This is a genomic window from Microbacterium sp. NPDC007973, from assembly GCF_042958465.1.
GTDB classification, from domain to species: domain Bacteria; phylum Actinomycetota; class Actinomycetes; order Actinomycetales; family Microbacteriaceae; genus Microbacterium; species Microbacterium galbum.
Map to the genome: position 1 here is coordinate 393,937 of NZ_JBIBJJ010000004.1, position 55,046 is coordinate 448,982.

Consider the following 55,046-nt stretch of genomic DNA (forward strand, 5'->3'; position numbering starts at 1 on the left):
GGATGCCGCAGCCCTGGTCGCCGCGGCGTGGGCGGCCGAGGAGCGACTGCTGGACCCGCGGGTGCGCCAGGACCCCGCTCAGGTCGAGCCGCTGCTGGACGACGACTTCGTGGAGATCGGGCAATCGGGGCGCCGCTTCACGCGGGAGGCCGTCGTCGCCGCCCTGCGGTCCGAGTCCAGCACGTCGACGGCCGGGATCGCCGAGCGGTCGAGCCGCGTCATCGCCCCCGACACGGTGCTCCTGGACTACCTGCTCACGGTCGAGGAGCGCGTCAGTCGCCGTTCGTCGGTGTGGCAGGGCTCGCCCCCGCGCCTGACGTTCCACCAGGGGACACCCGCACCGTCGGAGGGCGCGACCTGAGCCGACTCAGCCGCCGACGGCCGTTGCGTCCCACGAGGGGTTGCGTCCGCCGAGCGCGAACCCGCTCGCCGCGCGGTCCGGCGGCTGATTGGCTGGCCGTATGCGACGCATCCTCATCCTCGGCGGAACCGCCTGGCTCGGCCGCGCCCTCGCCACGGCGGCGCTGTCCACCGGCGCCGATGTGACCTGTCTCGCCCGGGGAGAGTCGGGAGCCGTCCCCGCCGGAGCACGGCTGGTGCGCGCCGACCGGAACGACTCCGACGCCTACGCCGACCTCGACGGCGAGTGGGACGACGTCGTCGAGCTCTCGTGGGACCCGGGCTTCGTGGCATCCGGTCTCGACGCCCTCGCCCACCGGGCGGCGCACTGGACGCTCGTGTCGAGCGTGTCGGTGTACGCCGACTCTGGCGCGCCGTTCGCCGACGAGTCCGCGGATCTCGTCGAGCCCGTCGACCTCGAGCAGTCCGCGGATGCCAAGGTGCACGCCGAGCGACTGACCACCGCGCGCGTGGGCGAGCGGGCGCTGCGGGCTCGCGCCGGGCTCATCGTGGGGCCGGGCGACCCGACCGATCGCTTCGGCTACTGGCCCGCCCGTTTCGCGCGGGGAGGCCGGGTGGTCCTGCCCGAGCCGAGCGGCCGGCACGCGCAGGGCATCGACGTCGACGATCTCGCCGAATGGATCGTGCGCGCGGGGTCGGCCGAGGTGACCGGTCCGGTCAACGCCGTCGGTGAGGAGTTCCCGCTCGCCGCGGTCTTCGCCGCCGCCCGTGAGGCCGCCGGTGCGAGCGTCGAGACCGTCCCGCTCGACGACGAGACCCTCCTGTCCCGCGGTGTGCAGTACTGGACGGGCCCGCGGTCGCTCCCGCTCTGGTTGCCCGCCGAGGCGCGGGGCTTCTCCCGTCGCAGCGATGCCGCGTTCCTGTCATCCGGTGGTCGGCGCCGCCCTCTGGCCGAGACGATGCGACGCGTCCTCGACGACGAACGGGCGCGCGGGATCGATCGGCCCCGACGCGCCGGACTCACCCCGGCGGAGGAGGCCGAGGTGCGGGCCGGCTGACCGGGCGGTCTCAGCGGCCGTTGCGGTCCGCCGCGGAACGGGGCGGCGCCTTCTGCACCTCGAGGCGATCGAGACCGCGCAGCGAGGTCCAGATGAGTTCCTCGCCCTTCGCCGCATGCTGCGAGGCGCGCACCGCGCGTTCGTCGGCCCACGAGTTCAGCACGTGGCCCGAGTGTCCTCGCACGTGCTCGAGCACGACGTCGGGGAGCCCCGCCTCGCGTCGCGCATCACGGGCGGCGATGAGCGCCTCGAGGATCCCGCGGTTGGCCACCGGCTTCTTGGCGCTCGTCACCCACCCGCGACGGCGGTGGCCGTCCATCCACGACGAGTACGTGTCGATCGCGTACTTCGAGTCGGCCTGCACGACGAGCTCGCGCACGTCGGCGTGGTCGGTGATCGCGTGCAGGAGCCCGAGCAGCTCTCCGATGTTATTCGTCCCCGAGGGGATCGAGCCCGCGGCCCAGTGGCCGTCTTCGCCGACCCAGGCCCAGCCCGCGGGGCCGGGGTTGCCCTTGCAGGCACCGTCGGTGGCGACGACGTAACGGTCGGAGGGGGTGGATGCCGAACTGCTCATCCCCCTAGTCTCCCCCGCCCGCCCGGGGCGATCCGACGCGGGGCCCCGGGCGGGCGAGCACGCGGGTGAACCTTCGACGCTTCCCCGCGGGAGGGACGGTGAGCGCGCGCGGAGACCGACCCCGCGGATGCGAGTCTGGCGCGATCCGTCATCGCGTCGCCCGCGTCCCGCCCCTCGAGAAAGCTCGCCATGTCGTCCACGTCTCGCGCCCGCCTCCACCCCGCCGCTCTCACCGCCCTCATCGTCGGCGGGGTCGTCATCCTCGGGGCTCTCGGATTCCTCGCCTGGGTGCTCACCTCGACGCAGCCCACCCCGAATCAGCAGGCCACCCAGAAGCTCGTGCAGTGGCAGGAGATCTTCGAGAAGTACCGCAGCGCTCACGGCACGCTCCCCGACATGCCCGCGGGCGGCTACTGCCTGGGCACGGGTTTCCCGCTCGGATCGGGGGGAACGGCCAATTGCCGCGACTATGACGCGGCGACGTACTACACCGAGGAGGCCGGTGCTCCGCTGCGCGAGGCGCTCGCCTCGGTGGGCGAGCTCCCGCAGGGCGTCTCGGCCGCCGTCCGCGGCACCGTGGGCCCGTACGCGCTCTACGACGACGCCGGAGTCAGACTGCTCACCGCCGAGGACGGCGCATGCGAAGCCCCCGCCGTCGAGGTGTGGAACGACGGCGGGGGCCTCTTCATCTGTCAGATCCTGCTGACGCGCTGAACGCGCGCGCGGGTGGTCAGCTCCGGCCGCTCTCGGCCTTCTTCTGACCGGCCTCCAGCACGTCGCCGGCGGGCAGCTCCTGGTGACCGCCGAACTGCAGACGCATCGCCGACAGCACCTGGTTGGCGAAGTGGTCCTCGCCCCGCGAGGCGAAGCGCTCGAACAGCGAGGCGGCCAGCACCGGCACGGGCACCCCGGTGTCCACGGCGGCCTTGACGGTCCAGCGCCCCTCGCCCGAGTCCGAGACGCGACCGGCGAGTCCGTCGAGCGTGGGGTTCTGCGCGAGAGCCGCCGCGGTCAGGTCGAGCAGCCACGACGAGATGACCGATCCCCGGCGCCACAGCTCCGTCACCCGCGCCGTGTCGATGTCGAACTGGTAGAACTCGGGCTCCTCGAGCGGGGCGACCTCGGCCGAGTGCTCGCCCTGGTGCAGGCCCGCGTCGGCGTTGTTCAAGACGTTGAGCCCCTCGGCGAGCGCGGCCATGATGCCGTACTCGATGCCGTTGTGCACCATCTTCACGAAGTGCCCGGCCCCCGAGGGACCGCAGTGCAGGTACCCGCGCTCCTCGGTCGTGTAGTCGCCCGTGCGTCCGGGCGTGCGCTCGACCTCTCCCGGTCCCGGCGCGATCGTGCGCAGCACGGGCTCGAGGTGCGCGACGGCTTCGTCGTGACCGCCGACCATGAGGCAGTAACCGCGCTCGAGGCCGAAGACCCCGCCACTGGTTCCCACGTCGACGTAGTGGATGCCGCTGTCATCGAGCTTCTTCGCGCGACGCACGTCGTCACGGTAGTTCGAATTGCCGCCGTCGATGATGATGTCGCCCGGCTCAAGCACCTCGGCGACCTGGTCGACCACCGACCCGGTGAGTCCGGCGGGGATCATGAGCCACACGGCGCGGGGCTTCTGCAGCTTCGAGGCGAGGTCGGCGACGCTCGTCGCCCCGGTCGCCCCCTCCGCGACGAGGGAGGCCACGGCATCCTGATTCACGTCGAAGACGACGCAGTCGTGACCGTCCCTCATGAGTCGGCGCACGATGTTGGCGCCCATCCGTCCGAGTCCGACCATGGCGAGTTGCATTCGTACCCCGTTCGTCGTGGATGAGGCCGCGGCGCGCAGCCCCTCCGCGAGTCTAGGAGCGTCGCGGGGCCGGTGGACCGTCAGCCCTGGAAGTCCTCGGGGTCGACGTCGTCGAGGAACCGGCGGAACTCCTCCACCCGCTCCTCCTCGGGCGACGGGTCGAGCTCGACCCCGTCGTCGGGCACTCCCGCCTCGGCGAAGACGCTGTCGGCGACCCAGATCGGCGCATCGACACGCGCTCCCAGGGCGATCGCGTCGGAGGGGCGGGCGTCGAAGGAGCGCTGTCCCCGCGGGGTGTCGACCACGAGACGGGCGTAGAACGTGCCGTCCTCGAGATGGGTGATCTCGACCCGGTCGACGGTCGCCGACAGCTCCCCCAGCATCGCCGTCATGAGGTCGTGCGCGAGCGGGCGGGGCGAGGCGGTGCCCTCGATCGCGACGAGGATCGACATCGCCTCCTGCGGACCGATCCACACCGGGAGCACGCGCTCCCCGTCGACCTCGGCGTCGAGCGGCGAGAGCAGGAGGACGTGCTGCTGGGCCGGGTCGAGGGCCACGCCGACCACTCGCACCCGGATCATGACGCCCATCGTACGTCGTCGCCTGCGCCGTCCGCCTCGGCGTCCGAACCGTCAGCGCAGGATGCCGAGGGCCCGGGCCGCGGAGACGGCGCCGGTGCGCGAGGTGACGCCGAGCTTCGAGAAGACGTGTGCGAGGTGCGACTTCACCGTTGCGTCGGTGATGTGCAGGAGCGCCGCAACGTCGGCGTTCGACGCGCCGCGGGCGACGAGACGCAGCACCTCGATCTCGCGCGCCGACAGGGTGACGCGGGGCTCGCGCAACCGCGCGAGCAGCCGACCCGCGATCGCCGGTGCGAGCGCGCTCTGCCCCGCCGCGGCCGCGCGGACACCGGCCAGCAACTCGTGGGGAGGCGCATCCTTCAGCAGGTACCCGCTGGCCCCCGCCTCGACGGCACCGAGGATGTCGCCGTCGGTGTCGTAGTTCGTGAGCACGAGCACGTAGGGCGGGGCGGCGAGCGCGCGGACGCGCCTGGTCGCCTCGGCACCGGCGGCACGGTCGCCGAACTGCAGGTCCATCAGCACGAGCTCCGGCGCGAGACGCTCGGACAGGGCGACCGCCTCGTCGGGGGTCGCGGCCTCGCCCGCCACCTCGATGTCGGCCTCCGCATCGAGCAAAGCGCGCACCCCCGCGCGGACGACGGGGTGATCGTCGGCGATGACGACGCGGATCACGACGCACCCGCCGGGAGCGTCACCATGATGGCGGTGCCCCGCCCCGGTGCGCTGTCGACCTCGAGGGCGCCGTCGAGCTGGCCGACCCGCTCCCGCATGGCCCGCAACCCGAACGAATCGGTCTCGGCCGCGGCCGCCTCCGCCCGCTCGGGATCGAACCCGACGCCGTCGTCGGCGATCCGCAGCCGTACCGCGTCGTCGAGCCGGGTGAGACGGATGCCGACGCGCGCCGCGCCGGCGTGCTGGGCGACGTTGGCGAGGGCTCCCTGGGCGATGCGCAGCAGCGCCGTCTGCGCGTCCATCGGCAGCGACGCGTCGTCGTCCACCTCGACGTCGATCGCGACCCTCTGGCGTGCTCCCCAGTCGCGCGCGAGGCGCTCGAGTGCGGGGCCGAGACCGCTGTCGAGGCGGGGCGGGGACAGTTCTCGGATGAAGCGCCGGGTCTCGGCGAGTCCGTCGGCGGCGGTCTCCCGGGCCAGACGCACGTGCGCGAGGCCCGGGCTCGTGGCATCCGCCCGCTCCGCCGCGTGCAACAGCATCTGGATGCTCGAGAGCCCCTGCGCGACGGTGTCGTGGATCTCGCGCGCGAGCCGCGCCCGCTCGGCGAGGATGCCCTGCTCGCGCTCGGCGGCCGCGAGACGGTCGCGCGTGGCCAGCAACTCGGCCATGAGCGCCTCGCGCTCGGCGGCCCGCTGGTCGAGCGCGGCGTAGCCGAGGCCGATGAGCAGTGCGACGCCCGCGCCGACGAGGGGGCCCACGACGCCGCCCACCGTCAGGCCCCCGTGCACCGCGAAGGCGGCGATCGTGAGCGCTGTCGTCGCGAGCACGGCGAGGGGCCCTGCGGCCCCGGGCAGCACGTGCAGGTAGAGGAAGAACAGCGGGAAGACGAGGTAGGCGGCCTCCGGCACCAGCCAGACCAGCGCCGCCCAGACGAGGGTCAGCACCGCGACCCACACCACGGCCGCCGCCCGGCGGCGCGCGCGGGCGACCGCCAGCCCGCCGAGGTAGACCCCGCCGAGCAGCCCCGCCAGCACGAGAGCCGTGACGGAGCCGTCGGTCACCAGCACGCGCACCACGACGAGCGCGAGGAGGGCCCCGAACAGGACGTGGAGCCCGACGCGCAGGCCCGCGAAGACGGGAGCGAGGGTGCGGTGCGGCATGACGATCTCCAGGCTACGGATGCCGGGCCCGCGGCGGATCATCCGAAAGGTGGAGAGCAGGAACGCCCCTTGCGCCGATGACCGCGGCGGGCCGGGTGAGGACGCTGGAGGGGTGCCGGTGAGATCCGCCGGCGGAAGGAGGCGACGTGTACGTCGCATGGCGCGATCTGCGGTTCGCCCGCGGGCGATTCGCCCTCATCGGGGCGGTCGTCGCCCTCATCACCCTGCTCGTGGGTTTCCTCGCGGGCCTGACCGGCGGCCTCGCCGCCCAGAACGTCTCGGCCGTGCTGGCCCTCCCCGGCGACCGGCTCGTGCTGCAGCCGGCCGGAGACGCGGCGGCGACCTTCGGAGAGTCGGCGATCGTCGACGCCACCGTCGCCGCGTGGCGCGACGCTGCGGGCGTCACCGGCGTCGTGCCGATCGGCATCCTGCAGTCCCGCGCCGAGGGCCCCTCCGCGTCGGGGGCCGTGGCCCTCTTCGGTCTCGACTCCCCCGCCTTCGCGCTCAACGCCCCGTCCGACACCGACGCTGCGCTGTCCGCGGGCGCGGCGAAGACCCTGGGCGCGTCCGTGGGGAGCGAGGTGACGATCGCCGGTGAGGGCTTCCGCGTCGCCTCCGTCGGCGATGACCTCTCCTACAGCCACACCCCCGTCGTCGCCCTCACCCCGGTGGCGTGGAAGACGCTCGCCCAGCGCCTGGGCGGGACGGGCGCGGCGACCGTGCTCGCCGTTTCCGGCGACCCCGCGTGGGACGCGGTGGCCACCGACACCGGGACCACGGCATCCACTCCCCTGGCGAGCCTGTCGGCGCTGCCGACGTTCCGCTCCGAGATCGGATCGCTCGGGCTCATGATCGCGATGCTGTTCGGCGTCTCGGCGCTGGTCGTCGGCGCGTTCTTCACCGTGTGGACCATGCAACGAGCCGGGGACGTCGCCGTGCTCAAGGCCCTCGGCGCCAGCACCCCCGCCCTCGTGCGCGACGCCCTGGGCCAGGCCCTCGTCGTGCTCATCGTCGGAGTAGGGGTCGGCATCGCCCTGACGGCCGCCCTCGGCGCGCTCGCCGGCGGCGCCCTGCCGTTCGTCCTGAGCCCCCTCACCACCCTCGCCCCGGCGCTCGTCATGATCGCCCTGGGCCTGCTGGGAGCCGCGGTGTCACTGCGCACCGTCACGAAGTCCGACCCTCTCACCGCCCTGGGGAGCACCCGATGATCCTTCTCGACGACGTCACCCTCACCTACCCCGACGGCGACGCCCGCGTCACCGCCGTCGACCGCGTCACGCTCGAGGGTCGCCCCGGCCTCGTCACGGGCATCACCGGACCGTCGGGGTCGGGCAAATCGAGCCTGCTGGCTCTGGCGGCCACCCTCGTCCGTCCCGACTCCGGTCGCGTCGTCGTCGACGGAGTGGATGCCACTCCGCTCGGCGCCGCGAGTCGCACCGCGCTCCGGCGGGAGCGGATCGGCATCGTGTTCCAGCAGCCGCAGCTTCTGCCCGCCCTCACCGCGCGCGAGCAGCTACGCGTGATGGCCGAGCTGGGGGGTCGGGACCGTCGAGAGCGGCGCGCCGCCGTGCGCGGTCGCGTCGACGAGCTGCTGGATGCCGTGGGCCTCGGCGACCACGCCGATCGCCGCCCCGCTCAGCTGTCGGGTGGGCAGCGTCAGCGCGTGGCGATCGCCCGCGCCCTCGTGCACAAGCCCCGCGTGCTGCTGGTGGACGAGCCGACGAGCGCGCTCGACAGCGCCCGCGGCGCGGAGATCATGGCGCTGATCTCACGGCTCACGCACGACCGCGGTACCGCCACCCTCCTCGTGACGCACGACCTCGTACACGCGGGTGCCCTGGATGAGACGGTCGAGGTCGTCGACGGCCGAGCGGGTCTGGCCGCGGCACGAGGGTGAGCGCGGGGGTCACCAGCCGAACGCGTTGAACCATTCGCGCCGCCGATCCGCCTCTGCGCGCGACTCGTCACCGCGCCACGAGTCGTGCGGTCCGAGTGTCCCGTCGTCGGTCAGAGCCACGAAGCCCCAGCAGACCGGGCACACCGCGCGGCCGTCGGGGAACCCGTCGTCGAGCGTCGCCGCCGGTTCGGCCGGTGAGCCCGCACCGGGGCACTCGGGCGGATCGGCCTGCAGATCGCTCCAGAGCAGTCGGCCGCCGGTGCGGTGGTGAAGGCCCCGGTGCCCGTCCTCACGGGTGCAGATCTCGCCGTTTCGTCGGCTGAGGCACAGCCTCCGGGCGGCGCCCGGAAGCGCTGCCAGTGTTCGCGTCATCCTTCGATTCTCGCCGCTGCGAGCGCAGCGGGGGCAGGTGCGGGATGCGCACGGGGCGGTGGGGTCCGGTGGGGAAGGGTTCGGTGGTCATCGCCGACCACCACCGGTCTGACGGGAAAGCATGTCGACCTCCTGATGCTTCGACTGTCCGCCACGAGGAGCCGTGCACCGAGGGGGTTGACACCGCACGAGACGGTGCTAGGCATACCCCACGGGGGTATCATCGAGGCATGCACGGATACGAGGGCCACAAGGACGACCTCCTCAAGCGCCTGCGTCGGGCGGAGGGGCAGGTGCGCGGCATCGCACGCATGGTCGACGACGACCAGTACTGCATCGACATCCTCACGCAGGTGTCGGCCGTCACGAAGGCCCTCGAGAACGTCGCCCTCTCGCTCCTCGACGACCACCTCTCGCACTGCGTCGCCGAGGCGGCCGCGCAGGGCGGGCCGGTCGCCGACGAGAAGCTGAAAGAAGCCAACCAGGCCATCGCGCGCCTGGTCCGTTCCTGAGGAGACCACCATGTCGGAACAGCGAATCGACCTCGGCCTCACGGCCGCCACTCCCGCCGGTGGAGGCTGCGGCGACGGGTGCGGCTGCGGGCACGACGCCGGGGCATCCATCGCCCCCGCCGCCGCCACCGGCGACGACGTCCTCTCCGTCGAGGGCATGACGTGCGCGCACTGCGTGCGCGCGGTGACCGAGGAACTCTCGGCTCTCGACGGCGTCGAGGTGCTCTCGGTGGACCTCCGCGTCGGCGACGCGTCGCTCGTGCGCATCGCGCGTGCGGACGGGATCAGCGACGACGACATCGCCGGCGCGATCGACGAAGCGGGCTACACGCTCGCGCGCTGACCGCGCGGGCCGGGGCTCGTCCCGCCGAGGACGGCGTCAGAAGACGCGACGCACGAGCGCGTCGACGGCCGCGTGGAACGTCAGGTGCTGCGAGACCTCGACCGCACGGTCGTACCGTGCGCCGCCGAGAGCGACGAAGACAGCCCCCACGACTTCCACGTAACCGACGATGTAGCCGTCGCGGGCGACCTCGTACAGGTCCAGGTCGATCCGGGTCCATGGGATCTCGGTGAATGCCGGCGGGATGACGACGGCGTCGGCATTCGCGGCGGAGCGCGCGGCGACCTTCGTCGCACCCGGGCGGCTGAGCGGTGCTTCCATGACCATGTGAGAACTCCTTGGGTCGTCCGGGGTGTCCTCAGCGTGCACGCATTCCCGATGAGCGGTGCCTCCCTTGACGAAACGCCCCGTCGGGGGTACGCGTGACTTACACCGTAGAGCGCGCGGGCCGCCCGCGCCGCGGCCGCTCGTCCGACAGGGCGAAGGGCTCGGCGAGGGCGGTGAGCCGCTCGACTTCGTCGAGCCATCGCAGGTCGGCCTCGAGTTTCGCGCGCCGGGCAGCACGCACGATCGCCGCGGGCACGGCATCCGCATCGTCGACCTCGTCATCGAGCACCCCCAGGGCGCTGCGCACCGCTGAACGTTGCGCCGACAGCACGGCGTCGACGTCGGCACCCGGGAGCGTCACGGCGAGGGCGATCTTCAGTGCGACGTCGTCGCGGCCCTCCGCGAGCGACGCGGTCGTCAGCCAGGTGCGGGCTTCGATCCGGCCGGCGGCGGTGGGTCGCCACAGCACCCGCGCCTCGTCATCGACACCCGCCCCCTCGACGAGCCCGTCGCGCTCGAGTCGCTCGAGGGTCGTGTACACCTGGCCGACGTTCACGCTCGCCCCGGTGCGTCTCTCGTACTCGGCGCGCAACTGGGAGCCGTAGCAGACGCCGCGATCGAGGATCGCGAGCAGGCTCTGACGCACCGACATGCGGCCTCCGGACCGGTTCGCAGGAAAAAGACTTTCCCGGTAAGTCTCAGCGTAGACCGACGAGGTGGTTCGACGCCGAATCATCGCCGGGCGGCGCGGGAGGGCCCGGCGTAGCATGTGGTCTGACCACATAATCCGGTTTGATCGGAGGCTCCCGATGGAGTGGCTCGACCCCCTGGCTCTCGCCCGCTGGCAGTTCGGGTTGACGACCCTGTACCACTTCCTCTTCGTGCCTCTGACGCTGGGGATGTCGCTGATCGTGGCGGTCTTCCAGACCGTCTGGTACCGCACCGGTGACGTGCGATGGCTGCACCTCACCCGCTTCTTCGGGAAGATCTTCCTCATCAACTTCGCCATGGGCGTGGTGACCGGCATCGTGCAGGAATTCCAGTTCGGCATGAACTGGTCGGCCTACTCCCGCTTCGTCGGCGACGTCTTCGGCGCCCCGCTCGCATTCGAGGGCCTCCTCGCCTTCTTCCTCGAGGCGACGTTCATCGGCCTGTGGATCTTCGGGTGGGACAAGCTCCCCCGTCTCGCCCACCTCGCGAGCATCTGGATGGCATCCATCGGCGCGACGCTGTCGGCGTACTTCATCATCGCGGCGAACGCGTTCATGCAGAATCCCGTCGGGTACCAGATGTCGGCCGAGGGTCACCGCGCCGAGCTCGTCGACTTCTGGGCGCTGCTGACCAACCCCGTCGCCCTCGCCGCCTTCCCGCACACGATCTTCGCCGGCTGGATGTTCGCCGCCATGGTCGTGGTCGCGGTGTCGGCCTGGCACATGGCCCGCGGCCGCAACACCGACATGATGCGCAAGACCCTGCGGTTCGGCCTGTGGGCGACCGTGGTGTCGTTCGTGCTCGTCGCGATCGTCGGCGACCAGCTGAGCCTGGTCATGGTCGCGACCCAGCCGATGAAGATGGCCGCCGCCGAGGCGACGTTCAACACGGTCTGCGGACAGGACGCGTCGTTCTCGATCTTCACCCTCGGCACCCCCGACGGGACGAGCGAACTGTTCTCGATCCGCGTTCCGTTCCTGCTCAGCATCCTGTCGACGCACTCGCTCGACGGCTGCGTCGAGGGGATCAACGACCTGAACACGCTGTACAGCCAGGAGATGTTCCCGCAGTTCGCCGACCAGGTCGACGGCAACTTCGCCCCCGTGCTGTGGGTCACGTACTGGGCCTTCCGCTGGATGATCGCGCTCGGCGGCATCGCGGCCCTCGTCAGCGTCGTCGGCCTGTGGGTCACGCGCAAGAACGCGAAGCGCCCCGTCGCCGGGTGGATGTGGCGGATCGCGATCTGGACGGCTCCGCTGCCGATGCTCGCGAGCCTGGTGGGCTGGGTGTTCACCGAGATGGGCCGCCAGCCGTGGATCGTCTTCGGTCTCATGCTCACGCAGGACGGCGTCTCGCCGAGCGTCCCGGGATGGAGCGTGCTCGTCTCGCTCGTCGCCTTCACGCTGGTCTACCTGAGCCTTGCGATCGTCGAGTTCGGTCTCATCGTGAAGTTCGCGCAGAAGGGTCCCGAGCCCCTGCCCGATCCGGATGCCGTGCACGACGACTCCATCGAGAACACCCCCACCACGGTCTACTAGGAGAAGGAAATGGATCTCGCACACTTCTGGTTCTGGATCGTCGCCTTCCTCTTCGTCGGCTACTTCGTGCTCGACGGGTTCGATTTCGGCGTCGGCATGTCGATCCCCTTCCTCGGCAAGGACGACATCGCCCGCCGCCAGATCATCAACACCATCGGGCCCGTGTGGGACCTCAACGAGACGTGGGTGATCGTCGCCGGCGCGGCGCTGTTCGCCTCGTTCCCGGAGTGGTACGCCACGCTCTTCAGCGGGTTCTACCTCCCGCTGCTGGTGATCCTGCTCGCGCTCATCGCGCGCGGGGTGTCGTTCGAGTACCGCCATCAGCGCGACTCGCTGCGGTGGAAGCGCTCGTTCGACCGCATGATCGTGGCAGGCTCCGCCCTCCCCGCGTTCCTGTGGGGCGTCGCGTTCGCGAACATCGTGCAGGGCGTGCCGCTGGATGCCGACCACGAATACGCCGGCACCGTGCTGACGCTGCTGAACCCCTACGGCATCCTGGGCGGGCTCACGACCCTGCTGCTGTTCTTCACGCACGGCGTGTACTTCGTCGCGCTCAAGACCGACGGGCAGGTGCGCGCCGACGCCCGGCGTCTGGCGGGTCGGGCCGGTCTGGTCACAATCGCCCTCGCGGCCGTCTTCCTGGGGTGGACCATCGCCCGTTCCACGCAGGCGCCCCTGTTCCTCGGCGTCGTGGCGCTGTCGGGTGTCGCCGCGCTCGCCCTCATCGGCTCGTGGGTCGCCAACTCCCGCGACCGCGAGGGAACCGCGTTCGCCCTCGGCGCCGTGACGATCGTGTCGGCCGTGGCCGCGCTGTTCTTCGCGCTGTTCCCCAACGTGATGCCCTCGACCCTCGACGGGGGCGCGAGCCTCACGATCGACAACGCCTCGAGCACCGACTACACGCTCACCATCATGAGCTGGGCGGCGCTCATCTTCCTGCCGCTGATCCTGGCCTACCAGGGCTGGACGTACTGGGTGTTCCGCAAGCGCGTCACCCGCGCCCGGATCGAGAAGGCCGCGCTCGTCGCGCACTGACCCCATGAAACCCGTCGACCCCCGCCTCCTGCGGTACGCGAGCGCCTCGCGCGGCTACTTCGCCGTCACCGCGGCGATCGTGCTCGCGCAGGCGGGCGTGATCATCGGCTTCGCGTGGACGCTCACCAGCGCGCTGGTGGGGGCGATCGAGGGGCGGCCGCTCGCCGAGCTGTGGGGATACGTGGGCATCGCGGCATCCCTCGCCGCGCTCCGGGGGCTGCTGATCGCCGCCTCCGAGCGCACCTCGGCCTGCGGGGCGGCGGCGGCGTCGACGCAGCTGCGCGAGGCGCTCATCGCCGCGGTGACGCGGCTCGGACCCCGCTGGCTCGCTGCGCGCAACTCCGCCTCCCTCGCGGTGACAGCCGGACACGGTCTCGAGGCGCTCGACGCGTACTTCGGCCGCTACCTGCCTCAGCTGGTCGCCACCGCGATCACGATGCCGATCCTGATCGGCGCGATGACGCTCGCCGACCCGCTCTCCGGTCTGACCGTGGTGCTGACGATCCCGCTCATCCCGCTGTTCATGGTGCTGATCGGCCTGGCCACTCGCGGGGTGCAGCAGAAGCAGTACCGCACGCTGGGCCGGCTCGCGGCGCGCTTCGCCGACACCGTCGACGGACTCGGGACGCTGAAGGCCTTCGGTCGGCAGCACCGTGCCGCCGACTCCATCGAAGCGGTGACGCGCGACTACAAGCGCGAGACGATGACCGTCCTGCGCGTGTCGTTCCTCTCGGGCTTCGCGCTGGAGTTCCTGGCATCCATCTCGGTCGCCATCATCGCCGTGACGATCGGGTTCCGCCTGCTCGCCGGCGACCTCTCGCTGCTGGTGGGGCTGTTCGTGCTGCTGCTCGCGCCGGAGGCGTACCTGCCGCTGCGGCAGGTGGGGGTGCAGTTCCACGCCGCGAGCGAGGGGGTCGCCGCGACGGAGGAGATCTTCGACGCCCTGGACGCTGCCCGCACGACACCCGACGCGGATGCCGAGACCCCGGCGCGCGGATCCGTCCTCACGCTCGACCGCGTGCGCGTGCGGCGGGAGGGGCACGTGCTGCCGGAGGTGTCGCTGTCGGTCGAGCCGGGCGAGATCGTGCTGGTGACCGGCCCGAGCGGTGTCGGCAAGTCGTCGCTGATCGCGGCGGTGCTGGGTTTCGCGGAGTACGACGGCTCGGTGCGCATCGACGGCGCCGCGGTTCCGCACGCGCGCGGCGCGGTCGCCTGGGCGGGCCAACGACCGGGGCTCGTGACCGGCTCGGTCGCCGACAACGTCGCTCTCGGCTCCGCACCCGATCCCGGGCGCATCAGCGCGGCGCTGGCCGACGCGGGGGCGGCGGATCTCGACCCCGGAACGGTGCTCGGCGCCGCCGGCGCCGGGCTCTCGGGCGGCGAGGCCCAGCGCGTCGCCGTCGCCCGCGCCCTGTACCGGGCCCGCGTCACGGGGACGCCGCTCCTCCTGCTCGACGAGCCGTCGAGCGCCCTGGACGCCACGACCGAGGCGCACCTGTGGGCGACCCTGCGCCGCGAGGCCGACGCCGGCCGCGGCGTGCTGCTGGTGTCGCACCGCCTTTCCGCGCGGGCGATCGCGGACCGCGTGGTCGAGCTGTCCCCCGTCCCTCTGCCGCGTGAGGGGTCGGCAATCGTCGCCTCGGCAGGGGTCCAGGCGACACATTCTGGCCTCTCACGCGAGAGTGAGGTGCGGTCGTGAACGGGCGCGTGCGCGGCATCCTGCGCTCGGCGATGCCGTCGCGGCGGCGGTTCGCCCCGGCGCTGCTCGCCGGCTTCGGCACGGCGGCCAGTGCCGTGGCTCTGCTCGCGGCGAGCGCGTGGCTCATCGCTCGCGCGGCGGAGCAGCCGCTGGTGATGTATCTGTCGGTCGCCGTGGTCGGGGTGCGCGCGTTCGCGCTGTCGCGCGGGGTGTTCCGTTACCTCGAACGTCTCAGCGGCCACGATGCGGCGCTGCATCAGCTCGCAGGGGTGCGCGCCGACCTGGTGCGCGACCTCGTGCCGCTGGCCCCCGACGGCCTCGCGCGCTCTCGCCGCGGCGGGCTGCTCTCGAGCGTCGTCGACGACGTCGAGGAGCTGCAGAACCTCCCGCTGCGCGTGGTGCTCCCGCTCGTGACGGCGGCGACCACCGCGCTGGCCGCCGTCGTGTTCACGGCGTTCGTCTCGTGGCCCGCCGCGCTCGCGATGCTGGTCTGCCTGCTCGCGGCCTTCGCCGTATCGGTGGCGGTCGGCTGGGCCGCAGGCGCTCGCGCGGAGCGTTCGATCGCGCCGCTGCGCACCGCCGTCGCCGACGCCGTGCACGACCTGCTCACGAATCTCGACGTGCTGACCGCGTACGCAGCGGTGGATGCCGCCCGCGCCCGCGTCCGCTCCGCCGATGCCGCCCTGCGCCGGGCGCTGGTGCGCCGCGGAGGCGCCCAGGGACTGACCTCGGGCGCCGTCTCGGTGCTCGCCGGCGTCGCCTCTCTCGCGGCGCTGCTCGTCGCCGCCCCGGCCGTGACCGGGAACGACCTGACGGGTCCGGGGCTCGCGGTCGTCGTGCTGCTGCCGATGGCCGTGTTCGAGGTGTTCGGGCCTGTCCCCCTCGCGCTCGCGTCGTGGCGGCAGGTGCGCGCCGCCGCGGAGCGGATCGCGGAGGCCGTGCCCGAGGGCATTCCCGACGGCCTCCCCCGCGACGAGCCCGCAGCGACGGGCCGGGCGCCCGCGCTCGGCGAGGGCATCGAGCTCCACGGTGTCGGGGCGCAGTGGCCGGCCCGATCGGACTCCGACGCAGACGCCGGACGACTGGAAGACGTCCACCTGCGGGTCGGCCCCGGCGAGCGCGTGCTCGTCACCGGCCCGAGCGGAGCGGGCAAGACGACGCTGGCGCACGTGCTGGCGCGCTTCCTCGACTACGACGGATCGTTCCGCATCGGCGGCGTCGACGCGCGCGGACTCTCGGGAGACGACCTGCGCCGCACGATCGGTCTGATCGAGCAGTCGCCGTACCTCTTCGACGAGTCGATCCGGCAGAACCTCCTCTTCGCCCGCGACACCGCCACCGACGCCGACCTGTGGGTGGTGCTGTCGCGCGTGGGCCTCGCCGATTGGACCCGGGAGCGCGGTGGTCTCGACGCCCGCGTGGGCGATCGCGGCGGGCTCGTCTCCGGCGGGCAGGCCCAGCGCCTCGCCCTCGCCCGGGCGTTGCTGCGCGGCTTCCCCGTGCTCGTGCTCGACGAGCCCACGGCGGGCGTCGACCCCGCGGCATCCGATGCCCTGCTCGCCGATCTGCTGGGGGCCGTCGATCGCGATCAGGCGGTGGTGCTCGTGTCGCACGTCGACGTCCCCGCGGGGCTGGTCGATCGCGAGGTGCGGGTGGAGGGCGGGCGCGTCGTCGCGGACTGAGCCACCGCGGCCCCCGCTTCGCGCCGCGGTCGACCCGGTCGAGTGTCCCGGACACGCCGGTAAACGCGAGGTCCAGCGGCGCGTCCTGGACACTCGACGGAAAGAAACCCGCTCAGGATGCCGCGACGAAGCGCACGCGGTCCGGAGGAACGCTCCATCGCACCGTGTCACCGGGGCGGAGCGCCGCGGCCTCGGCCGCCGGCACCTCGGCGACGCCGGAGTCCATCACGACGCGCACCCCCGTCGGCGTGGGCTCGAGGTGCGACACCGTCGCCGGCGCCCCCTCGCCGAGCCGCGCGTCGGCGGCGCGGAAGACCGCGGTCAGCGCACGCCCCTCGGTCGACGCGAGGGCGAGGGAGGCGGCATCCGTCGAGGTCAGTCGCAGCCCCTCCCGCACGAAGTCCCCGCCCTGCGCCGCGCCCACGAGCCGCTCCACACCCGCGATCTTCGCCGCGACCTCGGTCGCCGGGGCCGCGAGCACCTCGGGCACCGGCCCGTCCTGCGTCACCCGGCCCCGCTCGACGATGAGCAGCCGGTCGGCGAGGGCCGCGGCATCCACCGCGTCGTGCGTCACGGCGATCGTGGTCACCCCGGCCAGCCGATCACGCAGCATCGAGCGGATCTCCGACACCGTCACGGCATCGAGCGCGACGAGCGGCTCATCGAGCAGCACCACTCGCGGCTGCGCGGCGAGAGCCCGCGCCACGGCGACGCGCTGCTGCTCCCCGCCCGACAGCTGGTCGGGCCGACGCTCCCCCGTGTCGGGCAGCCCCACGCGGCGGAGCCAGTCGTCGGCCTCCTCACGGGCGATGGATGCCGGCACCCCGGCGGAGTGCGGACCGAAGGCGACGTTCTCGCGCACCGTGAGGTGCGGGAACAGTCGCGCGTCCTGACTCAGGAGCACGATGCCGCGATGCATGGGGGCGGTGCGCAGACGCGGCGCACGATCGAGCACGTGCGCGTCGACGGCGATCTCGCCCTCGTCCAGTGGAGTGAGTCCCGCGAGGGCGGTGAGCAGCGTCGACTTGCCCGCGCCGCTGCGGCCCATCACGGCGATGGTCTCCCCCGGGGTCGCATCGAGGGCGATGTCGACGGTGAAGTCGCGACGGCGCACGACGACGCGGGCGCGCAGGGCGGCGGCATCCGGCAGCGGCATCCGCTCGTCGCGCGACGCGGTGGTGCCGGCATCGCGCGGTCCGGAACTCCCTCGGCGCCCACCCGCTTCGTCGACGTCGCGCCGACCACGGCCGGGCGTGCCGGCATCCGGAGTCGTCATCGCCCCACCCCCGGGCGCCAGCCCCGCACCAGCAGCAGCACCGCGACGGCGGTCACGAGCAGCAGCAGCGACAGCGCGACAGCGGTGCCCTGCGAGACGCCCGCCCCGTTGAAGGCGGTGTAGATCGCGAGCGGCATGGTCTGCGTGACGCCGGGGCGGTTGCCCGCGAAGAGCGCCGTCGCTCCGAACTCGCCGATCGCGCGCGCGAAGCACAGCACGACTCCCGCGACGATGCCCGGCGCCGCCAGCGGCAGGGTGATGCGCCGCAGGATCGTCGCGCGCGACGCGCCGAGCGAGGCGGCCGTGCGCTCGAACTCGACGCCGGTGCTGCGCAGGGCGCCCTCGACCGCGAGCACGAGGAACGGCAGCGCCACGAACACCTGCGCCAGCACGACCGCCGCGGTGGTGAACGGCAGACCGAGGACGCCGAGCGCCCCGTTGCGCCCGAACAGGTAGAGCAGGGCCACGCCCCCCACCATCGGCGGGAGCACGAGGGGCACGGTCACGAGCGCGCGCAGCACCGCCGCGAGCCGCGCGGGGCTGCGGGCGATCACGAGGGCGAGAGGGATGCCGACGACCGCGCACACCACGGTCGCCAGGGCGCCGGTGCTCAGCGACAGGCCGAGAGCCGACAGGGCCGCGGGAGACGTGACATCGCTCCAGAGCGTCCCCCACTCCACCCGGGCGACGAGCGCCGTCAGCGGAATGAGGAGGAAGAGGAGCCCCGCGACGGCCGGCACGACGAGCCAACGCGGGACGAAACCGCCCGTCACGGCGCTCGGAAACCCGCGTCGCCGAGGATCCTCTGCCCCTCGTCCGAGAGCACGAACGCGACGAAAGCGGCGGCGGCGTCAGGGTTCGGGGCCTCGGACAGAGCGGCGATCGGGTAGCGGTTGACCACGGCATCCGCCCCCGCGGGCACGATCGCCTCGACATCGTCGCGACCGACCACGTCGGTGGCGTAGACCAGGCCCGCGTCGGCCTCGCCGGCGGCGACCTTCGTGAGCACCGCGGTGACGTTCTGCTCGGCGCTCGCGGGGGTCACGGCGACCCCGGCGTTCGACAGCAGCGTCTGCGAGGCAGCTCCGCACGGCACCTCGGGGGCGCAGAGCACCGTCGTGACCCGCGCGAGGTCGGCGAGGCCCTGCACGCTCCCGGGGTTGCCCGTCGGCACGGCGATGACGAGGGTGTTGCCCGCGAAGATCCGCGGATCGGGCGCCTGCGCGGCGACCTTCGCCATGTTCTTCTCGTCCGCCGAGGCGAAGACATCGGCGGGCGCCCCCTCCCCGATCTGCGTGGCGAGCGTGCTCGAGCCGTCGTAGACCGGGCTGACCGTGATGCCGGGATTCTGCTCCTCGAACGCCCGCGCGATCTCGTCGAACGACCGCTGCAGCGAGGCCGCGGCGTAGACCTCCACGGTTCCGGACGGGCCGTCGGCGGATGCCGCGGGGGCGGGCGACGTGCCCGCGCACCCGGCCAGGAGGGCGGCGGCGACGACGACAGTGAGCAGACGGAGGGGGCGGGACATGGCATCCTTTCGGCGACGCCGGCGGGCCGCCGCTCCAGTATTCCGTGAAAGCGGACTCATGGCCGCGCGAATACCGATTGTGCGGAGAAAGCGTGGGGTGGATCAGCGGGTCCTGGCATGGCGACCGCCCACCGGGTAGGAACGGGGGGTGCGAGGAACGACGTGAGCGACCTGACCAGCCTGGGCGATTTCCTGCAGCGCCGACGCGAAGCCCTCCAGCCGGAGGACGTGGGGCTCGCACGAGGCGTGCGCCGTCGTACGGCGGGGCTGCGCCGCGAGGAAGTCGCGCTGCTGAGCCACATGTCGAGCGACTACTACGCGCGCCTCGAACGGGGCACCGGCCCCACTCCGTCGGAGCAGATGCTGACCGCTCTCGCCCAGGGGCTGCACCTGAGCCTCGCCGAACGCGATCACCTGTTCCACCTCGCGGGCCACCGGCCTCCCCTGCGCCACGCGGGCACCGAGCACATCAGCCCCGGCATGCTGCGCGTCCTCGACCGCCTCGACGACACCCCCGCCGAGATCGTCACGGAGCTGGGCGAGACCCTTCGCCAGAGCCGCCTGGGTGTCGCGCTGCTGGGGGATGCCACGCTGCGATCGGGGCCCGCCCGCAGCATCGGATACCGCTGGTTCACCGATTCGTCGGCGCGTGCCGCCTACCCGCCCGAGGAGCAGGCGACGCTGTCGCGCGTCTATGCGGCGGGTCTTCGCGAGCTCGTCGCCGCTCGCGGACCCGACTCGCAGGTCGCCGCCCTGGCCGACGACCTGCGCGTGTGCAGCGACGAGTTCGCCGCTCTCTGGCTCGCTCACGAGGTCGGCGCTCGACCGCCCGCGATCAAGCGCTTCCTCCACCCCGAGGTCGGCCGCCTCGAGCTGTCGTGCCAGACCCTGGTCGACCCCGACCATGCGCACCGCCTGCTCGTCTACACGGCGCAGCCGGGGAGCGAGAGCGCCGAGAAACTGCGGCTGCTCGCGGTGATCGGAGCCCCCGGCGGCCGCTGAGGGTGGATCCTCGTCCGGCGAGCACCGCGGGCGCGCCGCGCAGACGGCGAGCCGGCTGCGCCCGGGCACCGCCGGTCGCCGAGGGGTGGATCGTCGATCAGCGGCTGAGCGGGCACTGGCCGCCCGGCACCCGGGGGCGCGAGCATCGAGGCATTCCACGAAAGGACCGCTCATGTCTCCCGATTCCCCCCGCCCCCTCCGCGGTCGGCTGGCCGTCGTCACCGGCGCCAGCGACGGCATCGGCACCGTCATCGCGACGCGGCTCGCCTCGCTCGGCGCCGAGGTGGTGCTGCCCGTCCGCTCCCCCGACAAGGGCCGTCGTGCGCTCGACGCCCTGCGCAGGGAGGTCCCGGATGCCGTCGCCTCGACGCGCGCGCTGGACCTCGCCAGCCTCGACTCGGTGGACGCTCTGGCCGCAGGCCTCCGCGAAGAAGGTCGCCCGATCCACCTGCTCGTCAACAACGCCGGTGTCATGACCCCTCCCCGCAGGCAGGAGACCGCCGACGGGTTCGAGCTGCAATGGGGCACGAACCACCTGGGTCACGCGGCGCTCACCCTCGCCCTGCTCCCGGTGCTGCGCGCGGGCACAGCGCGCGTGGTGCACCAGACGAGCATCGCCGCGCGGCGCGGACGCTTCGACTCCGACGTCATCTCCGCCACCCCCTACGACGCCATGGCGTCGTACGTGCAGTCGAAGATCGCGATCGGACTCTTCGCCCGCGAGCTCCACGAGCGCAGCCGGGCCGAGGGCTGGGGGCTCACCAGCACGCTCGCTCACCCGGGCGTTTCGCCGACCAACCTCCTCGCGGCGCAGCCCGGGGTGGGCCGCGAGCGCGAACTCGGAGCGCGCCGTGTCATCCGGCTGCTGACCCACCTGCGCATCACCGGCACCGTGGCATCCGCCGCCGAACCCGCCGTGCTCGCGGCGACGGCGCCGCTTTCGGACGGCACGTTCTTCGGCCCGTCGCGCCTCATCGGCGGTCCCGCGCGGGCGAGCGAACCGTGGAAGCCGTTCCGCTCCGCCGACGACGCCCGGCGGGTGTGGGCACTGACGCGCGAGGCCATCGGCCCCCGCTTCACGCCGTGATGACCGGGGCGCCCGGCGGACGCGGTCTCAGCCCCGGGGCGTCTCCACCGTCACGACCGTCGCCTTGACCGAGGCGACCGCGAGCGAGCCGGGCTCCACCGCGAGGTCCCGCGCGGCCTCGGCCGACATGAGCGAGACCACCCGGTGCGGGCCGCACTGCAGATCGACCTGCGCCATGAGGCCGTCGATCTGCACGCGCGTGACGATGCCGGTGAAACGGTTCCGTGCACTCGAGGAGACCCCCGTGGGGTCGTCCGGCTCGTCGGCCAGCGCGACCGCGCGTTCGGCGAGGGCGGCGCCGGGGATCTCGACCGGCGACGCCCCCGTCGTGGGCAGCGTCCCCTGATCGATCCAGCGCCGCACCGTGTCGTCGCTGACCCCGAGCAGACGGGCGGCGGTGGCGATGCGGAAGGTGTTCGGCATGCGACGACCGTAGCCGAGCGCCGAGCGCCGAGCGCCGAGCGCCGAGCGCCGAGCGCCGAGACAGCATCCCGCTGACACGTCGGCGACACCCGGCAACCGAGTCGTCAGCAGCATGCAGTCTCACGGCCGCAGGCGTCACCGGCTCCGCACCGCCGGTGACGCCGGAACAGCGCTGCGCGCCACCCGCGCCCGCGGCGGCACCCCGATGCAGGTCGCGGTCCCGGCGGCGTCCGCCCGCGGGGAGATCCGCACCCACGCGCCGGGCCGCCCTCACCCCTCACGCGCTCGCCTAGGCTCGACCCATGGATGCCGAGCACGCGAGCACGACGCGACGGCCGGTCGCCGTGCCCCTCGGCGCGACCGTGACCGCCTCGGGCGCGACGGCGCTGCCCGCCACCGGCGCCCCCGCAGGCCCGAGCGCGGGGCGCACGTTCCACGCGACCGCGCTCCCCGCCACCGGCGCCCCGCGCGGAAACGCCCCGCGCGGAAGCGCCTCGTACGAAGGCGCCCCGCGCGAGGGCGGCCTGCTCGACCGCTTCGGCCGCGTCGCGACCGACCTGCGCGTCTCGGTCATCGACAAGTGCAACCTGCGCTGCACGTACTGCATGCCGGCCGACGGGATGCCGTGGCTCCCTCAGACGCAGCTCATGAGCGCCGACGAGATCCGCCGCATCGTGCGGGTCGCCGTCCGCTCGCTCGGCGCCGAGGAGCTGCGCATCACCGGCGGCGAGCCCCTCGTGCGCAAGGATCTCGAGCACATCATCGCCGGCATCCGCGCCGACGCCCCCGATCTGCCCATCTCGATGACCACGAACGCCGTCGGCCTCGATCGGCGCGCCCAGGCGCTCAAGGACGCGGGCCTGACCCGCCTGAACGTCTCGCTCGACACCCTCCACCCCGAGACGTTCGCCGAGCTCACCCGGCGCCCGCACCTCGACAAGGTGCTCGCGGGTCTCCAGGCCGCTCGCGCAGCAGGCCTCGGGCCGATCAAGATCAACGCGGTCCTGCTCGCGGGCGTCAACGACACCGAGATCGTGCCCCTCGTCGACTGGGCCGTGTCGAACGGCTTCGAGATGCGCTTCATCGAAGACATGCCCCTCGACGGCGATCGCTCGTGGAGCGCCACGAACGTCATCCCCGCTCGCGACATCCGCGCCGCCATCGAAGAGGCCTTCACGCTCACCGCCGACCCGCGCGGCCGCGGAGCCGCTCCCGCTGAGCGCTGGGAGGTGCGCCGCCCCGGCGAGACCGCCGTGGCCGGGCACGTCGGCATCATCTCCTCGGTCACCGAACCCTTCTGCGCCGCCTGCACGCGCACGCGCGTGACAGCCGACGGCAAGGTGCGCTCGTGCCTGTTCTCGCACGAGGAGACCGATCTGCTCACGGCCGTCCGCGACGGCGCCGACGACGAGGGAATCGCCCAGATCTGGCGGGATGCCATGTGGGCCAAGCCCCGTGCGCACGGCTCCGACCGCGTCGGTCTCGCGCGTGCCGACTTCGTCCAGCCCGAGCGCACCATGAGCGCGATCGGCGGATGAGGCCGCTCGTCGAGCCGGTGGCATCCCTCGCCCCGGAAGAGCTGATCCGCACCGCTCGCCATGCCGTCCTCGCGGCCATCGGCGAAGAGGGACAGCGGAGGATCGCGGCCGCCCGCATCGCCGTGATCGGCGCCGGCGGGCTCGGTTCCCCCGTGCTGCTCGCCCTCGCTGCCGCCGGGGTGGGCGAACTCGTGATCATCGACGACGACACGGTCGAGCGCACCAACCTGCAGCGGCAGCTCGCGCACCGCGTCGACGACATCGGCACCGCGAAGACCGCCTCCGCCGCGCGCGCCGTGCGCGATCTCTCGCCGCTGACCGTCGTCCATGAACGAACGGTACGGCTGACCTCCGACAACGCCGTCGCGCTGCTCGACGGCGCTCACCTCGTGATCGACGGCAGCGACACCTTCGACACGCGCGAGGCCGTCGCCGCCGCCGCCGAGCACCTCGGCATCCCCCTCGTCTGGGGCGCGGTGCAGGAGTGGGCCGCGCAGGTGACGGTGTTCTGGTCGGCCCCGCCCGAGGGGCACTCCCCCGTCGTGCTCGGCGATCTGTTCCCGACGGGGTCCGCCGGCGAACCGCCGACGTGCGCCCAGGTGGGCGTGCTGGGATCGCTGTGCGTGCAGGTCGGCGGCCTGCTCGCCACCGAGGCGATCAAGCTCGTGACCGGCGCCGGAGAACCGCTGCTGGGCCGCCTCGTCGTGATCGACGCGCTGCGCACCCGCCACGACGTGATCCCGCTCACCCCGGCCGCCCGCCCCGCGGCCGGATCCTGACCCCGGAGGCCCCGATGACCGAGCTGCGCACCGTCGAACAGCACCGCGACCGCGTGCTCGCCGCCGTGTCGCTCCTGCCCGCCGAGAGGGTCGCCCTCGCCGACGCGGCCGGACGCACGCTCGCCGAACCCGTTCTCGCGGCGCACGATCTGCCCGGCTTCGACAACTCGTCGATGGACGGTTTCGCCGTGCGTTTCTCCGACGTCGCGGGAGCGGATGCCGAGAACCCGACGACCCTTCGAGTGGTCGCCGATCTGCCCGCCGGCACGACCGACGACCCCGCGCTCGCGCCCGGAGAGGCCGCCCGCATCATGACGGGAGCGCCGGTCCCCGCCACGGCCGACGCGATCGTGCCGTTCGAAGACACCGCGGGCGGCCTCGCCGACTCGCTGGGCACCGTGACCGTGCGTCGCTCCCCCGCCGGAGAGGGGGCGTTCATCCGCCGCCGGGGCGGCGACACGCGCGCCGGTGACACGGTGCTCTCAGCCGGGGAGCGTCTCGGCCCCTTCGCCCTCGCCGCCGCGGCCGCCGCCGGGGTGGATGCCGTGAGCGTCACCCGCCGCCCGCGCGTCGCCGTGGTGTCGACCGGCAGCGAGCTCGTCGCGCCGGGCACCGCCCCCGGCAGAGGGCAGACCCCCGACTCCAACGCCACTCTGCTCGCGGCGCTCGTCGACGCCGCCGATGCCGACCTCGAACTCGTCGACCGCGTGGGCGACGATCCCGCCGGCATCGAGACCGTGCTCGACCGGGCGTCGCGCGCCGACGTCGTCGTGTTCACGGGTGGGGTGAGCGCCGGCGCCTACGAACCGGTACGCCTCGCCCTCAGCGACCGCATCGCGTTCGAGAAGGTGTCGATGCAGCCCGGCAAGCCGCAGGCGTTCGGGGTCCTCCCCGACGGACGGCTGGTGTTCGGGCTGCCCGGCAACCCCGTGAGCGTCGCCGTCTCGTTCGAGGTCTTCGTCCGCCCGGCGCTGCTGGCGCTGCAGGGCCGCGCGGTCATCGATCGACGCCTCGCCCGGCTCACGGCATCCGAGACCTGGACGACACCGCCCGGCCGACGGCAGTACCTCCCCGCGGCGGTCGACCTCGTCGCGGGCACCGTCCGCCCGGCCACGGCCGGCGGCTCCGGCTCGCACCTCGCGGCCTCTCTCGCCCGTGCCGAGGCGTTCGCGATCGTCCCGGCCGAGGTGTCCACCGTGTCGGTGGGCGACGTCGTCGATGTCATGCTGATCCCATGACCTTCACCCACCTGGATGCCGCGGGCCACGCCCGCATGGTCGATGTCACGCAGAAACAGCCCACCGTCCGCACCGCCACCGCACGCGGCTTCGTGCGCTGCGCGCCCGAGGTCGTCGCGGCGCTCCGCGACGGCACCGCCCCCAAGGGCGACGTGCTCGCCGTGGCTCGGATCTCCGGCATACAGGCCGCCAAATCCACCCCCGCACTGCTCCCCCTCGCTCACGTCATCGGGGTGCACCGCGCCTCGGTCGACCTCCGGATCACCGACGCCGGCGTCGAGATCGAGGCCACCGTCGGCACGGCCGACCGCACCGGCGTCGAGATGGAGGCGCTCACGAGCGTCTCGGTGGCAGCCCTCGCGGTGGTCGACATGGTGAAGGGTCTGGACAAGGGCACCTCGATCGAGAACGTGCGCATCGTGTCGAAGACCGGCGGCAAATCGGGCGACTGGCAGCGTCCCGGCGAGCCCGGCACGGCGGTGACCGCATGAGCGTGCGGGTGCGCTACTTCGCCGCGGCCGCCGACGCCGCGGGGACCGACGCCGAGGACCGCGCCGAGCCGACCCTCGCGGCACTGCGCTCCGGGGTCGTCGCGGACCACCCCGCTCTCGGCGGGATCCTCGACCGCTGCGCCGTGCTCGTCGACGGCACCCGTCATGACGACGACGCCGCGCTCGACGGCGTCACGCACGTCGACGTTCTGCCGCCCTTCGCCGGGGGCTGAGCCCGCCTCGCCTCACCTCGGCTCGAGGCGCGCAACCGGCGCCGGCGCCCGGCCGTCTCTAGCCGCCCAGGCCCTTCCACTCCGTCGTGCCGTCGGCCTCGACCTGCCGCTTCCACACGGGCAGGTCGGTCTTGATCGTCTCGATGACCGTGCGGCACACCTCGAACGCGGCAGCCCGGTGACCGGATGCCACGGCGATGACGACCGCGGCCTCGCCCACCTCGAGACGCCCGACGCGGTGACTGACGGCGACGATGGCGTCGGTGCCGGCGGCGGCGTCGGCAGCGATGCGGTGCAGGGTCTGCTCGGCGTCGGGGTGCGCGCTGTACTCCAGGGCGACGACGGCATCGGAGGCGTCGGGATCGGTGTCGCGCACGCGACCGACGAAGGTGGTCACGGCCCCCGACGAGGAGTCCTCGACGGCGTCGAGGTGCACATCGAGGTCGAGGGGCTGCTCCGACAGGCGGGCGATGCGGACGGCGCTCATGAGTGGTCTCCTCCGGCGAGCTGGTCGAGGACGTGCGGGGCGAGCTCCGCGACGACGGCGATCCCGGATGCCACGGCACGCGTCGATCCGGGGAGATTGACGACGAGGACACCGGGGTCGACGATCCCGGCCAGCCCGCGCGAGATCACCGACAGAGGGGTGTCGGCGAGTCCTCGACGGCGCAGCTCCTCGGCGATCCCGGGAAGCTCGCGGTCCAGGACGCGGGCGGTGCCCTCGGGCGTGCGGTCGGTCGGGGCGATCCCGGTGCCGCCGGTGGTGACGATGAGACCCGGCCCCCGGGCGACGAGGTCGCGAAGAGCGGACTCGACGCTGTCGGCCCCGTCGGGCACGACGAGGGGCTGGTCGCAGGAGAAGCCGGCCTCCCGCAGCAACGACACCGCGAGCGGACCCCCGCGGTCTTCGCGCAGCCCCGCGGCCGAGCGATCGGAGACGGTCAGGACGCGGGCGTGATGGGGCACGCGGTTCAGCCTAGGCCGCCGTCGTGGGGATGGGCCGCGCCGCCCCGGCGGCCGCATCGCGCCCCCGTCGCGGCCTGACCGTCGTCCGCGCTCACCGGCCCCGCCTCACGCCGAGGGGGCCGCGGTGGTCTCGACCTCGGCGATCTCCGGGGCGATGCGTCCCGCTTTCGCCTTCGGCGCGAGGTCCTCCCGCTGCACGTGCTCGGCGGCCGCGGTGATGCGCCGCGCCATGCCGCTGAAGATCAGGCCGTGGAACGGCAGCACCGAGAGCCAGTAGAGGCGACCGGCGAGGCCCGTGGGGAAGAACAGTGCGCGCTGGTCGAAGCGCGCCCCCTCGCCCTCCGGCGTGGCGCGCAGTTCGAGCCACGCTCCCCCGGGCACCTTCATCTCCGCCCGCAGACGCAGCAGGTGGCCCGGCTCGATGGCCTCGACCCGCCAGAAATCGAGCGCATCGCCGACGGTGACGACCGAGCGGCTGCGCCGACCGCGGGCGAGGCCGACCCCGCCGACCAGCCGGTCCATCCAGCCGCGGATCGCCCACAGCAGTGGTGACGAGTACCACCCGTTCTCGCCGCCGATGCCCTCGATCACCGACCAGAGCTGCGCGGCGCTGGCCTTCGTGGTCATCGTGCGGACATCGGTGTAGACGAGCCGCCCCGCCCACTCGGGGTCGCTCGGCAGCGGGTCGCTCGGAGCGCCCGACACCTCGGCATCCTGCCAGCTGGTCTCGATGGCGTCGTCGTTCACGCGACCGAGCGCCCGACGCACGGCCTCGCGATACGGCAGCAGGCCGCCCTCGGGGCGCGGGACGAGATCGTCGATCGCGCGGTCCTTCACCACGCAGTCGTTCTGCAGCGACTCCACCAGCGGGCGCGCGATCGACTTCGGAATCGGGGTGACGAGATTGACCCAGTGCGATGCCAGGCGCGGGGTGAGCACGGGAAGAGAGGCGATGGCCCTCTGCGGGAGCCCGGCCTCCATGGCGTAGCCGTTCATCATCTGCCCGTACCGCAGAACGTCGGGCCCGCCGATGTCGACGGCGCGGTTGACGTTCGGCGCGACGCGGGCGGCTCCGAGCAGGTAGTGCAGCACGTCGCGCACCGCGATCGGCTGGATGTGGTTGCGCACCCACTTGGGCGCCGGCATGTACGGCAGCACGTCGGTGAGGTGGCGCACCATCTCGAACGACGCCGAGCCCGACCCGATCACCACGCCGGCCTGCAGCACGAGGGTCGGCACCCCGCTGTGCAGCAGGATGCCGCCCACCTCCACCCGCGAACGCAGGTGCGCCGACAGGGTGGCGTCGTCGGGGTGCAGGCCGCCCAGGTAGATGATGCGCGACACGGATGCCGCGGCGGCGGCGTCGGCGACGGTCTGCGCGGCGACGCGGTCGGTCGCCTCGAAGTCGCGCGCGCTGCCCATCGAGTGGATGAGGTAGTAGAGCACGTCGACGCCCTCGACGGCGGCGCGCACGGCCTCGCGGTCGGTGGCGTCACCGGCCGCGATCTCGACCTCGTCGCCCCACGGGAACGCTTCGACACGGCGCGGATCCCGCGCGAGGACGCGCACGTGGTAGCCCGCCGACAGCAGTCGGGGAACGAGCCGTCCGCCCAAGTAGCCGGTCGCCCCCAGGACGAGGGCGCGGGGGGCCGACCCGTCGGGTCGGGGCTGCGCGACGAGGGCGGGTTCGCGGCCGGTGGGGGCGGAGAGCTCGGTCATGCCCGACACGGTACGCCGGGCCTCCGACATCTCCGGGGGCTTGACGAGAGGCACCGTGCGGTCGGCGGTCACGGCCGGTAGCACCACCCCTCGCGCAGCGCGCGGACTGGAAACGCCGACGCGATGGGGGTAACGGTAGAGGGATGAACGAGAAATCCCCCTCGGCATCCGGAGCACCCCGGCTCGAGGTCGACGACGTCATCGTCGTCGACAAGAAGCGCGTGCGCACCGCGATCGGCGGCACCGTCGTCGGCAACTTCATGGAGTGGTTCGACTTCGGCATCTACGGCTATTTGGCCGTGACGCTCACCACTGTCTTCGCCTCCGACGTCCCCGCCCCGTGGGGTCTGCTGGTCACGCTCCTCGGCTTCGCGATCTCTTTCCTCGTCCGCCCCTTCGGCGGCTTCGTGCTCGGGCCCCTGGGCGACCGCATCGGCCGGCAGAAGGTGCTGTTCCTCACGATGGCGATGATGGCCACGGCCACCGCGCTCATCGGCATCCTGCCCACCTCCGCGCAGATCGGCCTGTGGGCGATCATCCCGCTGTACCTGTTGAAGATGGTGCAGGGCTTCTCCACCGGCGGCGAGTACGCCGGCGCCACGACCTACGTGTCCGAGTTCTCCCCCGACAAGCGCCGCGGCTTCTGGTCGTCGTGGCTCGATGTCGGCTCGTACGTCGGCTTCGCGGCGGGCGCCTCGGCGGTGGCGATCACGACCGCGATCACCACCTCCGTCTCGGGCGAGAACGCCATGACCGAGTACGGATGGCGCATCCCGTTCCTCCTCGCCGTCCCGCTCGGCATCGTCGCCATCTATTTCCGCCTCCGCATCCCCGAGACGCCCGCTTTCGAGCAGGCCGGGGCGGTCGAGGCCGACGCCGACGACCCGATGGCCCGGCAGGGGCTCGTGGGCATCGTGCGCCACCATTGGAAGGCGCTGCTCATCGGCATCGCCCTGGTGGCCGCGACGAACACCGCCGGCTACGCCCTCACGAGCTACATGCCGACCTACCTCGAGAAGGAGGTGGGCGTCTCGAACCTCTCCGCCGCGATCGCGACCGTGCCGGTCCTGCTGATCATGTCGGCCACACTCCCGCTCATCGGCCGCCTCAGCGACCGCATCGGCCGCAAGCCCGTGTACGCGATCGCCGCGGGGTCGGCCCTGGTCCTGCTCGTCCCGGCCTTCCTCATCATGCAGATCGGCGAGCTGTGGGCGGTCATCATCGCGCTCTTCATGGCGGCGGTCCCGGTGGCGTTCTACGTCGCCATCTCGGCATCCGCCCTGCCCGCCCTGTTCCCCACCGCGTCGCGCTTCGGCGCCATGGCCGTCGCCTACAACGTCGCCGTGTCGCTCTTCGGCGGCACCACCCCGCTGTTCAGCCAGGCGCTCATCGACCTCACCGGCAACACGCTCATGCCCGCGTTCTACATCATGTTCTTCGCCGCTCTCGGACTCGTCGCGCTGCTGTCGATGCGCGAGACGGCGAAGCGCCCGCTCCTGGGTTCCGTGCCGACGGTCGAGACCCCCGCCGAGGCCGAGGCCCTCGTCGAGCGCCAGGACGACGACCCGCTCATCGACACCTCGACGATGCCGCTGGCGATCCGCCGCTCGTGACGTGACGCGGAGGGGGCGGATGCCGGGACCACCGGCATCCGCCCCCTCCGCGCTCCGCGCGTCTCCTCGCTGTGCGCCTGTACGGCAGGTGCGCCTCTGCCCCCAGCCCTTCTGACCCCCAGCGCCTCTACGCCCGGCGCCTCCGCCCCGCGCACCTCTACGGCGAGTGCGCGGACCCCGCGATCGCGCTCGCAGCCTCAGCGACCCGCCCACCGTCAGCCCGAAACCCGCGAACCCGCTGATCCGGGGCAGATGACCGACCCTGCGCATATCACCAACCGTGCGCAGACCACCGTCCCTGCGCCGATCAGCGACGAACACGCATCCACGCAGCACCCCACCCCGCGCAGCGTCCGCGATCCGCCTACCGTCAGCCCGAAACCCGCGAACCCTGCGCAGATGACCGACCCTGCGCACAACACCGACTGTACGCGCGCCGCAGCCACCGGGCCGACAGCCGACCCCGTCCCGCTCAGCGCCGACGGCTGTTTCCGAACAATCCGCGGATGACACCGTTCACGATGCTCTTCGTGGCTCCGCGCCCGAGCAGCCCGTCGAGGCCCGGGGTCGGCGCGCTCGAGCGGCTGCGGGGAGCGGCGGTGCTCTTGAGGATCCGCTCGTACTCGCGCTGCGCCTTCTTCTGCGCCTCGGCGTTGGCCTTGTCGATCGCCGCCTTCTGCTTCGCGTACTCGGCCTGGTCGGCCGCGGCCTTCTTCGCCCGCTCCTCGGCCTCGCGGGCGTCGGCGGCCGCCTGCATGCGGGCACCGAGGATCTCGCGCGCCGACTCCCGGTCGATCGGCGTCGCGTACCTCGGGAACAGGGCGGATGCCGACACGGCCGAGGCCATGGCATCCGCGGTGATCGGCGACATCGACGCCCGCGGCGCGAACAGGCGCGTCCACGCGACCGGGGTGGGGGCGCCGCGCTCGCTCATCACGGTGATGATCGCCTCACCCGTGCCGAGTTCCTGCAGCACGCGCTCGAGGTCGTAGCCCGAGTCGGGGTAGGTGCGCACCGACGCGCGCAACGCCGTGGCGTCGTCGGGGGTGAAGGCGCGCAGGGCGTGCTGCACGCGCGAGCCGAGCTGGGCGAGCACGTCGCCGGGCACGTCCTTCGGCGTCTGGGTCACGAAGAACACCCCGACGCCCTTCGACCGGATGAGGCGCACGGTCTGCGTGATCGCCTCGAGGAAGGCCTTCGAGGCATCGCGGAAGAGCAGGTGCGCCTCGTCGAAGAAGAACACGAGCTTGGGCTTGTCGAGGTCGCCCACCTCCGGCAGCACCTCGTACAGCTCGGCGAGCAGGTACATGAGGAACGTGGAGTACAGCTCCGGGCGCGCGGCGACGTTCGGCACCTCGAGCAGGCTCACGATGCCGACGCCCTCCGCGCCCGTTCGCAGGAAGACCGACACGTCGAGCTCGGGCTCGCCGAAGAAGGTGTCGGCACCCGCGGCCGAGAACGCCACGAGTTCGCGCAGGATCACCCCCGCCGTCGCCGCAGACAGCCCGCCGATGCCCTTCAGCTCGGCCTTGCCCTCGTCCCCCGTGAGGTACGTCAGCACCGCTCGCAGGTCGGCAAGGTCGACCAGCGCCAGGCCCTTCTCGTCGGCGTAGTGGAACACCAGTCCCAGGCTCGACTCCTGCGTGGCGTTCAAGCCCAGCACGCGGCTGAGCAGGAGCGGCCCGAAGCCCGACACGGTGGCCCGCACCGGGATGCCGGAGCCCACGTCGTCGCCGAGCGCGTAGAACTCGGTCGGGAAGGCCCGCGCCGACCACTGCTGTCCGAGCGCGGCGGTGCGGGCGGAGAGCTTGTCGCTCGGTGTGCCCGCGGCCGCCAGCCCGGAGAGGTCGCCCTTGATGTCGGCGGCGAACACCGGAACGCCGTTCTGCGAGAGCTGCTCGGCCAGCAGTTGCAGCGTGCGCGTCTTGCCCGTACCCGTCGCGCCCGCCACGAGCCCGTGCCGGTTCATCATCGCGAGGGGGATGCGCACCGGAACGGATGCCACCGGCCCGCCGTTCATGAGCACGCCCAGGTCCAGCGCCGCGCCGTCGGCCGCGTAGCCGGCGGCGATCTTCGCGACCTGCGCGTCGGTGAGCGGCGCGTCGGGTGTCGAGGGTGCGGGCCCCGCCGGTGCGGGAACGGATGCCGACGCCCCGGGCGTCTCCGCAGCCGGTTCCGACGCCGCACCTCCCGCGGTCGTCGTCTCACCGCCTCCCGCGGCGCGGACCCGTGCAGCCGCGGCAGCGGCCTCCGCCGCGGCGAGGTCGGCGCGGGCACGGGCGAGTCGGAGCTCCGCTTCGGCCGCCTCGGCCTCCGCTCTGAGCCGCGCGACCTCGGCCTCGGCCGCGGAGGGGACGGAGGGCGCGTCGTCGGGCTCGCTCATGCGCGTCAGCCTACGACGACACCGCCGGTCCGGCATCCGTCTTGCGCAGGCGTCGGATCGTCAAACGGTCCTCGTCGCGGGCACGCAGACGCGAGAACGCGGCGGCGAGGACGAAGGCCGCCCCCGCGCCCACGAGGGCCCCGCCGGCGGTGTCGGAGAGCCAGTGGGCATGGAGGTAGGTGCGGCTGAACGCCATCAGCACCACCCACGCCACACCGACGATGCGCACCCAGGCGCGCGGGAACAGCACGGCGGCCACGACGGCGATGGTCGCGGCGTTGGCGGTGTGACCGGAGGGGAAGGAGCCGTAGTCGCTCAGGATGAGGATGTCCTCGGGGCGCGCCCGCCCGAACGTGTGCTTGAGCACCTGCACGAGCAGCGCGCTGCCGACGGAAGCGCTCAGAAAGTACAGCGCCGACCACCGCCGTCGCGACAGGAACAACGCGAGAGCGCCCAGCACCGGCACGATCAGCACCGCCGTCAGGTGTCCCCCCACGGTGTCCATGACCAGGGCGAAGACGTACACCGGCTGCGAGGGCGCGGCGGCGAACAGCTGGTTCCACCACACGTCGATCGCGAAGGGACTCGGCCCCCGGAAGAACACCCACGCCCCCAGCCCGCAGGCCAGGGCGATCAGCACCACCCCGACGACGGCGCGGAAACGCTGCGGACGCGTGTCGAGCACGTCCTCGATCGCGGTGGCATCCATCGCCTCATGATGCCGCGTCGCGGGCGCGGGCGGAACGGTCGATGCGCAGACCGTCCGCCCTGCTACTGTTCGCGACTGCGCGCGGGTGTCACGGCGCGAGGCGCTCCACCGTCTTCGGGCGCACCAGCAGCCACAGAGCCAGCACCCCGATCACCGCGCACCCGACCATGACCGCGGCCATCGTCGTGGCGGTGATGCCCGAGCCCGTCGCGAGCAGGCCCACGACGGGGGAGATGATCCCCGCGACGCCGAAGTTGGCGGCGCCGATGATCGACTGCGCGGTCCCGGCGGCCTTGCCGTGCCGGTCGAGGGCGAGCACCTGCGCGCAGGGGAAGGTGAACCCGCACGCGGTCATGAAGAAGAACAGCGGGATGACGGTCCCCCACAGCCCCAGGCCCAACTGATCGGTGAGCACGATGGTGCCGCCCGCGAGCACCAGCACCGCCGTCGACACCGCCAGGACCCACTGCGGGCCGAAGCGCGCGGCGAGACGCGAGGCGATCTGCACGCCCACGACGACGCCCACGGAGTTGACCGCGAAGAGGACGCCGTACTGCTGCGGGTTGAAGCCGTAGGTCACCTGGAAGAGGAACGAGGATGCCGACAGGTAGGAGAAGAGTCCGCTGAACGCCATCGCGCCGATGATGAGCACGCCGATGAAGACGCGGTCGCGGAAGACGCTGCCGTAGCGCTGCCACACCGTGCTCGAGCCCGGTCCACCGCGACGTGCCGGGGGCAGCGTCTCGGGGACGAAGAGGATCGCCGAGACGAGCATGACCGCGCCGTAGACGGCCAGCACGACGAAGATGCCGCGCCAGTTCATCACCAGCAGCAGGGCGGATCCGGCGAGAGGGGCGAGCACGGGCGCGACCCCTGAGACCATCGCCATGCGCGAGAGCATCACCACGAGCCGCTTGCCGCCGAACAGGTCGCGGATGATCGCGGCCGCCACCACGCCGCCCGCGGCCGCGCCGGCCCCCATGAGCACGCGCGCGATCGAGAGGGTGCCGAGGGTCGGAGCCAGGGCGGCGAAGATGCTCGCCGCCACGTGCAGCGCCGTCACCGACAGCAGCGGGATACGGCGACCGACCTTGTCGCTGAGCGGTCCGACGATCAGCTGCCCCAGGGCGAATCCGATCATCGTGCCGGTGAGGGTGAGCTGGATCGCAGCGGCGGTCGTCTGGAAATCGGCCTCGAGCACCGGGAAGGCGGGCAGGTAGAGGTCGATCGTGAACGGGCCGAGAGCGGTCAGCGCGCCGAGGACGATGATGTACAGCACCCGGCGCGAGGCCGGGATCGAGTCGCCGGGGTGCAGCACGATGGGCGCGGTCGCGGGGTTCTTGCCCAGCGAGCGGATCGCGCCGGTGGTCGTCGGCACCGGGTGGGACGACGTCGGGATGACGGGGTGGGAGGCAGTATCGAGCACGCGTCTGGTTTCGTTTCGCAACACGGACAGCCCGGCGCGAGCCGGGCTGAGAAAAGGGGGGATCGTCGAACCTCGAATCGATTCGACATCGTCATACTACCGTGACTCCCCCGTCGGCCACCATCCCGGCTCGGGGTTTCCTCCCAGGCCAGCGGCCCATTCATCCGAATAGTCTGGACAGGTCGGCGGATGCCGATGTGTCCCGCCCCGAAGAGAGACTGAACACAGCGCATGACCTCCCCCTCCGACAAGCGAGCGAGCGGCAACCCCGCGAAGCAGGCCCAGATCGACCTCACCGTCAAGCAGCAGCGCGAGCAGAAGCGCCAGGAGAAGCTCGCCGAATACCAGAAGCAGGTCGCGAAGCGTAAGCGCGGCAAGCTCGTGTGGTGGGTCGTGGGCTCCACGGCGGCTCTCGCGGTGATCGGTCTGGTCGTGGCATCCTTCGCCTTCGCCCCGGCACCCCCCACCAGCTACCAGGCGGGCAACAGCACCGGGCGCGAGATCGACGGCGTGCAGACGTTCGAGAACCGCTCCGACCACGTGCAGGGCGCGGTCACCTACGAGCAGACGCCCCCCGCGGGCGGCCCCCACAACCCGTACTGGCTGAACTGCGGCGTCTACACCGAGCCTCAGCAGAACGAGAACGCCGTGCACTCCCTCGAGCACGGCGCCATCTGGATCACCTACAACCCCGACGAGATCGACGAGGCCGGCATCGACGCGCTGAAGGCCGTCATGCCGTCCAGCTACGCGCTGCTCTCGCCCTACCCCGGCCTCGACACGCCCGTCGCCGTGAGCGCGTGGAACCACCAGCTCAAGGTCGACGACCCGAGCGACCCGCGCATCTCCGAGTTCTTCACCGAGTACTGGCGCAGCCAGAACGCACCTGAGCCGAACGCGTCGTGCTCCGGCGCGATCGACGGACCGGGCAAGGCCTGAACGTGAGCGACGACGCCCCGGTCGCGCGTCCCGCGGTCCGGTGGGCGGTCGTCGCGCTGGTCGCTCTCGCCGTCATGGCCGTCGCCTTCGCGATCGGACGCTTCACGGCGTTCGGCGCGACGGCGGCGCCCGCCCACCCCTCCGACTCCTCGGCCGAGGCCGGCTTCGCGCGCGACATGCAGGTGCATCACACGCAGGCGGTCCTCATGGCGATGGAGATCTACCGCAAGACCGCGGATGACGAGCTGCGCACCCTCTCGTACGACATCGCCACGACGCAGTCGGGCCAGCGCGGCGAGATGTTCGGATGGCTGGTCGAGTGGGGCCTGCCGCAGGCCGCGAGTCAGCCGCTCATGACGTGGATGGAGAAGTCCGACGCGCACAGCCACGGCGACACCGCCGCCAAGACGCAGGAGGAGCTGCTGTCCGAGATGGGAATGGCCACCGACGCCCAGCTCGACGAGCTGCGCAGCGCCCAGGGCCAGCCTGCGGACTGCCTTTTCCTCGAGCTGATGACCCGCCATCACGAGGGTGCGATCCCGATGGCCCAGGCCGTCATCGAGCTCGGCGACGATGCGCGCGTGAAAGAGGTCGCGGGCGCGATCGTCACCGGGCAGTCGGCCGAGCTCGATGCCATGCGCGACATCCAGTCCCGTCTGTCCTGCGCCGGCTGACCCGCGCCGCCCGCGTCGAGCAGCCGACGGCGTGCCGTGGACATGCAGAAGGGCACGGCATCCCGGATGCCGTGCCCTTCGCGTCGGTGCGGATCTCAGCCCTTCGTGGCACCTGCCAGCAGGCCGCGCACGAAGAAGCGCTGCAGCAGGAAGAACACGATCAGCGGCACGAGGATCGAGATGAACGTTCCTGCGGACTGCAGGAACCACTGGTCGCCCCACGTGCCCGACAGGGAGTTCAACGATTGCGTCAACGGCAACGATGACGACGGCGCGAAGATCGTCGCCACCAGCAGGTCGTTCCACACCCAGATGAACTCCAGCACCGCGAAGGATGCCAGGGCGGGAGCGGCGAGCGGGAGGATCAGGCGGAAGAAGATCTGCCCGTGTCCCGCGCCGTCGACGCGCGCCGCCTCGATGACCTCGGCGGGGATCTCGGCGATGAAGTTGTGCAGCAGGAAGATCGCCAGCGGCATCGCGAAGATCACGTGCGCGATCCACACGGTGGCGAAGCTGTGCTCCACCCCGCGCAGGTCGAAGCCCGGGAAGATCGTCACCTCGTTGATCGTCAGTCCGCGCGAGAACAGGCTCAGCAGGGGCACCAGGGCCATCTGCAGCGGCACGATCTGCAGCGCGAAGATGAAGATGAAGAAGAAGTTGCGACCCTTGAAGTCGATCCACGCGAACGCGTAGGCGATGAGCGAGGCGATCGCCAGCGCGAACAGCACCACCGGGATCGTGATGGCGAGCGAGTTGAGGAACGACTGCGCGAGCGTCAGGGCGGTGCCGCCCGACGTCAGGGCCAGACGGTAGTTCTCCAGCGTGAACGACGGGTCGGTGAAGACGGTCCACCACCCGGTCGACTGGGTGTCCGACCCCGGTCGGAACGAGGTGATGAACAGACCGAAGGTCGGGATCGTCCAGAAGAACGCGATGACGATCGCCGCGATCGTCGCCCCCTTCGAGGTCAGGCGCTTGCGCGCCATCGCCTCGTGCTTGCGGGTGTCGCGGGCGACCTGACGGGCCGAGCGGGTGTCGGTGGTGGGCTCGAGCACCACGGTGGAGGTGGTCATCGCACTTCCCTCTGCTTCCGGATCTGGCGCACGTTGAAGATGATCAGCGGCAGCACGAAGAGGAACAGCACCACGGCCAGCGCGGCGGAGTGGCCGTAGCTCTGGAAGCGCTGCTGCTGGTTGACCATCTCGAAGGCGAGGACGGTCGAGTCGTTGCGGCCACCGGTCATGACGGCGACGATGTCGTAGATCTTCAGGGCGCCGATCGCGATCGTGGTCAGCACCACGATGAGCGAGGAACGGATGCCGGGCACGGTCACGTTGATGAACCGCTCCCACGCGCTCGCCCCGTCGAGCTCCGCCGCCTCGTTCTGCTCCGGCGGGACCGCCTTGATCGCGGCCGAGAGGATGACCATGGCCAGGCCGGTCTGGCTCCAGATGAACACGACGACGAGCAGAAGGGTGTTGATGAGCGGGGAGGCCGACAGCCACGAGATCGGCTGACCGCCGAAAGCCGTCACGATCGCGTTCAGGATGCCGAGCTGGTCGCCCTGACGGAAGTCGTAGACGAACTTCCAGATGATGCCCGCACCCACGAACGAGATGGCGAACGGCATGAAGATGAGCACCTTGAGGTACTTCTCCCCCGCCGCACGGTCGATGAAGACGGCGTAGGCGAGACCGACCGCGGTCGCGATGGTCGGGGCCAGCAGCACCCAGATCAGGGTGTTGATGACCGACCAGAAGCCCTCGGGGTTCGTGAAGGTCCAGATGTAGTTCTCGAACCCGACGAAGTTGTCGCCGGTCTTGTCGAAGAACGACTGGAAGAAGGTCGTGATGGCCGGGTAGACGAGGCCGATCAGCAGCAGGATCGCGGCGGGCGCGGCGAAGAGGATGAGCTGGAACAGGTACCCCGCGCCCTGGCGGGAGCGGTAGTCGGCGTAGAAGAGGATCGCACCGAGGAGCACCGCGATGCCGAGCACGTAGATGACCGCGTTCTGGTACGGACGCAGCAGCATGAAGGCGAGGATCGGCACGGCGAAGCACGCCGCGAGCCGCAGCCAGAAGTAGCCCTTGCCCGAGCGGGGCGCGTACTCGATGAGGAGCAGGAGCAGGCCCACGACCGCTCCGAAGACCACGAGGACGAGCGGGATCTGCACGATCGGGCTGAGCCCGCCGAGCCAGATGAAGAAGCTGTTGAGGGAGAAGCCGAGCGTGGTCGGCTTGGTGTCGGCGGGGGCGCGCGTCACCATGAACAGGAAGAGCGCCACCACGAGGATGAGCCCCACGACGACCACGAGCAGCGTGGTGCGATTCGCGGCCGCGGAGCCGCGTGACGCGGCCTTGCCCCGGCCGGTCGGCGGGGGCGACGCCGCCGGCGTCGTCTCCGCGTTCTTGATATCGGTCATGACGTCCCTCCCGAACACGCCTTCGTGCTCATCGATGAGTGCCCGTGTGGTGCTTGGGGCGGAATATGAGTATGGACCGGATGGGCCGCCCGCGTCGCGGGCGGCCCATCCTTTTCGATCGGTTCGATCAGTTGTCGTAACCGGCCTGGATGTTGCTGAGCACCTCGTCGGTCGGGGTGCCGTCGATCCAGCTGACCATGCCCTTCCAGAACGACCCGGCGCCGACGGTGGCCGGCATGAGGTCGGAGGCGTCGAAGCGCAGGGTGGTGTTCGGGTCCTGCAGCGTCTTCATCGCCTCGGTGAGGAACTCGCTGGACGCGAGCGAGGGGTCGGCGCCCTTGTTGGCGGAGATCACACCGCCGAGCTTGACGCGGGCGTCGGCGAACTCGGGCGTCGACATGAACTCGACGACCTTCTGCACGCTCTCGTCCTCGGAGAAGGCCGCGACGAACTCGCCGCCACCCTCGACCGCCAGCTCGCCTTCCTTGACGCCCGGGAGCAGGAACGCGTACACGTCGCCGTCGGGGGCGATCGTGGGCGTCTGGCCCGCGGCGTTCGTCACGGTGAGGAAGTTCGCCGAGAGGAACGACGCCTGGTGCGTCATCGGGCAGCTGCCGTCGGCGACCTTGGCCGCGACATCGGCGAAAGCGGTGGAGTTGATGCTCTTGACGTCACCGAAGCCGGCGTTGACGTACGAGGGGTTGAGGAGGATCTCCCCCACGGAGTCGAAGGCCTGCTTGATCTGCGGGTCGGTGAACTTGACCTCGTTGGCGACCCACTGGTCGTACACGTCGGGGCCCGACTGGCGGAGGACCATGTCCTCGATCCAGTCCGTTCCCGGCCACCCGGATGCCGCGTCGGAGGCGAAGCCGGCGCACCACGGGGCCGCGCCGGTCTTCTGCTGGATGGTCTGGGTGAGCGTCATCAGCTCGTCGAAGGTCTTGGGGACCTCGACGCCCCACTCCTTGAACTTCGCCGGCGAGTACCAGACGTAGCCCTTGAGGTTGGCCAGCATCGGGGCGGCGTAGAAGGTGCCGTCGTCGGTGCCGTAGGACTTCCAGTCCTCGCCCCAGTACTCGTCGACGTTCGACGAGACGGCGTCGGACGCCTTCTGCACCTCGCCGGTGCCGATGAGCGTCTTGAGCAGACCCGGCTGCGGCACGATCGCGATGTCGGGGGCGTCGCCACCGGACACCTTCGTCACGATGTTGCCCTCGAAGCTCTTGTCGCCGGTGTACACGACCTTGATGCCGGTGTCCTGAGTGAACTGCTCGAAGCTCTGGTTCAGCGCGTCGGCCTCGGTACCGGTGATGCCGCCGGCGATGCGCACGGTGGTCTCTCCGCTGCCCGATCCGCCCGATCCGCTGCTGTCACCCTCGGCGCAGCCCGCGAGAGCGATCGCTCCGACCGCCAGCAGCCCGACGGGAGCCAGCAGGCGATACCGCTGTGACATACCCATGTGGTCTCTCCTCTTTGAGTTCAGTGGTGCATCGGACCCTGTCGGGAACCGATTCCAGGCAACCGTAGAGGCAATCCACAAGAGTTGCAACACGAGTCAGGTCACGAACCGATAACACGCGAAATGACGCGGGAGGATGGCAATTCACCCTGCCGGAACCGGTTCCAGATTCGTCGAATATCGGATACTCTTCTTCGACGTCGACACAGACGTCGACACGTCACGAGGAAGACCCTGCGCATGAGCGGAATCGCCGATGTGGCACGCCTGGCCGGCGTGTCGAAGTCGACGGCGAGCCGCGCTCTCACGGGCGGCGGCTACGTCTCCGACGGCACACGGCGGCGCGTCGCCGACGCCGCGGCATCCCTGGGGTACGTCCCCTCCACGAGCGCCGTGAGCCTGGCCACCGGGCGCACGCGGACCATCGCGCTCATCGTCCCGAAGGTCAACCGCTGGTACTTCGGCTCGATCGTCGAGGGCGTCGAGCGCACGCTCATCCCGCTCGGCTACGACGTCACGCTCTACGTCGCCGAGCCCGGCTCGCGCGACCGCGAGAGCCTGTACTCCACGTACCTCGCGCGGAAGCGCTTCGACGGCATCATCGCGGTCGCGCTCGAGCCCGACGACGCCGATCTCGAACGCCTCGCCAACATCGGCAAGCCCGTCGTCAGCATCGGCAACGCCCTCTCCGGCGTCCCGACCCTGGGCCTCGACAACATCGCCATCACCCGCATCATCACGCAGCACCTGATCGCCCTCGGGCACACCGACATCGCCTTCGTCGGCAGTACTCCCCCCACCGATGCCCCGGCCAAGGACGTCGACGAGCGCTCGATCGGCTACCGCAACGCGATGAACGACAACGGTCTCGCCGTGCGCATCCGCAACGTGCCGTCGACCCTCACCATCACCGATGCCTACGCCGCCGCCGCGTCGTTCCTCGCCGACGCCGCCTCGCGCCCCACCGGCGTCGTGGCCGCCTGCGACGAGGTCGCCATCGGCGTCATCATCGCTGCGCGGCGCATGGGCATCTCGGTGCCGACCGAGCTCAGCGTCGTCGGCATCGACGGTCACGATTACGCCGAGATGTTCTCGCTGACCACGATCGAGCAGTTTCCCCAGGCCCAGGGCATCGAGGCCACCCGCATGCTCGTGCGCATGATCGAGGGCGCCGGCGAGGTGCCGCGGCGCACCGAGGCCGACACCCGTCTGGTCGTGCGCTCCACGACCGCTCCCCCGCGCTCCGTGTGAACGACGCGGAACCCGGATGCCAGGCGGTGGCATCCGGGGTCCGCGTCGTCGGTGCGGGTCAGTCGCTCTGGCGGGCCGCCCGTCGACGCGCGACGACACCGAGTCCGAGAAGGGCGAGAGCCGCGAGCACTCCGGCACCCATCCACCCCGTGTCGGATCCCGTGACGGGGAGCGCCCCGCCCCGGCCGTCGCCCTCGCCCTGGTCGGTGCCACCGCCCGAACCAGAACCCGAACCGTCGTCGCCCGCGGCGGCTCCGACCTGGAACGGAACCGTGACGTCGGTCCCGCTCGGCTCCGCGACCAGCTGCAGAGCGTTCGCGCCCGTCGCGACGTCCGGGACCGCGAGGCTCACCGCGGCTGAACCGTCCACGACCGGGAACGCGGTCGGCTGAGCTCCGGCCTGCGCGCTCCACGACGCCGACACCGAGGTGTTCGCGGGAGCGCCGAGCGAGGTGAGGTCGAGGTCCGAGACGATCACGGTGATGTCGTCTCCGGCGGCGACGTCCGCGGGTGCCCCGACGAGCTGGACCGCACGGGCGGTGAAGTCCGGCACGAGACCCGGGTGCGCCTGCAGGTAGGCGATCCACCCGTCTCGGTCGATCAGGCCCGAGTCGCGCGTGTCCGCCCCCTCGCCCAGAGCGTCGAAGGCGTCGCCGCCCTGGAGGAGGAAGCTGAACGAGCCGACACGGTACGACGCCGCGGGGTCGACGGCGGCACCGTCGATCCAGATGCCGGTGATGCGCTGCCCCGGTCCCCGAGACGCGTCATAAGTGACGCGCACGTTGTCCGAGAGACCCAGCGCCAGATCCCGGTCGCGGCCGGCCGTGTCGCCCCACTGCTGCTCGAGAGCGACCCGCAGCTGCTCACCGGTCAGCGTGGTGGTCCAGAGATTGTTCACGAACGGCAGCACCGCGTTGGCCTCGGCCAGCGTGATGACGCCGTCGTCGCCGAAGAGCAGGTCGGCGCGCAGACCACCGGCGTTCACCACCGCGATCTCGGCTCCCCCGCGAGCGGGGTCGGCGAGGGTCTCGCGCAGCGCGTCGGCGACGAGGCCACCCAGGGCGGACTGCTTCGACCGGTCGTCGCGCTGACCCCCGGTGTAGACGCCGTCGACGTACGACCCGCCGCGGAAGGCGGTGGTGATGTCGGCCGTCACCGATCCGACCGGCTGGGCGCCGACGCGATCCGCCTCGGCGCGCGCGAGCGTCACGATCCGGTCGACCTCCGCAACGCGCGGGTAGGTCGCGATCAGCTCGGCATCCAACGCGGCACTGTTCTCCGCGGTCTCGTCCGGCTTGTCCGGAACCGTCTCCGCCGCGAGGCGGGCGACGTTGCGCGCGGAGGAGGCGAGCACGTCACCGTTCTCACGATCGACCGTCAGCACGATCTCGCCGATGTTCTCGCCGTAGCTGCCGGTCTGCACGATCGGGCGCGTGCCCTCTTCGCCGGGGATCGGAGCAGCCCACGCGTACTTCTGGTGGGTGTGACCGGTGAAGATCGCGTCCACCGCGGCATCCGTCTCGTTCACGATCCTCGCGAACGCACCGCCCGCGGCGACGGCCTCCTCGAGGGTCTCGCCCGTCGCATCCCCCTCCGCCGCGCCCTCGTGGTACTGGGCGACGATCACGTCGACCTGGTCCTCGATCTCGCCGACGACGCGGTTCACCTCGGCGACGGGCTCGCGGAACTCGATGCCCTCGATTCCGCCGGGCGACACGAGCTGCGCCGTCTCCTGCGTCACGGCACCGATGACACCCACACGCAGCCCGTCGACCTCGAAGACCGCGTATTCGTCGAGCAGCGGCTGCCCGTCCTTGTACACGTTGGCCGCCAGGTACGGGAAGTCGGCCGCATCCGACACGCGGCCGGTCAGGTCGTCCGCGCCCTTGTCGAACTCGTGGTTGCCCGTGGCGGATGCCGCGAGCTCGAGCGCGTTCAGGACCTCGATGGTCGGCTCGTCGTCGAAGTACGCCGAGGCGAACAACGAGGCGCCGATGTTGTCGCCGTTGGAGAGGAAGAGCGTGCCGTCCTCGCCGGCTTCCGCCCGCAGCTGCTCGATGGTGCCCGCGAACTTCACCGTGTTCGCGTCGATACGACCGTGGAAGTCGTTGATGCCGAGCAGGGTGAGATCGGTCGTCTGCGCGCCGAGGGCGAGTCCGACGACCACCGGGTCGTGATCGCTCGAACGGTAGGGAGACTCGTCGTAGAAGTTCAGCGCGTTGTAGTTGTAGCGGCTGTACTCCAGAGCGAGCGCCTCGACGGCGTTGATGTTCCAGATGTCGACGCCCGTCACAAGCTCTCGCGCCGAGGGCGAGGCGAGCACGTGGTCGAGTGAACCCGACTGCCCGCTGAACGAGTACGAGTATTTGCCCGTGCCCCCCTCGAGCGGCTCGAAGCCGAAGGAGCGCAGCGTCTGGATCGGGTCCTCCTGCGTGTAGGCGTTGAAGTCGCCGAGCAGGAAGACGTCATCCGTTCCCACCGCGGCCGACCGCTCCTCCGCGAAGGCACCGAGGGCCTGCGCCTGACGCACGCGGTCGCCGTTGAAGGCGCCCTGGATGCCGTTGGCGTTGTCACCCGTCGCCTCGGGGCGGCTGTCGCCCTTGGACTTGAAGTGGTTCACGATCGCGAGGATCTTGGCATCCGCGTCGTCGACGGGGGCGAACGCCTGAGCGAGAGGCTGCCGGGCGTTCGCGAACGCCGGGTCGTCCAGGATGACGCTGTCGCCGACCGGGGCCACGACGGCCTTCTTGTAGATGAACGCGGTGCGGATGACGTCTTCCGACGCCGGAAGGTCCGCCGGCGAGGGCACGAAGGTCCAGGCGTCCGACCCGAGCGCGTCGTTCAGGGCGTCGACGAGGGTCGAGAGGGCGTCGTCGCGGTCCTTGCCGAAGACGGCCGAGTTCTCGATCTCCTCGAGCGAGACGACGTCGGCGCCGAGGCCGTTCACGGCGGCGACGATCTTGGCCTGCTGACGTTCGAGGTTCGCCGCGTCCGCCGCGCCGCGGGGGCCGGGGGCGGGGCAGGTGTCCGCCGTGATCGGGTTGCCGTCGCGGTCGTCGTAGGTCGAGGTGCACCCGACGCTCTCCGCCGTGGTGGTGAAGTAGTTGAGCACGTTGAAGCTCGAGATCTTCACCGAGCCGCCGACCGTCTCCGGGGCGGTCGTGCGGGTGTTCGCGAAGGTCGCGGGCTGCACGGTGTCGGCGTTGTCGACGGTCAGCTGTTGCGTCGGCTGGAATTTCCAGGCGTTGTTGCGGTAGTCCAGGATCACCGGTCGCGTGAAGGTGACGGGGGCGCCGACGCGGACCGGGTCGGTGAGCGAGACGTACGGAAGCGGCACGTCCTGCGCCGTCCGGAGGAAGTCCAGCGATGCCCCGTCGTCGAGCACGACCGCCCGGGCCTTGTTGTCGGCGACGGCCGCGACGTACTCCGGGGTGTCGGGACGCGCGACGTCGGTGGGCGTGCGCAGCGGCGTCGTACCGGCGGCGAGCCCGACCTCGGCGTACTGGTTGGTGGAGTAAGTGTTCGTGACGGTGAAGTCGCCCTGCGGTGCGAGGAGCATGCCCTCGAAACGCTCGCGCTCCTCGTCGGTCTTGGGCCAAGCGATCTCCGCGGGCGCGACGTCGTCGGCGGGCTCGGTGAGGATGCGCACGCTCGCCGCGTCCGTGGTGAGCTGCGTCTGTCCGTAGTACTCGCCCGCGGTCCCGGTCACCTCGACGTGGTCGCCCAGGGAGACGGATGCCGCGGCGGCGGTGCCGTAGACGAAGATCGCGTCCGAGGCGGTGTGGGCGGCCTGATCGATGGCGCCCCCGGTTCCCTCCGTCTGCAGGAAGAAGCCGTTGTATCCGCCGGTGGGGTAGGCGGCGGTCACGACGCCGCGGGTGGTGACGACGGTGCCGGCGAGGGGCGTGGTCGCTCCGGTCCCCTGGATGTCGCGGATGGGCGTGACCTCACCGGGGACGGGCGTGGTCGGCTCGGGCGACGGCTCCTCGGTCGGCTGCGGCTCGGGGGCTGCTCCCCCGGATCCCTGCGGCGTCACCGTAGCGGTGTTGGCGAAGTCGACGGAGTTGTCGTCGGTGTCGATGAAGTCGGTGCGCACGAGCGCATTCGGCGTGCCGTTCGGGCCGTCGACGACGGCGGGGGCCGTTTCGAAGCTGACGCCGGCGCCGTACCCGAGGAAGTCGACCACGCGGTCGTCGTCGACCGACCCGGCGGGCAGGGCGACCGGCTCCGTAACGTTCGCGAGGAAGAGCTGGCCGGTCGTCCCCGACGGGTTCAGCCCCGTACTGGTGGCGTCGGCGGCCGGCAGCGGTGCTCCGACGTCGCCGTTGCCGTTGCCGGGGAGCGCGATGAGGTAGTAGCCGCCCGCGGAGATGGATCCGCTCAGGGCCTGCGTGTTCGCACCGGTGGGGGCGTCGACGCTGGCGGCGGACCGGTACTGCAGCGACCAGCCGCTCAGGTCCTGCGCGGTGTCGCCGGCGTTGTACAGCTCGACGAACTTCTGCGCATAAGGGGCTCCGGCGCTCCCGCCCTTGAGATAGGCCTCGTTGATCACCACCCTCGCACCGTCGGCCGCGAAGGCGGGCAGGGGGACGAGGGCGGAACCGAGCAGAGCGGCACCGAGGGCGGCGCTGAGAGCGGTCGTGAAGCGGCGTGCGGGCACGCCGGATGCAGCGATGGGCATGGGTCTCCAGGTACCGACGCACGAACGTGTGAACGAGAACGACGTCGGATGGGGGGATCGACGGGGGGGTGTTCTCAACGACCGTAAACGATGCCCATACGGTTTTCCCAGACTCTTTTCGTTTCGATCCGGTGAACTCCGGTTCCCCGACCACCGGAACCCCGTCTCATCCCGTGCGCGGTGGAGCCTGTCGCTCCGCTCGTGCACGGAAGGTGCGCACCCGATCAGGACGCGGAAACGACAGAACCCCGGATGCCGATCGGCATCCGGGGTTCTGTCTGTCGCGAAAGCGACGGTGTGTCTGAAATTACTTCAGGGTCACCGTGGCGCCGGCGCCCTCGAGGGCCTCCTTGGCCTTCTCGGCGGTCTCCTTGTTCGCGCCCTCGAGCACGGCCTTGGGAGCACCGTCGACGACGGCCTTGGCCTCACCGAGGCCGAGCGAGGTGAGCTCGCGAACGACCTTGATGACCTGGATCTTCTTGTCGCCGGCGGCCTCGAGGACGACGTCGAACGAGTCCTTCTCCTCGACCTCTTCGGCGGGGGCGGCGCCACCGGCGGCGGGGCCGGCCACGGCCACGGGGGCGGCGGCGGTGACGTCGAAGGTCTCCTCGAACGCCTTGACGAACTCGGACAGCTCGATGAGCGTGAGCTCCTTGAACGCGTCGAGCAGCTCTTCGGTGCTGAGCTTAGCCATGTTGTATCTCCTTGATCGGGTTAATCAGCCGGGCCGGGTCAGGCCGCGGTGTCCTGCTTCTCGCGCAGCGCGTCGACCGTGCGAACGGCCTTCGACGGAAGCGCCTGGAAGACGTATGCCGCCTTGGTCATCGTCGCCTTCATCGCGCCGGCGAGCTTCGCCAGCAGGACTTCACGGCTTTCGAGATCGGCGAGCTTGTTGACCTCAGCAGCGGTCAGGGGGGCGCCATCGAAGTAGCCGCCCTTCACCACGAGCTGAGGATTAGCCTTGGCGAAGGCACGCAGGCTCTTCGCGACGGCGACGGGGTCGCCGTGCACGAACGCGATGGCAGACGGGCCCTTGAGCTCGTCGTCCAGTCCCGTGACCCCCGCGTTGGACGCGGCGATCTTGGTCAGCGTGTTCTTCACCACGGCGTAATCCGCGTCCTGACGGATGTCGTTGCGCAGCTGCTTGAGCTGGGCAACCGTCAGACCGCGGTACTCGGTCAGCAGAACGGCGGTCGAGTTCTCGAAGTTCTTCGTGAGCTCGGCGACCGATGCATCCTTCTGCGCCATGGCCACTCCTTGTGTGTACGAGGCGCTCCGCGGAGGCGGGGCGCCGGCCGAAGACACCGGGGTCCAGACAAAAAAGAAGAGCTCCGGCGCAGGCGCACGGAGCTCGAGGAGAGTTTCGTTTACCTGCGTAGGTCCTCTGCTTTTCAGCAGACGCTTCGATCGGAATGCGAGCACTCCGATGACCGACGGTCTTTGGCTTGACCCCTACTGTACCCGATCCCTCCCCGCCCCGCGAATCCGCCCGCCCCGGCCCGCCGCCCCGCCCCCGTCGCCGTCCCCGGCCCGGCGCCCCGCGTCTCACCCCCGTGCTCCGCGCCTCGCCCCCGCGCCCCTCTGCCCGGCCGCCCCGCTGGCCCGCGCGACCCAGGGGCCCCCCGAAACACGCCGCTTTTCCCGAGATGACCCGCGATTCGCGCGAAAGTCGCGTCATCTCGGCGTTGTCGCGTCATTTCGCGGCTTCGCCCACGCCCGCCCAGCGCGCCGGGGCGCGACTCAGCGGGGAGGGTGCACGCCGAACGCGGCGAGGCGCGCGGCGAGCACCTCGGGGGTGCGGATGTCGCCGAATCCGCTCCGGCACAGTCGCCACTGCGTCGTCCCGCGGATCCAGTCCTCGCGGCGCTTCTCGTCGAGCACCACCGACTCGGCGGAGCGACCGCCGCGCAGAGCGGCATCTCGGTACTTCACCTCGCCGTCGAACTCGAAGAAGGTCTTCACCTCGGCCAGCGCGATGTCGACGAAGAAGTCCGTACCGCGCGGTCCGGCGACGGGGACCTGAAGACTGATGTCGCGGAATCCGATGCGGTGCAACTGCAGCCGACTCACGCTTTCGCCGGGGAGTTCCGCGCGACCGTCGGCGAATTCGACGACCCACCTCGCCTGACGGATGCCGCGCCGACCGGCAGCGCGATCGATGCGCTCTCGCAGGCGCTGACGCCACCGCTCCTGCGCTCCGGCGTCGAACCGTCGAGAAGACATCACCTCCCGTCGCAATGCCGCATCGGCGCACGCAACAGCCATCTCCAGGGGCGCGGTTCGCGCGACGTCGAAGACGGTGCGATCGAGACTCGTGCACGAGATGCCGTCGACCACCACGACGTCCGTCGCCGGGAGCGCGTCGAGGTGACGGCGGAGGCCGGGGCGGCTGGATCCTCCGCTCTCGCCTGCCAGCGTCACCTCGACCTCGCGGTCGCGGAAGCGGTACTGCGGGAGTCCGTGGACCACCGCCGCCGACAGGTGCGAGACGACCGCAGACCCTCCACGTGCGGACCACATGGCCGCATCGACGGCGACCCGATGCCGCTCAGCGGGACGCCGCCCGAGATGCGCCACGCGATCGACGTAGACACCCGGCTGAAGACGCAGCCAGCGACCTTCTCGTGATGCCGACGCAAGCTCGCGGGCGGCGACCCCGCGTAAGAGAAGATGCTCGCGGGTGTACATCGCGACTCCGTTGCTCCACCTCAGTTGCCCCGATCGCACGCAGCGATCCTCGGCCACTCGTTTGCGGCCCCGCTGCCCCGCCGCTCCCGTCCGTGGACAGCTCCCCTCGCATGCCGCCTGTGGAGGACACGTCACCTCCCCCGCTTCTCACCGATCGACATCACCCCCGTCCGCCGAGATGACCCTGGATTGCGGCAAAATCCGCGTCATCTCGCGCAATGCCGGTCGTCTCGCCGCCCGCCGCTGCGCCGCCCGCCGCGCCACCGCCGCGCCCGCCGCGCCCCCGCCCGGCCGCCCGCCCTACGACACCCGCGGCTCGGGCAGCAGTGCCTGCGTCATCCGCACGATGCGCGACGGGGTGCGCGCGCCGAGCCAGACCGTGCACACCGCATCGTCGCCGCACGCCCACTCGGCGCACCAGGCCTGGATGGCCTGCGCCAGACGCTCGCCGCGCGGGCGCAGCTCGCCCTCGAGCGAGCGATCGAGCCAGCTCACGCGCCCCTCCCCCGCGTCGATGACGCCGACCTGCTCCGAGCCGCACACCTCGACCACCACGGTGACGTGAGCGGCGGGCGAGAGGGCGGCGGCGATCCGGCGCATCTCGGGGATGTTCTGCGCGTCTCCGCCGAGCAGCACCGCACCCCCGAGGTCGCTCCAGAGGCCGCCGTCGGGACGTCGCAGCGTCTCGGGCTTCGCGTTCATGCGATCAACTTAGGTCACCCTTACCTTGCAGGCAAGACCCGGATGCCGACGCGCCGGGGCTCGCATGCACTCCACGGCCGCGCGGGGTTAGGGTCGAACGCATGTCCCCCGAGCTCGTCGCCTCCCGGAGCGCCGACCTCGACGCCCGGATCGTCGCCGACTCGCGCGATCGGGTCGCGTGGATCCGAGCCCGCTCCCGCGGCATCACCGCCACCGACGTCGCGGCCCTCACGAGCGCCAACGCGATCTCGCGAGCGGCGGATGCCAAGCTCATGGGCTCGAGCTTCTCGGGCAACGCCTTCACGGCGCACGGTCGCCGCCGCGAACCCGAGATCGCCGCCTGGGTGGCCGCGACGCACGGCATCCGCCCCTCCTCGGCGCTCTATCACGCGGTCGTCGAGAAGCGGCATCTCGCGACCCCCGACGGCGTGGTCGTCGACGGCGAAGGACGCGTGATCCTCGCCGAGATCAAGACCACGAACAAGGCGTGGCGCTCGATCCCCAAGACCTACATGCGCCAGATCTGGTGGCAGCAGCACGTACTCGGCGCCGAGCGCACGCTCGTGGCCTGGGAGCAGCACGACGGCTTCGTGCCCCTGCACGATGAGCCGCGCTGCCAGTGGATCGAGCGCGACGAGCGCGAGATCGCCAAGCTCGTGGGCCTGGCCACCTCGCTCATCGACGAGCTGTACCGCCGCACCATGCAGGCGCGACAGCCGCGCCCCGAGCCCGTGCGACCGGAACCGACGGACAGGTATCGAGCCCTCGCGCTCCTCGATTAATAGTTGACGCAAGTCAAGCAATAGGCGTATCGTTGACATCAGTCAACTAATCGCGCCATCGTCGTCGCGGCATCCGTCCCCCTTTCCGTGGAGCTCCGCATGACAGCCACTTCCTCGGACGCGCCCGCACAGCGGCGCGTCCTGCCGGCCCTGATCGGCCTGCTGCTCGGCACCTTCGTGTCGATGCTCGCCTCGACCGTCGTCTCGACGTCGCTGCCCGTCATCGTGCACGACCTGTCGGGCGACCAGAACGCCTACACCTGGGTCATCACCGCGACCCTTCTCACCACCGCGATCTCGACCCCCATCTGGGGCAAGCTCGCCGACCTGTTCAACCGCAAGGTGCTGATCCAGGTCGCGATCGCGATCTTCGTGCTCGCCACCGCGGCCGCCGGCTTCTCGCAGAACACCGAGATGCTCATCGCCTTCCGCGCCGTCCAGGGCCTCGGCGCCGGTGGTCTCGCCGCCCTCAGCCAGGTGATCATGGCCGACATCATCAGCCCGCGCGAACGCGGCCGGTACATGGGCCTGTTCGGCGCCGTGATGGCCGTCGCCACCGTCGGCGGGCCGCTCCTCGGCGGCGTCATCACCGACGCCTTCGGATGGCGCTGGAACTTCTTCGTCGCCCTCCCCTTCGCCGTCGCCGCTCTGCTCATCCAGCAGCGCACGCTGCACCTCCCGGCGCGCGCCAAGCGGAAGGTGAAGATCGACTACGTCGGCATCGTGCTGCTGTCGACCGCCGTCTCCCTGCTGCTGATCTGGGTCACCAACGCGGGGAACTCGTTCGAGTGGGCCAGCACCGAGACGATGCTCATGGTCGGCGGCGCCGTCGTCGCCGCGATCCTCTTCGTGGTCGTCGAGCTGCGCTCCTCCGAGCCCCTCGTGCCGCTCACTCTCTTCCGTGACGCCACCTTCACCCTGGCCACCATCGCCTCCATCGCGACGGGCCTGGCGATGTTCGGCACCTCGGTCTTCCTCAGCCAGTACATGCAGATGGCCCGCGGCGCGACCCCGACCGAGGCCGGCGTCATGACGATCCCCATGATCGGCGGGCTGCTGGTGTCGTCCATCGTGGTCGGTGCGCTCATCTCCCGCTTCGGGCGCTGGAAGCCGTTCCTCATCGCCGGTGGCGTGCTGCTGATCGCGGGCTCGTTCCTGCTGTCGACCATCCACTACGACACCAACTTCGCCCTCGTCTCGCTGTACATGGCGCTGCTCGGGGCCGGTGTCGGCATGACGATGCAGAACCTCGTGCTGGTCGTGCAGAACACGGCCAACCCCACCCAGATGGGCGCTGCGAGCTCGGGCGTGACGTTCTTCCGCAGCCTCGGCGGCACGATCGGCGTCTCGGTGATGGGTGCGGCGCTGGCGAGCATGGCCACGAGCCTGTTCACCGACCGCGCCGACGACCTGAAGGCCGCGATCATGGGCCTGGGCGCGAACGGCGCGTCGGTCGCCCAGTCGCTGCAGTCGGGGACGATCCCCCAGGTGTCCACCCTGCCCGAGAGCGTGCGCGTGATCGTCGAGGACATCTACGCCCAATCGATCGCCCACTCGTTCCTCATCGCGGTGCCCGTCGCCGTGGTCAGCCTCATCGCCATCCTGTTCCTGCCGAACCGTCCGCTCACCCGCATGACGACCACGGAGCGGGTCGCCGCAAGCGAAGCCGACTTCGCCACGGTGTCGGTCCCCGAGGGCATGGCGACCCTCGCCGCGACCGGAACCGTGCCGACCCAGGATGCCGCGTCCTCGCGCCGCGCGCGTCGAGACGCCGGGATGGGAGAGGATGTCTGACGTGATGAGCGACGTGGACGATGACCGCCGAGAGGCCGTGCAGGCCCTGGAATCGTCGTTCTCGGAGCTCATGACCGTGTTCCGCCGCTTCGTCTCCGAGGCGGCGGAACGGGTCAGCCCCGGGATGCTGCCGGCCACGTTCAAGGCGCTGTCGGTGGTGAGCCGGTTCGGCCCACTGACGCTGTCCGCCCTGGCGGAGCGCCTCGCAGCCGACAAGGGCTTCCTCAGCCGCTCGATCACCGAGCTCGAGGAGCTCGGGCTCGTCACCCGCACGCCCGACCCGAACGACCGTCGCTCGCGCCTCATCGCGGTGACCGAGCTCGGGCACAGCCGTCTCGCCGACGCGCGGGCTCCCCATGAGAGCCGTCTGTTCGAGGCCATCGCGGACTGGTCGATCGGCGACATCCGCCACCTCTCGACGCTGCTGCACGCCCTCGCCGTCGGCGAGGTCCCCGCACGGGACTGATCGCCCCGCCGCCGGCCAGGAGCGCGACCGCGGGAGACCCGCGGCTTCGCGACACGGTGACCGAGGTGTAACACCGTCGAGACAATGGCGCGCTTGACTGTGGTGACCGCGGCGGAGCCGCTGCGGACACCGCCGCACGCGAGAGAGAGCGCCCGATGAGATTCAGATCGACGCGTCCCGAGGCCGCCCTCCAGCCCGTTCCCGCGGTGCCCGAGACGATGGATGCCGTCGTCCTCGACGAACCGGGATCGGCGCAGACCCTGCGCGTCGATCAGGTCGCCGTGCCCACGCCCGTCTTGAGCGAGGTGCTGATCCGTGTGGTCGCGGCCGGGGTGAATCCGATCGATGCGAAGACCCGGGCCGGGCGAGGGATGTCGTCGGCGATCTCGTCGTGGCCGGCCGTGCTCGGTTTCGACGTGAGCGGGGTCGTCGTGCGCACGCCCTTCGATGCCCACCCGTTCCCCGTCGGAACCGAGGTCTACGGGATGGCGGCGGTGCCGCGCACCCCGGGCACCTACGCGGAGTACGTCGTCGTCCCCACGCTCTCGCTCGCCCGCAAGCCCGTGTCCCTCTCCCACGTCGAGGCCGCGGGCGTGCCGCTCGCCGCCCTCACCGCCTGGGGGCTGGTCGTCGAGACCGCGCTCGCGCACCAGGGCCAGCGCATCCTCATCCATGCCGGCAGCGGGGGCGTGGGGCACTTCGCCGTGCAGTTCGCCGCCTACTTCGGCGCCCATGTCATCGCCACCGGGTCGCCGCGCAACCTCCCCTGGCTGCGGGAGCTGGGGGCGGCGGAGGTGGTCGACTACACCTCGACCCGTTTCGAAGACGTCGTCGACACCGTCGACGTGGTCATCGACCTGATCGGGAACGTGTCGGACGACACCGGGACCCGATCGCTCGAGGTGCTGCGTCCCGGCGGGCTGCTGATCGAGGTGCCGACCGGCGCGTGGCCCGGGTTCCGTGAAGCGGCGGCGGCTCGCGGCATCCGTTCCACCGACTTCAAGACCATCCCCGACGGGGGTTCTCTCGCCACGATCGGCCGACTGCTCGATTCCGGAGCCGTCCGCGTCTACATCGAGCGCGTGTTCGACCTCGCCGAGGCGGGCGAAGCGCACGAGACGGTCGAGCGCGGCCACACGCGGGGCAAGGTCGTGCTGCGCGTGAGCGACGACTGAGTCAGGGGCTCGCGAGACGGCGGCGGCCCTCCGCCACGATCTCGTCGGCGACGAGGTCGAGCAGCGACGAGGTCAGGTTCCACTGCTGCCAGAACAGCGGCACGTCGATCGCGTCGGCGGCGAGGCGCACGAGGGAGCCGTCCTCCAGCCCTGCGGCGGACTGGAACCCCGGCAGCAGTCCCCACCCGAGCCCGAGCTCGATGGCGGTCGCGAAGTCCTGCGACGCCGGAACGCGGTGCCGCGGCGGGTCTGCGGCGGCCACGCCCCGCCGCGCGAGCCACTGCGTCTGCAGATCGTCGCGGCGGTCGAAGTCGACCAGCGGTGCCTGCGCCAGGGCGTCGGCGTCCGCACCTCGCGGGAACCAGCGCGCGGCGAACGCGGTCGTCGCCACGGGTTCGTAGCGCAGGATGCCGAGGGGTCGCACGCGGCAGCCCGCCACGGGCGCCTCGCGCGACGTCACGGCCGCCATGACCGTGCCCGATTCGAGCAGCCCCGCGGTGAAGTCCTGATCGTCGCGATGCAGGTCGAACACGACCGCGTGCTGCGCCGCGACGCGCGCCAGGGGCGGGAGGAACCACGTCGCGAGCGAGTCCGCGTTGACCGCGAGCGGCAGGGAGGCGGTGGCTCCGTCATCGGCCCCGATCGCGGCGAGGGCGTCGTGTTCGAGCAGGGCCAGCTGGCGCGCCAGCCGCACGATCGCGTCGCCCGCTTCCGTCGTGCGGACGGGCTTGGATCGCACGAGCACGACCCGTCCCACGCGGTCTTCGAGCGCCCGCACGCGCTGACTCACGGCCGACGGGGTGATGTGCAGACGACGGGCGGCGGCATCCAAGGTGCCCTCCTCGACGACGACGGCCAGCGTCCGGGCGAGATCGAGCGGAATCGACATGAAGAGATACTAATGCTTCTTCAGAATCCTGAGCTGGCGTTGTCAGTGCATCGGGCCTAGCGTCGGAACGTGCTCACCTCCCTCCTCGCCGGCCTCGGTCTCGGCTTCTCACTCATCGTCGCCATCGGAGCGCAGAACCTCTTCGTGCTGCGCCAGGGCGTGCGGCGGGAGCACCTGCCGGCGGTGGTCGCCGTGTGCGCCGCCTCCGACGCCGTGCTGATCCTGCTGGGCGTGTCGGGCATCGGCCTCGTGCTGCAGGCGGTGCCCTGGCTGCTCGCCGTCGTGCGATGGGCGGGCGCCGCCTTCCTGCTCGGATACGCCGTGCTCGCCGCGCGCCGAGCGCTGCGCCCGAGCGGCGAGACGCTGCGCGTCGACACCGCGGCATCCCCGGCGATCCCGG

Annotated in this window: 54 protein-coding genes (2 of these 54 only partly in view); 27 read left to right on the top strand and 27 right to left on the bottom strand. The window is 71.6% G+C overall.

The genetic code is table 11. The features are described from left to right. Together ACFZA2_RS14635 and ACFZA2_RS14640 are read left to right on the top strand one after the other, a co-directional pair. Positions 1–361, top strand: the 3' portion of a protein-coding gene (locus ACFZA2_RS14635; protein WP_391406283.1) for a DUF4440 domain-containing protein. Its footprint begins 308 nt before the window's first position; only the last 361 of its 669 coding nucleotides appear in the window; the start codon falls outside the window, past its left edge; it ends in the stop codon at positions 359–361. 100 nt (positions 362–461) lie between these two features. Next, positions 462–1,418 (top strand): reductase, encoded by a 957-nt coding sequence (locus ACFZA2_RS14640; RefSeq protein WP_391406286.1) that lies wholly within the window; start codon positions 462–464, stop codon positions 1,416–1,418. A 10-nt stretch (positions 1,419–1,428) separates the two neighbouring features. On the opposite strand, the gene ACFZA2_RS14645 is transcribed toward ACFZA2_RS14640, so the two are convergent. Then, complete coding sequence (locus tag ACFZA2_RS14645; protein ID WP_136586766.1) at positions 1,429–1,992, bottom strand: ribonuclease H; 564 nt, start codon at positions 1,990–1,992, stop codon at positions 1,429–1,431. Positions 1,993–2,181: 189 nt separating this feature from the next. On the opposite strand from ACFZA2_RS14645, the gene ACFZA2_RS14650 reads away from it, so the two are divergent. Beyond that, on the top strand, positions 2,182–2,706 hold the full coding sequence (locus tag ACFZA2_RS14650; protein ID WP_391406290.1) for a hypothetical protein: 525 nt from the start codon (positions 2,182–2,184) through the stop codon (positions 2,704–2,706). Positions 2,707–2,722: 16 nt separating this feature from the next. On the opposite strand, the gene gnd is transcribed toward ACFZA2_RS14650, so the two are convergent. From gnd to ACFZA2_RS14670, 4 genes are all read right to left on the bottom strand, one after another. Further along, positions 2,723–3,784 carry a phosphogluconate dehydrogenase (NAD(+)-dependent, decarboxylating) gene (gene gnd, locus ACFZA2_RS14655; protein ID WP_391406293.1) on the bottom strand — a complete coding sequence of 354 codons (1,062 nt, stop codon included), beginning with the start codon at positions 3,782–3,784 and terminating at the stop codon, positions 2,723–2,725. An 80-nt stretch (positions 3,785–3,864) separates the two neighbouring features. Then, on the bottom strand, positions 3,865–4,365 hold the full coding sequence (locus ACFZA2_RS14660) for a bifunctional nuclease family protein (RefSeq protein ID WP_391406296.1): 501 nt from the start codon (positions 4,363–4,365) through the stop codon (positions 3,865–3,867). Positions 4,366–4,416: 51 nt separating this feature from the next. After that, the gene (locus ACFZA2_RS14665; protein ID WP_391406299.1) at positions 4,417–5,037 is read right to left on the bottom strand and encodes a response regulator; all 621 of its coding nucleotides are present in this window, start codon (positions 5,035–5,037) and stop codon (positions 4,417–4,419) included. Further along, positions 5,034–6,197, bottom strand: coding sequence for a sensor histidine kinase (locus ACFZA2_RS14670; protein WP_391406302.1), 1,164 nt, complete (start codon positions 6,195–6,197; stop codon positions 5,034–5,036). The genes ACFZA2_RS14665 and ACFZA2_RS14670 overlap by 4 nt, the downstream gene beginning before the upstream one ends. Before the next feature lie 146 nt (positions 6,198–6,343). Between ACFZA2_RS14670 and ACFZA2_RS14675 the strand changes: the two genes are divergently transcribed. Together ACFZA2_RS14675 and ACFZA2_RS14680 are read left to right on the top strand one after the other, a co-directional pair. Further along, complete coding sequence (locus tag ACFZA2_RS14675) at positions 6,344–7,405, top strand: FtsX-like permease family protein (protein WP_391406305.1); 1,062 nt, start codon at positions 6,344–6,346, stop codon at positions 7,403–7,405. Next, the gene (locus tag ACFZA2_RS14680; RefSeq protein WP_391406308.1) at positions 7,402–8,094 is read left to right on the top strand and encodes an ABC transporter ATP-binding protein; all 693 of its coding nucleotides are present in this window, start codon (positions 7,402–7,404) and stop codon (positions 8,092–8,094) included. Before ACFZA2_RS14675 ends, ACFZA2_RS14680 begins: the two co-directional genes overlap by 4 nt. Before the next feature lie 9 nt (positions 8,095–8,103). Here the strand turns inward: ACFZA2_RS14680 and ACFZA2_RS14685 are convergent, their stop codons facing one another. Then, on the bottom strand, positions 8,104–8,466 hold the full coding sequence (locus ACFZA2_RS14685) for a hypothetical protein (protein WP_391406311.1): 363 nt from the start codon (positions 8,464–8,466) through the stop codon (positions 8,104–8,106). Between the two features lie 230 nt (positions 8,467–8,696). Between ACFZA2_RS14685 and ACFZA2_RS14690 the strand changes: the two genes are divergently transcribed. Next, entirely contained in the window at positions 8,697–8,978 is a 282-nt protein-coding gene (locus ACFZA2_RS14690; RefSeq protein WP_210073419.1) for a metal-sensitive transcriptional regulator, read from the top strand. Between the two features lie 10 nt (positions 8,979–8,988). Next, a complete protein-coding gene (locus ACFZA2_RS14695) occupies positions 8,989–9,321 on the top strand; it encodes a heavy-metal-associated domain-containing protein (RefSeq protein ID WP_391406315.1) in 333 nt (110 codons plus the stop codon). A gap of 36 nt (positions 9,322–9,357) precedes the next feature. Here the strand turns inward: ACFZA2_RS14695 and ACFZA2_RS14700 are convergent, their stop codons facing one another. Beyond that, positions 9,358–9,648: a hypothetical protein gene (locus tag ACFZA2_RS14700; protein ID WP_391406317.1), complete on the bottom strand. Its 291-nt coding sequence runs from the start codon at positions 9,646–9,648 to the stop codon at positions 9,358–9,360. Positions 9,649–9,748: 100 nt separating this feature from the next. Next, entirely contained in the window at positions 9,749–10,300 is a 552-nt protein-coding gene (locus ACFZA2_RS14705) for a PadR family transcriptional regulator (RefSeq protein ID WP_391406320.1), read from the bottom strand. Positions 10,301–10,457: 157 nt separating this feature from the next. Between ACFZA2_RS14705 and ACFZA2_RS14710 the strand changes: the two genes are divergently transcribed. From ACFZA2_RS14710 to cydC, 4 genes are read left to right on the top strand one after another with little or no spacing between them, the layout of a single operon-like run. Further along, positions 10,458–11,897 carry a cytochrome ubiquinol oxidase subunit I gene (locus ACFZA2_RS14710; RefSeq protein ID WP_391406323.1) on the top strand — a complete coding sequence of 480 codons (1,440 nt, stop codon included), beginning with the start codon at positions 10,458–10,460 and terminating at the stop codon, positions 11,895–11,897. A 9-nt stretch (positions 11,898–11,906) separates the two neighbouring features. Continuing rightward, the gene (gene cydB / locus ACFZA2_RS14715; protein WP_391406326.1) at positions 11,907–12,932 is read left to right on the top strand and encodes a cytochrome d ubiquinol oxidase subunit II; all 1,026 of its coding nucleotides are present in this window, start codon (positions 11,907–11,909) and stop codon (positions 12,930–12,932) included. A 4-nt stretch (positions 12,933–12,936) separates the two neighbouring features. Further along, on the top strand, positions 12,937–14,631 hold the full coding sequence (cydD, locus tag ACFZA2_RS14720; RefSeq protein ID WP_391406329.1) for a thiol reductant ABC exporter subunit CydD: 1,695 nt from the start codon (positions 12,937–12,939) through the stop codon (positions 14,629–14,631). Continuing rightward, the gene (gene cydC / locus ACFZA2_RS14725; RefSeq protein ID WP_391406332.1) at positions 14,628–16,313 is read left to right on the top strand and encodes a thiol reductant ABC exporter subunit CydC; all 1,686 of its coding nucleotides are present in this window, start codon (positions 14,628–14,630) and stop codon (positions 16,311–16,313) included. Before cydD ends, cydC begins: the two co-directional genes overlap by 4 nt. 112 nt (positions 16,314–16,425) lie before the next feature. Here the strand turns inward: cydC and ACFZA2_RS14730 are convergent, their stop codons facing one another. From ACFZA2_RS14730 to modA, 3 genes are read right to left on the bottom strand one after another with little or no spacing between them, the layout of a single operon-like run. Next, positions 16,426–17,589, bottom strand: a complete 1,164-nt coding sequence (locus tag ACFZA2_RS14730; protein ID WP_391406335.1) for an ATP-binding cassette domain-containing protein — start codon at positions 17,587–17,589, stop codon at positions 16,426–16,428. Beyond that, on the bottom strand, positions 17,586–18,362 hold the full coding sequence (modB, locus tag ACFZA2_RS14735; protein WP_391406338.1) for a molybdate ABC transporter permease subunit: 777 nt from the start codon (positions 18,360–18,362) through the stop codon (positions 17,586–17,588). Before modB ends, ACFZA2_RS14730 begins: the two co-directional genes overlap by 4 nt. Then, the gene (gene modA, locus ACFZA2_RS14740) at positions 18,359–19,117 is read right to left on the bottom strand and encodes a molybdate ABC transporter substrate-binding protein (RefSeq protein ID WP_391406341.1); all 759 of its coding nucleotides are present in this window, start codon (positions 19,115–19,117) and stop codon (positions 18,359–18,361) included. The genes modB and modA overlap by 4 nt, the downstream gene beginning before the upstream one ends. Before the next feature lie 162 nt (positions 19,118–19,279). On the opposite strand from modA, the gene ACFZA2_RS14745 reads away from it, so the two are divergent. Continuing rightward, positions 19,280–20,119: a helix-turn-helix transcriptional regulator gene (locus ACFZA2_RS14745; RefSeq protein WP_391406344.1), complete on the top strand. Its 840-nt coding sequence runs from the start codon at positions 19,280–19,282 to the stop codon at positions 20,117–20,119. Between the two features lie 172 nt (positions 20,120–20,291). Further along, on the top strand, positions 20,292–21,206 hold the full coding sequence (locus ACFZA2_RS14750) for an SDR family oxidoreductase (protein WP_391406346.1): 915 nt from the start codon (positions 20,292–20,294) through the stop codon (positions 21,204–21,206). A 27-nt stretch (positions 21,207–21,233) separates the two neighbouring features. On the opposite strand, the gene ACFZA2_RS14755 is transcribed toward ACFZA2_RS14750, so the two are convergent. Continuing rightward, entirely contained in the window at positions 21,234–21,629 is a 396-nt protein-coding gene (locus ACFZA2_RS14755) for a molybdopterin-binding protein (RefSeq protein WP_391406349.1), read from the bottom strand. A 302-nt stretch (positions 21,630–21,931) separates the two neighbouring features. Here ACFZA2_RS14755 and moaA point away from each other — a divergent pair, with 302 nt between their 5' ends. From moaA to ACFZA2_RS14780, 5 genes are read left to right on the top strand one after another with little or no spacing between them, the layout of a single operon-like run. After that, complete coding sequence (gene moaA / locus ACFZA2_RS14760) at positions 21,932–23,167, top strand: GTP 3',8-cyclase MoaA (RefSeq protein WP_391406352.1); 1,236 nt, start codon at positions 21,932–21,934, stop codon at positions 23,165–23,167. After that, positions 23,164–23,946 carry a HesA/MoeB/ThiF family protein gene (locus ACFZA2_RS14765; protein WP_391406354.1) on the top strand — a complete coding sequence of 261 codons (783 nt, stop codon included), beginning with the start codon at positions 23,164–23,166 and terminating at the stop codon, positions 23,944–23,946. The genes moaA and ACFZA2_RS14765 overlap by 4 nt, the downstream gene beginning before the upstream one ends. Positions 23,947–23,960: 14 nt before the next feature. Continuing rightward, positions 23,961–25,184: a gephyrin-like molybdotransferase Glp gene (gene glp / locus ACFZA2_RS14770; RefSeq protein ID WP_391406357.1), complete on the top strand. Its 1,224-nt coding sequence runs from the start codon at positions 23,961–23,963 to the stop codon at positions 25,182–25,184. After that, positions 25,181–25,675 (top strand): cyclic pyranopterin monophosphate synthase MoaC, encoded by a 495-nt coding sequence (gene moaC / locus ACFZA2_RS14775; protein WP_391406360.1) that lies wholly within the window; start codon positions 25,181–25,183, stop codon positions 25,673–25,675. The genes glp and moaC overlap by 4 nt, the downstream gene beginning before the upstream one ends. Then, positions 25,672–25,908 (top strand): MoaD/ThiS family protein, encoded by a 237-nt coding sequence (locus tag ACFZA2_RS14780; protein ID WP_315994992.1) that lies wholly within the window; start codon positions 25,672–25,674, stop codon positions 25,906–25,908. Before moaC ends, ACFZA2_RS14780 begins: the two co-directional genes overlap by 4 nt. 58 nt (positions 25,909–25,966) lie before the next feature. Here ACFZA2_RS14780 and ACFZA2_RS14785 read toward each other — a convergent pair whose 3' ends face one another. From ACFZA2_RS14785 to ACFZA2_RS14795, 3 genes are all read right to left on the bottom strand, one after another. Further along, positions 25,967–26,395, bottom strand: a complete 429-nt coding sequence (locus ACFZA2_RS14785; RefSeq protein ID WP_391406363.1) for a molybdenum cofactor biosynthesis protein MoaE — start codon at positions 26,393–26,395, stop codon at positions 25,967–25,969. Beyond that, positions 26,392–26,874, bottom strand: coding sequence for a molybdenum cofactor biosynthesis protein B (locus tag ACFZA2_RS14790; RefSeq protein WP_391406366.1), 483 nt, complete (start codon positions 26,872–26,874; stop codon positions 26,392–26,394). The genes ACFZA2_RS14785 and ACFZA2_RS14790 overlap by 4 nt, the downstream gene beginning before the upstream one ends. Before the next feature lie 105 nt (positions 26,875–26,979). Beyond that, positions 26,980–28,593, bottom strand: coding sequence for an SDR family oxidoreductase (locus tag ACFZA2_RS14795; RefSeq protein WP_391406369.1), 1,614 nt, complete (start codon positions 28,591–28,593; stop codon positions 26,980–26,982). 143 nt (positions 28,594–28,736) lie between these two features. Between ACFZA2_RS14795 and ACFZA2_RS14800 the strand changes: the two genes are divergently transcribed. Next, positions 28,737–30,206 carry an MFS transporter gene (locus tag ACFZA2_RS14800; RefSeq protein WP_391406372.1) on the top strand — a complete coding sequence of 490 codons (1,470 nt, stop codon included), beginning with the start codon at positions 28,737–28,739 and terminating at the stop codon, positions 30,204–30,206. A 472-nt stretch (positions 30,207–30,678) separates the two neighbouring features. Here ACFZA2_RS14800 and ACFZA2_RS14805 read toward each other — a convergent pair whose 3' ends face one another. From ACFZA2_RS14805 to ACFZA2_RS14815, 3 genes are all read right to left on the bottom strand, one after another. After that, positions 30,679–32,589, bottom strand: a complete 1,911-nt coding sequence (locus ACFZA2_RS14805; RefSeq protein ID WP_391406375.1) for a helicase HerA-like domain-containing protein — start codon at positions 32,587–32,589, stop codon at positions 30,679–30,681. A 10-nt stretch (positions 32,590–32,599) separates the two neighbouring features. Further along, the gene (locus ACFZA2_RS14810; protein ID WP_315994998.1) at positions 32,600–33,298 is read right to left on the bottom strand and encodes a phosphatase PAP2 family protein; all 699 of its coding nucleotides are present in this window, start codon (positions 33,296–33,298) and stop codon (positions 32,600–32,602) included. A gap of 88 nt (positions 33,299–33,386) precedes the next feature. After that, positions 33,387–34,724: a multidrug effflux MFS transporter gene (locus ACFZA2_RS14815; RefSeq protein ID WP_391406379.1), complete on the bottom strand. Its 1,338-nt coding sequence runs from the start codon at positions 34,722–34,724 to the stop codon at positions 33,387–33,389. 231 nt (positions 34,725–34,955) lie between these two features. Between ACFZA2_RS14815 and ACFZA2_RS14820 the strand changes: the two genes are divergently transcribed. Continuing rightward, positions 34,956–35,663, top strand: a complete 708-nt coding sequence (locus tag ACFZA2_RS14820) for a DUF3105 domain-containing protein (RefSeq protein WP_363390267.1) — start codon at positions 34,956–34,958, stop codon at positions 35,661–35,663. Positions 35,664–35,665: 2 nt separating this feature from the next. Then, a complete protein-coding gene (locus tag ACFZA2_RS14825; RefSeq protein ID WP_391406382.1) occupies positions 35,666–36,337 on the top strand; it encodes a DUF305 domain-containing protein in 672 nt (223 codons plus the stop codon). A 95-nt stretch (positions 36,338–36,432) separates the two neighbouring features. On the opposite strand, the gene ACFZA2_RS14830 is transcribed toward ACFZA2_RS14825, so the two are convergent. The 3 genes from ACFZA2_RS14830 to ACFZA2_RS14840 all read right to left on the bottom strand — a co-directional run bounded on the left by ACFZA2_RS14830 (position 36,433) and on the right by ACFZA2_RS14840 (position 40,218). After that, positions 36,433–37,410: a carbohydrate ABC transporter permease gene (locus tag ACFZA2_RS14830; RefSeq protein WP_298873750.1), complete on the bottom strand. Its 978-nt coding sequence runs from the start codon at positions 37,408–37,410 to the stop codon at positions 36,433–36,435. Next, positions 37,407–38,759, bottom strand: a complete 1,353-nt coding sequence (locus ACFZA2_RS14835) for a carbohydrate ABC transporter permease (RefSeq protein WP_391406385.1) — start codon at positions 38,757–38,759, stop codon at positions 37,407–37,409. Before ACFZA2_RS14835 ends, ACFZA2_RS14830 begins: the two co-directional genes overlap by 4 nt. A gap of 127 nt (positions 38,760–38,886) precedes the next feature. Next, on the bottom strand, positions 38,887–40,218 hold the full coding sequence (locus ACFZA2_RS14840) for an extracellular solute-binding protein (RefSeq protein WP_315995002.1): 1,332 nt from the start codon (positions 40,216–40,218) through the stop codon (positions 38,887–38,889). 240 nt (positions 40,219–40,458) lie between these two features. Between ACFZA2_RS14840 and ACFZA2_RS14845 the strand changes: the two genes are divergently transcribed. Further along, positions 40,459–41,469, top strand: a complete 1,011-nt coding sequence (locus tag ACFZA2_RS14845) for a LacI family DNA-binding transcriptional regulator (protein ID WP_363578372.1) — start codon at positions 40,459–40,461, stop codon at positions 41,467–41,469. 58 nt (positions 41,470–41,527) lie between these two features. Here the strand turns inward: ACFZA2_RS14845 and ACFZA2_RS14850 are convergent, their stop codons facing one another. The 5 genes from ACFZA2_RS14850 to ACFZA2_RS14870 form a co-directional block, all read right to left on the bottom strand. Beyond that, a complete protein-coding gene (locus ACFZA2_RS14850; protein WP_391406389.1) occupies positions 41,528–46,150 on the bottom strand; it encodes an ExeM/NucH family extracellular endonuclease in 4,623 nt (1,540 codons plus the stop codon). 307 nt (positions 46,151–46,457) lie between these two features. After that, on the bottom strand, positions 46,458–46,844 hold the full coding sequence (gene rplL, locus ACFZA2_RS14855; RefSeq protein WP_055956082.1) for a 50S ribosomal protein L7/L12: 387 nt from the start codon (positions 46,842–46,844) through the stop codon (positions 46,458–46,460). Positions 46,845–46,882: 38 nt separating this feature from the next. Next, complete coding sequence (gene rplJ, locus ACFZA2_RS14860) at positions 46,883–47,398, bottom strand: 50S ribosomal protein L10 (protein WP_058232707.1); 516 nt, start codon at positions 47,396–47,398, stop codon at positions 46,883–46,885. Between the two features lie 492 nt (positions 47,399–47,890). Beyond that, the gene (locus ACFZA2_RS14865; protein ID WP_363390280.1) at positions 47,891–48,670 is read right to left on the bottom strand and encodes a hypothetical protein; all 780 of its coding nucleotides are present in this window, start codon (positions 48,668–48,670) and stop codon (positions 47,891–47,893) included. Positions 48,671–49,138: 468 nt separating this feature from the next. Next, entirely contained in the window at positions 49,139–49,540 is a 402-nt protein-coding gene (locus tag ACFZA2_RS14870) for a hypothetical protein (protein ID WP_391406392.1), read from the bottom strand. A gap of 101 nt (positions 49,541–49,641) precedes the next feature. On the opposite strand from ACFZA2_RS14870, the gene ACFZA2_RS14875 reads away from it, so the two are divergent. From ACFZA2_RS14875 to ACFZA2_RS14890, 4 genes are all read left to right on the top strand, one after another. Continuing rightward, positions 49,642–50,322, top strand: a complete 681-nt coding sequence (locus ACFZA2_RS14875) for a YqaJ viral recombinase family protein (RefSeq protein ID WP_391406395.1) — start codon at positions 49,642–49,644, stop codon at positions 50,320–50,322. Between the two features lie 99 nt (positions 50,323–50,421). After that, positions 50,422–52,116, top strand: coding sequence for an MDR family MFS transporter (locus tag ACFZA2_RS14880; protein ID WP_391406398.1), 1,695 nt, complete (start codon positions 50,422–50,424; stop codon positions 52,114–52,116). A gap of 4 nt (positions 52,117–52,120) precedes the next feature. Further along, the gene (locus ACFZA2_RS14885) at positions 52,121–52,582 is read left to right on the top strand and encodes a MarR family transcriptional regulator (protein WP_315995009.1); all 462 of its coding nucleotides are present in this window, start codon (positions 52,121–52,123) and stop codon (positions 52,580–52,582) included. 155 nt (positions 52,583–52,737) lie between these two features. Then, the gene (locus tag ACFZA2_RS14890; protein ID WP_391406402.1) at positions 52,738–53,757 is read left to right on the top strand and encodes an NADP-dependent oxidoreductase; all 1,020 of its coding nucleotides are present in this window, start codon (positions 52,738–52,740) and stop codon (positions 53,755–53,757) included. Position 53,758: 1 nt separating this feature from the next. On the opposite strand, the gene ACFZA2_RS14895 is transcribed toward ACFZA2_RS14890, so the two are convergent. Next, positions 53,759–54,646 (bottom strand): LysR family transcriptional regulator ArgP, encoded by an 888-nt coding sequence (locus tag ACFZA2_RS14895; RefSeq protein WP_315995010.1) that lies wholly within the window; start codon positions 54,644–54,646, stop codon positions 53,759–53,761. A 69-nt stretch (positions 54,647–54,715) separates the two neighbouring features. Here ACFZA2_RS14895 and ACFZA2_RS14900 point away from each other — a divergent pair, with 69 nt between their 5' ends. Next, positions 54,716–55,046, top strand: the 5' portion of a protein-coding gene (locus ACFZA2_RS14900) for a LysE/ArgO family amino acid transporter (protein ID WP_391406406.1). The gene runs 320 nt beyond the window's last position; the window shows 331 of its 651 coding nt (coding positions 1–331); it begins with the start codon at positions 54,716–54,718; its stop codon lies off the right edge, out of view.

Coding starts and splice junctions, on each gene's coding strand:
- ACFZA2_RS14875 (WP_391406395.1), top strand. CDS start 49,642: ATGTCCCCCGAGCTCGTCGCCTCCCGGAGCGCCGACCTCGACGCCCGG.
- ACFZA2_RS14695 (WP_391406315.1), top strand. CDS start 8,989: ATGTCGGAACAGCGAATCGACCTCGGCCTCACGGCCGCCACTCCCGCC.
- ACFZA2_RS14710 (WP_391406323.1), top strand. CDS start 10,458: ATGGAGTGGCTCGACCCCCTGGCTCTCGCCCGCTGGCAGTTCGGGTTG.
- rplL (WP_055956082.1), bottom strand. CDS start 46,844: ATGGCTAAGCTCAGCACCGAAGAGCTGCTCGACGCGTTCAAGGAGCTC.
- ACFZA2_RS14640 (WP_391406286.1), top strand. CDS start 462: ATGCGACGCATCCTCATCCTCGGCGGAACCGCCTGGCTCGGCCGCGCC.
- ACFZA2_RS14885 (WP_315995009.1), top strand. CDS start 52,121: ATGAGCGACGTGGACGATGACCGCCGAGAGGCCGTGCAGGCCCTGGAA.
- ACFZA2_RS14830 (WP_298873750.1), bottom strand. CDS start 37,410: ATGACCACCTCCACCGTGGTGCTCGAGCCCACCACCGACACCCGCTCG.
- ACFZA2_RS14650 (WP_391406290.1), top strand. CDS start 2,182: ATGTCGTCCACGTCTCGCGCCCGCCTCCACCCCGCCGCTCTCACCGCC.
- ACFZA2_RS14705 (WP_391406320.1), bottom strand. CDS start 10,300: ATGTCGGTGCGTCAGAGCCTGCTCGCGATCCTCGATCGCGGCGTCTGC.
- ACFZA2_RS14690 (WP_210073419.1), top strand. CDS start 8,697: ATGCACGGATACGAGGGCCACAAGGACGACCTCCTCAAGCGCCTGCGT.
- ACFZA2_RS14645 (WP_136586766.1), bottom strand. CDS start 1,992: ATGAGCAGTTCGGCATCCACCCCCTCCGACCGTTACGTCGTCGCCACC.
- ACFZA2_RS14795 (WP_391406369.1), bottom strand. CDS start 28,593: ATGACCGAGCTCTCCGCCCCCACCGGCCGCGAACCCGCCCTCGTCGCG.
- ACFZA2_RS14820 (WP_363390267.1), top strand. CDS start 34,956: ATGACCTCCCCCTCCGACAAGCGAGCGAGCGGCAACCCCGCGAAGCAG.
- ACFZA2_RS14865 (WP_363390280.1), bottom strand. CDS start 48,670: ATGTGGTCCGCACGTGGAGGGTCTGCGGTCGTCTCGCACCTGTCGGCG.
- ACFZA2_RS14780 (WP_315994992.1), top strand. CDS start 25,672: ATGAGCGTGCGGGTGCGCTACTTCGCCGCGGCCGCCGACGCCGCGGGG.
- ACFZA2_RS14700 (WP_391406317.1), bottom strand. CDS start 9,648: ATGGTCATGGAAGCACCGCTCAGCCGCCCGGGTGCGACGAAGGTCGCC.
- ACFZA2_RS14845 (WP_363578372.1), top strand. CDS start 40,459: ATGAGCGGAATCGCCGATGTGGCACGCCTGGCCGGCGTGTCGAAGTCG.
- ACFZA2_RS14785 (WP_391406363.1), bottom strand. CDS start 26,395: ATGAGCGCCGTCCGCATCGCCCGCCTGTCGGAGCAGCCCCTCGACCTC.
- ACFZA2_RS14895 (WP_315995010.1), bottom strand. CDS start 54,646: ATGTCGATTCCGCTCGATCTCGCCCGGACGCTGGCCGTCGTCGTCGAG.
- ACFZA2_RS14660 (WP_391406296.1), bottom strand. CDS start 4,365: ATGATCCGGGTGCGAGTGGTCGGCGTGGCCCTCGACCCGGCCCAGCAG.
- ACFZA2_RS14750 (WP_391406346.1), top strand. CDS start 20,292: ATGTCTCCCGATTCCCCCCGCCCCCTCCGCGGTCGGCTGGCCGTCGTC.
- cydD (WP_391406329.1), top strand. CDS start 12,937: ATGAAACCCGTCGACCCCCGCCTCCTGCGGTACGCGAGCGCCTCGCGC.
- ACFZA2_RS14730 (WP_391406335.1), bottom strand. CDS start 17,589: ATGACGACTCCGGATGCCGGCACGCCCGGCCGTGGTCGGCGCGACGTC.
- ACFZA2_RS14755 (WP_391406349.1), bottom strand. CDS start 21,629: ATGCCGAACACCTTCCGCATCGCCACCGCCGCCCGTCTGCTCGGGGTC.
- gnd (WP_391406293.1), bottom strand. CDS start 3,784: ATGCAACTCGCCATGGTCGGACTCGGACGGATGGGCGCCAACATCGTG.
- ACFZA2_RS14685 (WP_391406311.1), bottom strand. CDS start 8,466: ATGACGCGAACACTGGCAGCGCTTCCGGGCGCCGCCCGGAGGCTGTGC.
- ACFZA2_RS14810 (WP_315994998.1), bottom strand. CDS start 33,298: ATGGATGCCACCGCGATCGAGGACGTGCTCGACACGCGTCCGCAGCGT.
- ACFZA2_RS14680 (WP_391406308.1), top strand. CDS start 7,402: ATGATCCTTCTCGACGACGTCACCCTCACCTACCCCGACGGCGACGCC.
- ACFZA2_RS14765 (WP_391406354.1), top strand. CDS start 23,164: ATGAGGCCGCTCGTCGAGCCGGTGGCATCCCTCGCCCCGGAAGAGCTG.
- ACFZA2_RS14880 (WP_391406398.1), top strand. CDS start 50,422: ATGACAGCCACTTCCTCGGACGCGCCCGCACAGCGGCGCGTCCTGCCG.
- cydB (WP_391406326.1), top strand. CDS start 11,907: ATGGATCTCGCACACTTCTGGTTCTGGATCGTCGCCTTCCTCTTCGTC.
- ACFZA2_RS14850 (WP_391406389.1), bottom strand. CDS start 46,150: ATGCCCATCGCTGCATCCGGCGTGCCCGCACGCCGCTTCACGACCGCT.
- moaA (WP_391406352.1), top strand. CDS start 21,932: ATGGATGCCGAGCACGCGAGCACGACGCGACGGCCGGTCGCCGTGCCC.
- ACFZA2_RS14870 (WP_391406392.1), bottom strand. CDS start 49,540: ATGAACGCGAAGCCCGAGACGCTGCGACGTCCCGACGGCGGCCTCTGG.
- rplJ (WP_058232707.1), bottom strand. CDS start 47,398: ATGGCGCAGAAGGATGCATCGGTCGCCGAGCTCACGAAGAACTTCGAG.
- modA (WP_391406341.1), bottom strand. CDS start 19,117: ATGTCCCGCCCCCTCCGTCTGCTCACTGTCGTCGTCGCCGCCGCCCTC.
- ACFZA2_RS14890 (WP_391406402.1), top strand. CDS start 52,738: ATGAGATTCAGATCGACGCGTCCCGAGGCCGCCCTCCAGCCCGTTCCC.
- ACFZA2_RS14805 (WP_391406375.1), bottom strand. CDS start 32,589: ATGAGCGAGCCCGACGACGCGCCCTCCGTCCCCTCCGCGGCCGAGGCC.
- ACFZA2_RS14800 (WP_391406372.1), top strand. CDS start 28,737: ATGAACGAGAAATCCCCCTCGGCATCCGGAGCACCCCGGCTCGAGGTC.
- glp (WP_391406357.1), top strand. CDS start 23,961: ATGACCGAGCTGCGCACCGTCGAACAGCACCGCGACCGCGTGCTCGCC.
- ACFZA2_RS14670 (WP_391406302.1), bottom strand. CDS start 6,197: ATGCCGCACCGCACCCTCGCTCCCGTCTTCGCGGGCCTGCGCGTCGGG.
- moaC (WP_391406360.1), top strand. CDS start 25,181: ATGACCTTCACCCACCTGGATGCCGCGGGCCACGCCCGCATGGTCGAT.
- ACFZA2_RS14840 (WP_315995002.1), bottom strand. CDS start 40,218: ATGGGTATGTCACAGCGGTATCGCCTGCTGGCTCCCGTCGGGCTGCTG.
- ACFZA2_RS14835 (WP_391406385.1), bottom strand. CDS start 38,759: ATGACCGATATCAAGAACGCGGAGACGACGCCGGCGGCGTCGCCCCCG.